A 57,671-nucleotide genomic window follows, 5' to 3' on the forward strand; every position below is an offset into this window, starting at 1 on the left:
CTCACTTGATAGCGAAACAAAGAAGGATTTTGAATGATGACTAAAGAACAAAAACAAGCCTCATCATTGATGCCCCAAAGTGAGGCCGCACTTCAGATCCTGCAAGCACGAGCCAAGCAACTTGCAAAACAGGAAATTGATACCAGCAAAAATCATGGCATTTCTTTTATTCGCTTCAGACTTGGCCAAAATGAAAGCTATGGAGTTGCTTATCAGTATGTACAAGAAATTTTGCATAATGCATCAATGGAGCGACCTCCTTTTGTGCCCCATTTTATCGCTGGAGTACTCAATTGGCGTGGCGCATTAATTACGGTGGTTGATCTCGCTAAATTTTTTCATCCTCGTCAGGCCGAGCATCGTGTGCAACAGGATAATAAATTTGTAATTGTTATCCAGGCAAACAATATAACTCTCGGCTTACTTGCAAATCAGGTTGAAGGCAGCGAAACTTATCGACCAGACCAATTAGCATCACCCTTATCCGCTGCCAATGTTGCGAATCCGGAATATATTCTAGGTTTGCATCATGCAGTGACTGCAATCATTAATATCGAAACGATAATACCCAGCTTAAACCAGGAAATTAAAATGCGTTTATACAAGACAGGAGAGTCTCATGGAAACTAATGGTAATGAAAGACGCTTTGTTATTACGGTACGCGCCCGATTACTTATTGGCTTTATGACTCTTAGCCTGCCTTTATTGATATTAATGTTATTTTTGATACCCAAAGTCGATACCGTCGTCTTTCTAAGTCAAAAAATCCGTAGTGAAAACTTACCCCAAATTCTTGATAGTCAAATTTTCCAAGCGCAAGACGTAGTTGAACACTGGGCAATGACTGGAGATGAGAACTCGAAAATACATTTTGCACGTCTATGGGATGATATCAATAATATTAGAAGCCAGTGGGATGAAGCAATGCATACACTCGGTAATAAAAAATTGCAAGAACAGTGGGATAAATTACAAGATTTATACCTCTCACTTTACGATGAGCAATCATCCATAATAAATGTGCCTAGAAACCCCAATGATCCTAATAATGTAGCAAACAGTAGGAATAAGACAAAAGAAGTTAAGCATAACATGCTTAACCTTATCTTAGGGAACTATTCTGCAGAATCAGGCAAACGAAGTGGTGGCATATATGTCCTTTTAGGGAATGAAGTTGAAAAAAATGCCAGCCTAATTAGTAGCTGCTTAAACACGTTAAAGACAACCGCTTATTGGCTATTAAGCCTTACTATTATTTTAACCATTTTAGTTCCCTATTTAACCCAGCAAGCGATTGCAGGTCCCGTTGACAAAGCAATTAATATTGCCGAGCGAATTGCTGCGGGTGAACGTGATGTAGTCATCCATATTCCCTCTGCAGATAAATTAGGAAAATTGCTTTTGTCGCTTAAAACCATGCAGGAAGCGATTAGGAAAAATGAAGAAATCTTGCGCACAAAAGAAGAAGAGTCACGCGAATTATTTGAAAAATTGGTTAATTCATCGAAAAAATTTAGGCTGCATAGCAGTAAAGTTGCGGCAGGAGATCTCAGAGAACGCCTGCAAATTGATAAAGAAGACATCCTGCAAGAGTTGGGAAAAGATTTAAATTCGATGACCGATGGTTTGGCCTCAATTACCAAAAAAATTACTACGGTCAGCAATGATATAGTTACTATGGTTGAGACCGTACTCACCTCCGCAAATGAACAAGCTGAAGGGATTACGTCACAAGCCTCTGCCATTAATGAAATCAGTGCTTCATTAGAGGAAATTGATAAAAGCTCAAAACAAACCATGACCAAAGCACAAACTCTGCGTGAAGTGGCTAAAAATACATATGAACAAGGGAAACTCGGTACCGAGTCCGTTGAGCAAAGTATTCAAGGCATTAAAGCGTCAGAAGAAAAAATGAAGCTTATCGCACAAACCATTCTTGATTTAAGTAATCACACACAACAAATTGGTGATATTACCTCCGTGGTCAATACCCTATCGCAACAATCAAAGATGTTGGCATTAAATGCATCGATTGAGGCATCAAAAGCCGGAGAGGCTGGAAAAGGTTTTGCGGCGGTAGCCACCGAAGTAAGAAATCTTGCTGAGCAATCAGAACAGTCAACGGTGCAAGTACAAAAAATTCTTGAAGACATTCGACGTACTACTGAAAAAGCAGTCACCGTGACTGAAGAAGGAACAAGGACCCTTGATTCCGGAACAAAGCTCATCGAAAAAGCCGGCCAAGTCATTCAGACACTGAGCAAAATGCTTAATGAAGCTGCTATTTCAAGCCAACACATTGAGGTGGCCATTCGCCAAGAGGCGGTCGGCATAGAACAAATTGTTGAGAGCATGAATGAAATAAATCGCACGACCTCAACTTTTTCAAGTGGCATAAAAGAGATGATGGCGTTTATTCAGAATTTGGATAATATTGCCAAACATCTAAAAGATGATGTGGATACTTATAAAGTTTAGGGGATCCAATGGCTCCAGACGAGCATTTATTAAAAGAGTTGCTTGAAACATTCAGCACAGAGCTTGAATCATTACTGACTATCATCACTGATAATTTAAAAGAATTTGACCGTGATGAATCAGCAGCTGATTTAAGTCCCATGCAGGAAGAAATTTCGCGAGCAGGGCGTAATATTAAGGTCTCAGCACTTTCTATTGGTATCAATGACCTGGGGAATATGGCTGCGTGCATTGAACAACTGTTTGCACCTTCCCAGAAGGTCGCCGCAGAAGTCATAAGTTTAACATTTCACGCCGTAGATGGAATGCGCGAGATCCTATATGATTTTATAGAAAAAAAACCTCACTCATCTGCGCTTGATGAATTATTACATCAATTACAAAATGCACTCATCGATAAAGAGCAAGTAGCAGCACCCACCACTGGAGGAAAATCTACGGTCCCCGAAAATCTAGCCGCTGAAACAACAACCGCCTCTAAAACAGTGGATAATGAATTCATTAAAAAAATTGTTGAGACATTCAAATCAGAACTCCAGGAAAATTTAATCACGATTACTGATGGTTTGCTACAGCTTGAAAAGGGAACAAAATCAGAACAAGATTTTCAGAATGTGCTCAAAGAAATTTTTCGGATTGCCCATAACATCAAAGGATCTGCACGTGGTATAGGAGCTCATGATGTCGGTGAGATTGCCCATCATATAGAAACATTATTTATAGCCATTCAGAAAAAAAATGTAAAAATTTCTTCAGAACTCATTAATCTTTGTCTGCAATCGATCGATTACATGAATGAAGCAATGCAATGCTACAGCGAGCAAAAACCACTGTCTTTTGATTTAAACAAACACTTACTGCAACTGCAACAATACACAGAGCTATCTGCTGAAGACATATTGCCTACATCAGAACTACATGAGCAATACATGTCAGCTCTTGCACATGCTCCAGGGGCTCAAGAACTACACGCTAAAGCCAGTGAATTTGAATCAATACGCGTCTCTTTACAAAATTTAGATAGCGTTTCATTTTATACAGAAGAAATTCAATCCATTAAACTTGCTATTGAAGAATATTATTCCAAACTGGCTAAAATGAATTTCAAAATCGATGACCTGCTCCTTTCGTGGAAAAAAAATAGAGCCTATTTTAAAACGCTTGCTGAAGATAAAAACGAACCAATAGATTATCTATTCTCGACAAATTTCGTTGAATTATCTGAAATCAATAATTCAATTCACTTAATGCAAAGAGAAATGTATTTGTCTATTAATGAATTATCTCTTCTGTTAACTTCACTGCAAGATGAAATTCGCACCTTACGCCTTATCCCAGTCTCCGCACAATTACGTTATTTACCACGAACTGTCCGTGATTTGGCTCAAGAATTAAACAAGCAAGTCAATCTTGAAATAAACAGTAATGATGTAAAAATTGATAAGATAATCCTAGATGGTTTAAAAGATCCAATTATGCATCTTTTACGCAATGCAATTGATCACGGTATAGAAAAAGCAGAGATTCGTGAAGCAGCTGGGAAGTCGTCACAAGGCAATATTCAGATCAAGGTCAGTCAGGAAGACAACCAAATTGTGTTCAAAATAATTGATGATGGCGCCGGCATTAGGACAGATGATTTGAGTCGTATTGCACTGCAAAAAAATATGGTGACACAAGCTGAGCTAGGAAATATGAAGAAAGAAGATCTTTACGAGCTCATGTTTCGACCTGGTTTCTCTACCCGTGAAGTGGCAACCGATATTTCTGGTCGAGGCATAGGCCTGGATGCAGTCCGCTCCAATTTGCTGCGTTTAAAAGGTCAGGTTAGTGTTGAAAGCCAACTCGGTAAAGGTACGACCTTTTATCTGAAAGTTCCATTCACATTAGCCACTGAACGGGGGTTGATTATCTCCTGTTGCAATCAAGTATTTGTACTGCTTACCAACTCAGTGGAAGGTGTCATGTTGTTAAAAAAACATGAGATTATAAACGTGGAGGGTATCCCTTCCATTCTTGTCAAAGAACAACCCGTTTTGTTATGCTCTTTATCTAAGGCACTGCATCTTGATGAAAAGAAACAGAATTTTAAAGAATATATCTCGGTTATTGTAATCAAAAATAATGAAGACCGAATTGCCTTGTTTGTCGATGAAATTATTGGTGAAAGGGAAATTGTACTCAAACCCTTACAAGAACCACTAACCAATATACCTTGCATTATCGGAGCGACCTTAACAGGAAGCAATCAAATTAATTTCGTATTAAATTCTGCTGAAATAATTAAGCGAATGTTGCTATAGTGAGTACTACCTATGATAAAAATTTTAATTACCGATGACTCACCAACAGAAGCTGCATTAATTCAACACATCATAGAATCTGAAGAAGACATGCAAGTCATTGGTATTGCAAAAAATGGCCAAGAAGCAATTGAATTAGCTGAAAAATTAAAACCCGACCTCATTACGATGGACATTCAAATGCCAATCATGGATGGGCTTGAGGCAACACGCATTATTATGGCGCACAATCCAAGACCCATTGTTGTGATAAGCTCTATGGTGAATGATGAATCAATACATGCTACGTTCCATATTCTGGAAGCAGGAGCATTAACTGCTTTAACAAAACCGGTGAATGTATTTTCTCCTTCATTTGAAGAAAGCAGACAACACATCGTGGATATCCTACGCAGTCTTTCTGAGATTCGTGTTATTAAAATACCCTTGAAGAAACATTTGAATCTTGATGAAAGCAAAAAGCATAAGATAGAACATACTAAAGAGAATCATTACGAAATTATCGCGATGGGGGCCTCGGTTGGCGGACCCATGGCATTGAAGACGATTCTCTCGCAATTAACTCCGGACTTTCCTTTACCCATTATGGTTGTTCAACACATGAGTAGTGGTTTTATCCGCGGATTTGCCCAATGGCTAGGAGAACATATAAGCCTTAAAGTAAAAAATGCAGTCGATCATGAACCACTTGAAAAGGGAACTGTATATATAGCTCCTGAACACAAACATATGATAGTTGAACGTGTTCACGAACAATTGGTATGTAAGTTAGTTGATGGCGCACCTGTTTCTGGTTTTTGTCCTTCAATTACTCGACTACTACAATCAATTGCTACGGTTTCTGGGAAAAAAGCGATTGGAATCCTGTTAACTGGGATGAGTAATGATGGCGCAGAAGGTTTATTGGAGTTAAAAGAGGCTCATGGACATACCTTGGTGCAAAATCAAGAAAGTTCCATAGTTTTTGGCATGGGGGCTGTTGCCCAGTCAATGAATGCAGTAGATCAAGTCATCGGCTTGGAACAGATTGCAAGTTACTTAACACGAATTTGTGCCACTGAAAATGAGTAACCCTTTTATGGAAAAAGAAAATCCAGTGATTTTGGTTGTGGATGATAGCGCCACCATGCGTTTAATTACCTGTAATGCATTAACCAAAGTGGGTTTTAACGTCCTGCAAGCAGAACATGGAGAGGCAGCTCTAGAATTGCTTAAAACATCAAAGCCTGATGCGATGCTACTGGATGTAGAAATGCCTGGCTTAAATGGGTTTGAAGTATGTGCCGAAATTCGCAAACTACCCGATTGGCGTTATCTGCCAATTATGATGGTTACTGGCTTAGAAGATTATGAATCAATTAATCAAGCGTTCCAAGCTGGCGCTACCGACTTTACCACCAAACCTATTAATCCGACGCTCTTAGGATATCGGGTGCGTTATATGGTGCGCACTAATTCTTATTTTCAAGAACTACAAGTCGCGGAACAAAAAGTCCGGGTACTCAATAATGAACTCATCGATAAATTGGTCGAAATCCAGCAAAATGCAATTGCTGTAGCACGCTTTGTACCCCAAGATTTCCTGAGGGTGCTGAATCGTAAAAATATTGCAGACATAAAACTTGGCGACTGCGTTGAAAAAGAGATGTCTGTTCTTTTTTTTGATATAAAGTCCTTTACCGCAATGGCCGAACAATTATCTCCTGTTGAAATCTTCAATCTGTTTAATACACTTATGAGTTATTTGGATCCTGCCATTCTTAAAAACTCAGGTCTTATTGATAAGTATATTGGCGATGCCATTATGGCATTGTTTAATACTGCTGACGATGCAGTTTCTGCTGCATTGGCTATGTTAGACGCATTAAATACGTTTAATACTGCTCGCGAGCGTGATGCTCTCCCCACTATTAATGCGGGAATTGGAGTAAACACCGGGAACTTGATCCTAGGTACTGTTGGTTTTGAGGCGCGCATGGATTGCAGTGTGATTAGCGATGCGGTCAATATTGCTTCTCGGCTTGAAACATTAACTCGAATTTTTAATATCGAACTCATAATTGGCGAAGAAACCTATGAACAATTACAACGAAAAGAAAAATACGATTTACGTTTCTTAGGTTTAACAACAGTAAAAGGCAAAAGCCAGCCCATCAAAATTTATGAGGTTTTTAATCATAATACCCCAGACAATGTGCAATTGAAAAAAGATTCCGCCCCTATTTTTGCTGCAGCGTTGAATCAGTATGAAGCAAAACAATTTGATGAAGCAGCAAAACTTTTTGCACAAATCGTATCGAGTAATCCCAATGACGCACCAGCGCGATATTTATTGCAACAATGTCAAGAGCGGTTTAGAAGTACACCATAGATTGGGCTTTGGCCCAACCGACAGGGTTCAACCTGCTTTGATTTGATCAACTACTTGCTGATTCAGATGAGTCACAATCAAACTGACTAATTTCACTGCTTGGTCATAATCCCGCTTATCAAATACCCCAGCTTGTTGATGTGCATAGCGAATGGGGACGCCGATATTAATACTAGGAACGCCTGAACCAGAGCCTTGTACTTTTGAGCCATCTTGTCCATAACCTATTTCCGATTCCAACTGCACCTGGATGTTATTTTTTTTGGCCAAATCCAAAATCCAATTAAGCAGCTCTTGATGAGGAATCATGGAACGATCATAGACAAAGAGAGTAGGCCCTTTACCTAAAGCGATGCGGCCTTTGCGTTTGGCAACTAACGCGGGATAATCATCAGCAATACCCACTTCAACATTAATTGTAATATCTGGATGCGTACTCTGATACACTGTACTCGCACCGCGCAAACCAACCTCTTCTTGTACCGTTGCAGCAGCATACAGTTGATTCGGTCGCTCCTGGTTTTTAATAGAGTCCAGAACATCGCCAATGAGTGCCAATCCTAGACGGTCATCAAGTGCTTTCGCTAAAAACCGATTGTCACTTAATGCACTGAATTGACTGGCAGGAGTCACTTGCAATCCGGGGCGTACATTAAACTTTGTTTCCGCTTGCTCTTTGTTTTCTGCACCGATGTCAAGAAATACTGCATGAGCCGCAGGCAGATTATTTTTTTTGGCCTCTTCGATAAGATGCGTTGAATCCATTCCAGAATAAGCCAAAATAGGCCCCTGCGGTGTAGAAACCATCCAACGTTGTGCAAAAATTACTGAAGCAGGAATACCACCCAGAGGGATAATCTTTAAAAAGCCATCAGGAGTAATGGATTCAATCATATACCCAACTTCATCCATGTGCGCCATTAATAAAACATTGGGACCTTTTTGATTCAATTTATATTGACCAATTAAATTACCCATTCCATCGACGCTAAGGTTATTCATTGATTGCTGCCATTGCTGCTTGACTACATCGCGAACAGACTTCTCAAAACCGGATGCACCTGCCAAATCAGTTAACTTCGCTAAAGAATGCTCGTCAGCAACAGCGCTCGCAGTAGCACTAATTAGCATCAAGCCTAACATTAACTCTTTTAATTTTTTCATCACCAATATCCTTATATAAAATCCAATAGAAACAATAACCCATGCTAATAAGGTCCGTTTACAGCCCTACTGATTATTGTGAGCTTATTCTACTATAGTAACCGTCTAATATTTAGGCTATTATTGAGCTTTTTTAGCATTGGAACAATTTTTGTCATGTACACTGCCATCATAATCCCTGCTCGTTACGCTTCAACTCGTTTACCGGGGAAGCCTCTGGCAATGATTCGTGGCCAAACCATGCTGCAACGGGTGGTGCGCTTATCTCTGGCAGCAGCTGAAGGATTAAAAAATGTTTCAGTAGTCGTTGCAACGGATGACTCGCGGATTGTTCAACATTGCGATGAACTCGGTGTTATCTCGGTAATGACCTCTCCAGACGCGCCCAGTGGAACAGACAGAGTTGCTGAAGCAATACGCCATCTGCCGAGCAAACCAGATTTTGTTTTAAACATGCAAGGTGATGCTCCGTTAACCCCCCCTGATTTTTTACGCGCACTGATCGATGCGTTTGCTGCCTCTCCTTGTGATGCCGTAACGCCGGTGACTCAGTTAAGCTGGAAACAGCTCGATAGCCTGCGCCAAAATAAATTGCTTACCCCATTTAGTGGCACTACAGCGGTATTCAATGAAAAAACAGGCAATGCGTTTTGGTTTAGTAAAAATATTATTCCTGCCATACGTAAAGAAGAGGAATTACGCCAAAAAAACGATTTAAGCCCTGTATTCCGCCATATTGGCTTGTACGGCTATTCAGTAGATATGCTCGAACAATATATTACTTTGCCAGAAAGTTTTTTTGAAAAAATGGAAGGATTAGAACAATTACGTATTTTGGAAAACGGTTATACCCTCCGTTGCATTCCAGTTGATTACAAAGGCCGTGCCAACATGTCAGGCATTGATAGTCCAGAAGATGTAGCTCGTGCTGAGGCATTGATTGCGCAATATGGCGAATTATTAGAGAGTAGGTAACGATGACAACACGATTACTCATTGCACGCCATGGCAATACATTTGGACCAGGTGACCTTGTTCGCAGAGTGGGGACCACCGATTTACCTCTGGTTGATAGTGGTTTGCATCAAGGACGTCTGTTGGGTATGTACCTAAAAAATAACCAGCTTATTCCTGATGTTATTTTCTCTTCCAAGCTCAAAAGAGCGATCCAAACGGCAGAGCAAGCACAAACGACCATGGGCACCAATTTACCCATTGAAACATTGGCTATTTTCAATGAGATTGACTACGGACCAGATGAAAATCAGCCCGAAGAACAGGTTGTTGGTCGCATTGGCAAAGAAGCAATAAATGCCTGGGAATCACAAGCTATAGTACCTGAAGGTTGGAAAGTCGACCCTGCTGCACTGATTAAGAATTGGCTGGACTTTGCCATGCGCATACGTCAAGAGTATGCAGGAAAGACATGCCTTGTGGTTACAAGTAATGGAATTGCCCGTTTTTCTCCCTATTTGACAGGTGATTTTGCAACATTCAGTGCACAATTCGGAATTAAAATCGCGACTGGAGCAGTATGTGTCTTTGAGCATAGCGAACCCGTTGCACAATGGCAGTGTCGGGCTTGGAATGTGAAGCCCGCATTGCAGATGTAGCTTTCCAGCTGTCTATTTGCTTTGTAGCCTGGGTTTCGCTGCGCTGCACCCAGGCTACAATTCAAAATTTTTAAATGACAATTCAGGAATGTAATTAATGAAATTATGGATGATACTTTATTCTCTGTTCATGAGCTCCCTTTGCCATGGAACTTCTACCTATTGTTCACCTAAGCAACCGTGTTGGCCAACGCAAGCGCAATGGGATACATTAAATAAAGCGGTAAACGGGCATTTGCAGCAAGGACATTCGCCCTTATCTCCCTGTATTAAAAACACAGACAACAGTGCATGCAAAGAGGTGCTCAATAAACTAAAAAATCCTTTTTTTATTGAATCACAACCAGGCGCAACCCAGTCCAATGGTTGGGTCGATGCATGGCAATCGGCAGTAAGCCCTTACGTAGTTGCTGCTGAAAATGCCCAAGAAATTGCTGCAGCAGTTAATTTTGCACGCACACATCGAATAAAACTTGTAGTGAAAGGAACTGGACATGATTACCTTGGGCGCTCCAATGCTGCCAATTCACTCTTAATCTGGACGCATAACATGCGTCAGGTAACTCTGCATGAGCACTTTGTCCCCCAGGGATGTCCTGCAACGCAAACACCTAAACCCGCAGTCACCGTAGCAGCAGGCACACGTTGGATAGAAGCATATAAAGAAGTCACTACAAATAATGGCCGCTACGTGCAAGGAGGAGGATGTGCTACGGTAGGTGCTGCTGGTGGCTTTATTCAAGGTGGCGGCTTTGGCAGTTTTTCCAAAAAATTTGGCACTGGCGCTGCGGGAGTTCTCGAAGCAGAAATCATTACTGCTGATGGAGCGATACGCACTGCTAACGCCTGCCAAAATCAAGATCTTTTCTGGGCATTAAAAGGAGGAGGCGGAGGCACCTACGGCGTCGTCAGCAAAATCACGTTACAAACTCATGAGCTTCCCAACACATTTGGCAAGGTTAAAGGAGCAATTACCGCGAAATCAGATGCGGCATACGAACAGCTGATTCATTACTTTATCAATTTTTATCGAGCCAATCTCAATAATGAACATTGGGGAGAACAAGTCAGTTTAACTCCAGAGAATAAGATGAATTTCTCCCTGGTTTTTGAAGGTTTAAGCAAAACAGAAGTAGACAAACTTTGGCAACCATTTCTTGATTGGCTAGCCAAAAAGCCTGAGCAATACCAATTTGCGCTTCACAGTACGACACGCCCTGCAAGACACTATTGGGATTTGGATTATTTGCTTGCAAATGCTCCTGATGCGATTGCGGTGAATAAAGAATCTCCCACTGAGTTTTGGTGGGCATCGAATCAAGCCGAAGTATCTATGTACATCAACTATTATTTATCTATGTATCTACCTTTCAATTTATTTGCTAAAGAAAATACCGTGCAGTTTGCCAAGACACTTTTTAAGGCATCGCGCATCACCGCAATCGCCCTGCATTTCAATAAAGGCTTGTCGGGTGCATCACCTGATGCTGTTACACGTCAAAAAAATACAGCCATGAGCTCCGAGGTACTTGATGCAGCCGCTTTAGTCATTATTTCTGGCGGCCAACAAGATGCCTATGCCCATATTGCAGGTCATAAACCTGATTTCATCAAAGCAAAAAAAGCCATACACCAAGCAAACGAAGCCATGAAGCTACTGCAAGCCTTAAGTCCTCATTCCGGCACGTATCCAAATGAAGCGGATTATTTTATTAAAAATTGGCAATCCGCTTTATGGGGAAATAATTACCCCAGACTACTGCAGATAAAACACCAATACGATCCACATAATGTATTTACCTGTCACCATTGTGTGGGGAGTGAATAAGATGTAGCCTGGGTGCAGCGTTGCGAAACCCGGGAAAATTGATGATTAAAACCCGGGTTACAGCTTCGCCTGCACCCAGGCTACAACTACGTTTACGAATCTACAGCAATTACACGTCATCAAAATAATTTTTTAACGTGCGCTGAACATCTAAATTGAGTGCACCAGAGTTAGGATCAATAGCACTTACCGTATCCCCAAGATAACCGATTGCCCAAAAGAAGATGTTGTTGGTTTCCATATTCGCTTGTAAATAAGGCATTAGCGAATCAGTAAAAAAAGCTTTTCCTTTTGCAGTTTTCCAAGATGCCTCACCAAGTACAATAGGATAACCTGCTTTATATAAAAATCCCCATGACCAGTCAAAACGTAATTGGCTTGCCATCCCAGGAGCGGTTTCCCAACCAGCAACTTCAGCAGGATAAACATGTGGTGAAAAAACTATATGTCCATTCTGTGCGGCATCATCACCCAATAACCATGGTAATGCTGCCTGGTTTATGCCTTGATTGATTAACTCATTTCTGAATTTGGTCTTATCAAAAACAGCAACTCCATTTTTAGCTTGTGTTTCATCAAGTAACGGTTTGAAATCCTCGCCCCAATTTCCTTTAAAAAACATGCGCTCTAAATTGCCACATAAAGCAGGATCGGGAGAATGACTATAACCATTGTCATCTACTACTTGTGATTTAGGCACACAAATGGCTGGATTATTTGAATCATCATTTCCTGAATCAGGACCTTCCACAAACAACAGTAGCTCAGGATTATTTTTCTGTACCGCATTGGCAGCCGTAGCGATAACTTTGGTCCAAGGCACTTGAGAGTCATGCGTTTTAAACCAGTTTAATCGATAAGGTTCATTAAAAATATCAATTCCTATAACGTTATCTAAGTTGCGGTTTTTGATTTCTGTGGCTAACAGAGCAATATCTTGCTCATATTGTTTCATGTCATACACTGTCCCATCACGCATTGCATCGCCATAGCCATGGCGATGATGCATATCAATCATGACTCTAATGTTCTTCTTTTTTAGCTCCTGTAAAACAATCCAAAAAGCTTGTTTTGGAGTCACTGCTTTGTCACAAGCCGGGCCATTACTTTGCCATGTTTTACAAAAGACACCGTTGCCCGCATTTGGAAAAGACTTGTCTGAAAGCGATTTATTCAAATCGACTTCATGCTGCTCATCATAAAGAACCTCGGGTTGTATGGGTAAGCGCAGCGTTTTAAAACTCACGGCAGTATTTTTATCTACACCTGAACTTGGAAACTCCCATGGGCTGCTGATCAAATCCATCATGCCATAAGCTCTTGGGTTAGAACCTAATGATGGGATTGCATAAAAGGGATTGCTTTGTAAACCTTGAAAAACATTTGTGTCCTGAAATCCAGACCATGATAGGCCATCAATGTGAATCAGTTGGCCGTTGTCACTGTAAATTTTACTTTCTCGCGTTTGGTAAGCGTGCGCATCCACTGCAAGCATTAATAATAACCAACATCCGAATACGCTTATTTTTTTCATTCACTATCCTCCAAACTAAATTACATGGGTACTTTAAAATGAGCACTATTTAACCATCGGTTGATGGCTTCAGGTGAATTTTTGAATGGACTTTACAAAAAATTAACAAATCGAGGTTTGTACATGATTGGTGCAAAAAACAAACAGCATGCCACCTGAGACAAGTGATGTAAAACCACGGGAACTGTAAGCGCTCCCATGGTTACAATCACTAAAAGAAGAAAAATTGTTAGCCTACGTGAGAAAAGCGGCGATCACTTTCATAAATTGAGCGTTTCACCAACTCATCCATCTCCGCAGTAGGTTCACACGATTGGAAAACCATCTTTAACGGAGACACGTCCACAGTGGATTTGCTCACATCATTTTGCAAATAACCATGAAGATTTCTATATGTATGGTATTTATCTGTAGCAAACTCTTGGCATTGAGCCATAGTTTCATCTTGGCATATTGAGAACTTAATCAAATGTTCTGCATGGAATGGTTCTTGGCTTTTTGAAAACACATACTGCATATCGTAGAGAACGCTATCAGCACCAGCACAAAAATAATATCCTGATTGAAATTTATTATTTGCGAATACATCACTACGAATATAGCGACCCTCTCCAGCTTGTAAGCCAGTAAGAGTGACTTTATGAACTGCAATCTCTTTAGGACTATCTGCAAAAGCGAAACCAGTTAAAACCAAACCCAATAATACTGAGGCTATTTTCATCATTCTGTTTTAACTCCTAGTATGAAAGAAATATTCCTTGTAATGGTTTATTTTCCCTAAACAACTACAAAGAATAATAAAAATATGAAGTTATCTAAAAAAGAGAGCAAACTCTCATCAATTTCAGTCCGACATTATACCCTATTTCATACGAATAGTGCAAAAATTTATAAATTAATTCTCATTTTGATCGAAAATATCTCAACAAAGACGATATCACTAGGTATTAAAAGTACCGTTAGCACTTTTCTCATTTTTGTTAAAAAGGTATTCACTTTTTGCTCTTTCTGAATTTTTTATTTACTGGTTCAAAATTATTGATTACACTCAGCCTAATTAAAATCAAATGTCCGCTTTTTTAATGGCCAAAGCTTTAATCCAAAAATTCAGAACTGCATTAATCAATTATTTGCAGAGTCCGCATAAACCGCAGAATGAAAAAGAGCTCACCGCATCTGCTTTCGCACTAATTGATTGCGCTGCACAGACATGTAATAGTATTGAACCTGGTAAATATATGATCGCTCTCGATGACATGGTGCGCATCGCTGCGCGTGGCATTAAAATACATCCTTACCATGGGCTGGTACTGGATACGTTTGCCCGGAAACTAAGCCTGTCAGGGCGTAAAGGAGAAGCACCTGCATTTCAGGTGCTCAATCTCACCTATCATCTATATTTGAAAAATAATCTAATTGATCCGGAAAAAACGGCTCGGACAAAATTAGACCTAATTCAGCAGTCAATGCAACAATTAAAGATGGCCAATAATCCTTATGCCGCAGAATTAGAAAGTGCGCTGGTAAAATTAACGCTTGCAACGGACGAGTATTTTAAATTATCGCCCACAGAACAGTTAAAAAAGCATGCTGAATTTAACCAAAAACTAAAGTTTGTTTGTGCTGAACATCGCGCCGCCATCGAAAGTGATGTACGTATTAAATCTGCATTTTATGGCTTCCTTGCCGTGATTTTTAGTATCTTCGATTTGTTTGGGCTACCTCTTGGCGAGGAATACCAAAGAAAAAACAGATTTTTCCAAGAAGGTTCATTAGCCCCCAAGAATACATTAGCAGGCTTTAATATGCCTGCTATTGAAATTGAAGAGACTCCAGAGGAGGGGCCAGGTAATTATCAAGCTCAGGGTGCTTTATAAGCCGGTGCATCGTCTGGAAGTTCTTCAATTTGCGTGACTACCGTTGAATCAGGCGCGCGGTGGAAATGGTGTTGCCCCTGATTTTTAAAAGTTTGGGCCTTAGGATTCGCCGCACTTTGTGCAATTTCTTCGAAATTAGATTTGTTGACCAAACCATCAGCTTCAGAGTAATGAACTTCCAGAGGAATTAGATTATCTTTTTTGAAAAATTCTTTTAAGTTTTTAAAAGCATTCGCTACAAACTTAATAAAATCAGACAATGATGAGAGTGCCGAAGCACCACCTTCTCGTCTTATCCCTTGTTGTTCTATGAGTTGCGCATGCTCATCTTTGTTGCCAGGATTGCTAGATAAAATCGTTGGTAAATTACCGATGATTTGTAATTTTGGGTTTTTCATGACTGCTGGGGCCATTAACTGAATTTTCTTAATTTTATTTTTAGGTTCACCTTCTTCATTCAGTTGATGTATCATATTTAATGCGTTGGCAATAACCGCACCACCTAAACTGTGCCCCAATAAAACGATTTCATCCACATCGGGATCGGCATAGGCTTTTTCTAACATGCTGTAAAAATCAAATTGCATTTGCCTAAGATTCAAGTCCTCTTTTCCGCGGGATTCATCAAAAGCTGCACCCGACTGATCATAGCTTAAGACTTTATAGCCCTTTCTGACATATTGATTCGCGACTGTATTAAAAGTGTTGACGCTGTCTTGTAATCCATGTACGGCTAATACTAATTTTTTGCTTGCTTCTTTTCCAGAATCAGACCATGTTTTTGTTTGTAGCGTTCTGATATCACTTTGGGTTTTATGGAGCCTTTCAAAGTACCCGTCGACGGCTTTCTTTATGCAATCCTCAAATCGGCTTGAAAACCCTCTGCTAAACGCTGAGGATGAAAAATACCCTGCTATTGCTTTAACCGCATTATCAACTTGTTCAGGTGGAATTTTTTTTGTTTCATGATCGGCAAATTTTTTTAATATATCTCGTATTGCCACAAGATCAGCTTTCCTTTTGTCACTAGGATTGAGATTTAAATCTTCATACTGCTTACAGGCGTATTCAATTACTTTGGCAAAATCATAGTCTATTGTTTCTGTACCGTAGTGCGCATAAGGTTCCAATGCAGTCAAAGCTTTTTGCATTGCTTTATTTATTTCACCTTGTGCTGCTGCCATTTTTTTCGGCTTTTTATGAGCAACAGTATAAGCAGCTAAGTCAGTATGCCAATCCTTAGTCGTTGCATAGTTTGCTGCGCCGACACGCTCTGCTTTTTCTACGAGAGCCCCGATTACCGCATCTATTTCTCCTTTATCAATTTTTATAATTTTCTTGGAAGTTAAGCTCGTTAATGCCAGCTTAACCGCCTGTTCTAAAGCATGTTTGTCTCTGGATTTGACCGCTACCGCATCTAACTTTTCGTGATACAAGAGAAGAGCTGCTTTATGGTAATTCATAAAATCTGGGTTTTGCTCGGCAAATTTTTTATAAGCTTTTGTAGTTACTGGCTCTGCTGGAACCTTTCCCTTTTTAGAGTCTTGATAAGCTAGAAATGCTTCATGAAGATATCCTAATTTTAGGGCGTTTAAATTGGATAAATCTTCCTGTGCCTTAAGCTCTTTAACTTTGTCTCGAGCCCCTAGTTTTGCATAAATGTTTTTATAGCTATTGCCCATATTACACCTCATTCCAAATACGGTTGTATTTTTTCTGATATGTTTTTCTACTTCATGGTAGATAGGATTATTTTCTTCATATCGTATTAATATTATACTATCAATTTATTATTTAAACATTAGCTGAGTTTCGGCACATTGCCTTCATTGCAGATACAGCCCCCACTCTTTCAGGGAAATACCCCTGATTTTGCATCATCCTTTGGTCAACTAGTTGTCATAATGGCAAGTTAAATAATAACTAATTGATTTCATGCTAAAAAACTCTTTGCTATTAAAAAAAAATGAGTTATAACTCTCTTACCTGAATCAAGGATTGACAGGTATTAGGATAGATCAGCATGATGCTGAATATTTTTTTTCATGGAGGAGAAAATGAACAGTAAAGTATTTTCGCAACGCTTCAATCGCGAGTTAGCCTCATTGGGCTTTCCTGAGGATTTAGCCGAAAAGATCAAAGCCGTAGCTAAAGTATTTGGTGTGTCGCGCCATTTAGCAAATTCTTTAATTTTTGGGCATATGCTTCCTGGGGGCGAACAGCTCAACAAGATTGCTGAAATTTTAGAAGTTTGTCCACAATGGTTAGGTGGAGCAACTGACAGGAAAAAAACTTATCCAAGTCGCGAAGTTGCAGATAGTGCATAAAGTCTATTGGCAGCGCACCTGAAAGTATCTACATCCCGCGCTAGAAGTGCGGGAGTCATGCGCTTGCCAATAAGTGCTCATTTGCATAAACGTAAAATGTGATAGCAAACCCCAGTTAAACTTGAGATAATTATTATATATTGTAAAATACTGTATCTGTACCTCCTTGCAACGTATCAGGTTCAGTAGTTTATATATCCATTTTTCACCATAAAAAGCGTATTTCGCGGGTTATTAACATCATGGAATGCTTGAGTTTTTGTATAGCCAAATCGATTGATTTAACACGAGTGGACAATCACTTTAAACGCTCGTCGACTGAATTTACTTCATTGAAGACCCGGGATGTTCTTAAATTAAGTGCCAACAACAATAAAGAACATACGATATTTGTTTTTAAAAATGGCACCGTGGTTTCCTGGGGAATCAAACGTTATCAAATTAATGATTATTTAAATACGATCAAACTCTTGATTGATAAACCCGTTACTCTTTTGGTACATGATGAATTCCACTACCAGTTCAGTGATAAGACCACGATAGAGCCACATGATTTTTTCGATGTGGATTGTTTAAACATTGAAGATGAAAGTGATGAACTCAAACTCAGTCTGTCTTATGGGTTTTCTCAATCAGTAAAATTACAATATTTTGAAACCATCATTGATGCGCTCATTGAAAAATATAATCCGATGATCCAAACCCTTTCACTAAAAGGTAAAATGGAAATTAGCCGCACACAAATACAACAGATTATTGGAGAAATTCTTGGTGCCAAAAGTGAAATGAATTTAATTAGTAATTTCCTTTATCATCCAAAATATTTTTGGCAGCATCCGACATTAGAAGAGCACTTTTCTATGCTGGAGCGCTACTTGCATATCCAAAGACGTGTCAATGCAATAAATCATCGGTTGGACACCCTTAATGAAATCTTTGATATGTTTAATGGGTATCTAGACAATCGACATGGGCATAACTTAGAGATTATCATCATTGTATTGATTATTTTAGAAATTGTCGTCGCCGTTTTAAACTTACATTTTTAATGAATTTCAACGTTAATGAGAGCAAATTAAGACAAAACCAGCTATTCTTTAAAAAAATGAATAATACTTATTAGATCAATTATGCTTAGTAATACAAACCAACTCAATGAAGCTCAACTCAAAGATCTAGAGCAATTAAGAGCCGTCTGTAGAAAAAAGGATGGTAGTGCACCTAATTTATATACTCATTTGCTGACACAAAAACGAAATTTGCCTACGGTTTTGTTGTATTATGACAAACACCATTTGGTGGGCTTTTTAAGTGTTTTCTTCTTTTATGAAGATGCCGTTGAAATCTCATTGCTTGTGCATCCAGATTATCGACGTAAAGGCATTGCTAAAAAAATGCTGCACCATATTTTACCGCTTGTGAAAGAACAAGGCTTTTTTAAATTGATTTTTTCTAGTCCTTCTCATGTAAATGATCAATGGCTCGCTGAGCGTGGATTTCTTTATATGCATAGCGAATACTATATGGAACGACATGATTTAAATCCCTTATTGGATTATAAAAAAGAGCTGACCTATCGTACAGCAACAGAGCAAGATATTCCTTTACTCTGTGTTCTCGATGAAGCGTGTTTCTTTAAAACCCAATCTGAATTAATTCCTCGTTTTGAACACATACTGAGTGATAGGACCTATCAAATAATATTGGCATTTGAAGAAAATCATCTTATAGGTAAAGCACACATACGCTGGCAACAGCATGGTGCAACCCTTTCTGATATCGCGGTTTTGCCTGTCCGTCAAGGCAAAGGTTTAGGAACGGCATTGATTTCTCACTGTATTAATTATGCTTTAAGCGAAGGCAAGCCCGAGCTCAATCTCGATGTTGAAACTCACAATCAAAAAGCACTAGACCTCTATACTCGACTCGGTTTTCTCACACAAAATTCGTGTGAATACTGGGAAATCGATCTCTACAAATTACAACAAATAGTAAAACCAAAACACACCCACTAATTGCATCATAATCACCCAGATGGCGAAAGCTAATTGAATTATATGCTCGCTATCTGGGCAAACATTTTTCTGTAAAATAAAACCTCATCGTAGTGCTTGACAGAATTTAAATCTGGCCTTTAGTATTGTCCTAAAAAAGTGGAACTATCACTTCGATAGCCGCTCTTTCGGCTTACATGGAAGGCTCCACACATTAAAAATTAAAAGGATCATAATGAAAAAAAGGGTTGTAATAACCGGCATGGAAATAACCTCTTCCATAGGAACAGGCGTAAATAAATTCTGGGAAGCAGCAAAACAGGGACAATGCGGAATAAAACGCATCCAAAGTTATGATCCTTCTGTGTATCCAACACAAATAGCAGGTGAAATTACTGATTTCTCCCTAGAACATCTTCCCGAGCTGAATAAAAATAAGCGTTACCCACGAGCAGCTCAATTCGCTCTTTATTGCACGCATAATGCAATAGAACAGTCAGGGCTTACTGCCCATGAACTCAGCAAAGCGGGAACCTTTATGGGAACTGGAATGGGAGGATATCCCGAATCAGAAACCAGTTATCAATTTTTCTTCGCTGACAATTGGCGAAAAATGCAACCACTGACTGTGATCCGAGGAATGGCCAATTCCATTGCAAATTTTATTGCCATAGCATTTGGTCTGGGGGGCCCTAACTCAACGATTTCTAATGCCTGTATTTCATCAGCTGATGCCATAGGCACCGCCTATCATCAAATCGCTCATGGTAACATTTCCACTGCGATTTGTGGCGGTACTGAAGCACCAATTTGGGAATCAATGATGTCTGCCTGGTGTAAATTAAAAGTACTGTCTACGAACAATGAACAACCAACAAAAGCCTGCCGTCCATTTGATCTAAATCGTGCAGGGATGGTAATGGCTGAAGGTGCTGGGGTTTTAATTCTTGAAGAGTTAAATCAGGCTAAAGCACGCGGCGCTACTATTTTTGCCGAAATAATTGGTTTCGGCGCCAGCTGTGATGCATTTCATATTACGGTACCCTCTTCAGAAGGACAACAACGCGCCATTCAAGGTGCATTAGATGATGCAAAACTATCCCCGCGAGATATTCAGTATCTCAAAGCACATGGCACTGGAACGCCATTAAATGATAGGGTTGAAACACAAACCATTAAAGCAAAATTTGGTGAAAGAGCCTATGAGCTCCCCATCACCGCCCAAAAATCAATGATCGGACACGCAATTGGCGCTTCTGGTGTCATGGAAGTTATTTCCACCTCTCTTAGTCTGCAGCATGATTTGTTATTACCTACAATCAACTTAGAAACCGCTGATCCTGATTGTGATTTGGATTATGTGCCAAATGAAGCACGTAAAAAGGCTATTGATATCGTTCTATCCAATCATTTTGCCTTTGGTGGGGCTAATGTGGCCTTGATCTTACGCAGATATATAAGATAAAGCAGGTATCCCGTATTAACTCAGCGTAATACGGGGCTTAAAGTAAGAGATCTTCTCAATTCATTAATACATATAGCCTATGCTAAACATCAATGCCGTAGTGTATAAATGAGGCATACCTGGACCTTGGTTCAAAGTCGCGCCATCACCGCCTAAATAATTTTTACCCCAATCTGCAAACTCAGCGCCTACACCTAGTTGCCAGTTAGGAGTTAGCATTTTTTGCACACCAGCCCCAAGCGTATACGAAAAAGCCATCGTACTGGCCGTAGTAAACCAATATGTGGGATAAAGAACTGGATCGATTGTCGTAGGAGTCCAGTCATGGGCATGGTTCCAACCCACACCAAAACTACCACTCAGATAAGGCTGTAGGGTTTGAAAGCCACAAGCAACCAACTTACCTTTAAATTCGGCGCGAACGTGGCTTACTTTATACTGATAGGTATAAACATCGGGAACACCATTCACACCCACCGTACCCGAAAGCGAGGCATCACTGGCTGCTGCAACACCAAGACCAAATTGACCAATAACATCGCTCGCACCAATAAAATGCTGTAACCCAAAAAAGATTCCGCCTGTACCTAACCAATCGGATTTCGAATCGGCGATATAATAATTGTTCTGTGGTGGTGGAAAAGGATAAAGATACTGATCTTTCCCTGGATTAGACCAAGCTGGCCCTCCACTAACGATAATAATTGATGACCATACCTGGGGCAAAGCGGGAGCATAGGGATCTTCAGTAGCAAATACATTGATTGAAAAAAATGCACCAGCTCCTAAAGCGATTATTTTTTTTAACATACATATCCTTTTGATTTTTAATCATGAAATCCACAGCGTTCAGGCTAATTTTATACAGGATTTGGGTCTATTTTTCTATACTTCGCATATCAGAATTGAGCGTGCACGAAAGCATCTCTGCCATTCAGTTAGAAAATCGGGCTTATTGATTGCCTCCGTGTAAGCCCAATCTGGCCTTTGTTGTTTAATTCATTAAAAGGCTTGATTGTATGCTGAATTTTTATCAATATTGATCACATTCATATCGTCACTTTGGATTGTTATAATTATTTTTAGGGATAAAAAATGAGAACGAAACTTCGTCTTTTCGACACTGAAATTGAACTGAAAGAGTTCAGGCTACAGCCCCCGTCACTCAAGGTAATTTTTGTCGGAGATGGTTGCGGTAAAAGCTCTTTATTAAAAACACTTACTTCAGGAAAATATCCCTCCAATGTTAAAGCGACTATAGGCACAGATTTTTATCACCAATTGATTGAGCTCAATGACAGTAAAATAAATCTTCACATATGGGATATCCCCGGAGTAGCACGTTATGGAAATTTCTGCAGGGTGTATTTTAAAGAGACTGACATTGCAATTATCGGTTTTGATTTGACCAGAAAAGCAACGTTTGATAGTGCCATACAATGGCTAGAAGAAATTAATCAGCATTTAGATAGAAACAACCTGGGGAAAATTATTTTAGTTGGGCTAAAAAGCGATGCAGCACCTGATCCAGAATTAGATGTTGAAGAGCTAAATCATTTTGTTCAGGATCATAATTTATGTTACATGACCGCAAGTGCAAAAACAGGAAAAAATGTAGAAGAGTTATTCCAGCAAGCCGTGACATTAAAAATGGAATCATTAAGTCTGAAAGAAGAAACTTCAGCTGATGATTATCAAGCTGACGTGGATGCCCTATTTTATAGGGTGGTGCACTATTAGAACCTTGAGATACTCCAGCAAAAACCACTACCTTAGCCTATCCTTTGTAAGAAAATGAAGCCTCCTAAAGCATAGCAATGGAGGTTTCTTGGGTATATAATCGGCTATTTTACAAAAAAAGGCCAACAAATGAGTTATTCACTAGCTGATATAGCAAACAAGGTACAAGGGGCAGTCATAGGTGATGACTCAATAAAGGTTTCTGTCTTATCATCGATTGACGACATTGCCCCCGGAAGTATAGTGTTTGCTGATAGTAACGACAAAGTGAAATTAGCCGAAGCATCAGAAGCAGCTGCCATATTAGTCAGCGAACAAGTTTCTGTTTCAAAAAAAACATTAATTCAGGTAAAGCATCCATTTAAAGCCTTTATTACGTTGATGCACCATTTCAATCCCCCACAAAAAACGCTTCCTGGCATTCATCCCACTGCGGTCATTGGTGAAGGAGTGCAATTGGGAAATGAAGTCTTTATAGGTCCTTATGTAGTGATTGAAGCAGGCAGTATTATCGGAGATCACAGTATTTTAAAGAGCCATATTCATATTGGTTGTGAAGTGACTATAGGTGCTAACACCACCATTCATCCCCATGTTACCGTATACGATAAATGCCAAATTGGCTCCAGAGTCATCATTCATGCCTCTACGGTTGTAGGCTCTGATGGATTTGGTTATACCTTTGTTGATGGCAAACATCTTAAAGTGCCTCATGTCGGACATGTCCAGATTGAAGATGATGTAGAAATAGGCGCAAATACCGCAATTGATCGCGCCACAATGGGAGCAACTGTTATTGGCGAAGGAACTAAAATTGATAACCTAGTCCAGGTAGCCCATTCTGTTAAATTAGGTAAGCATAATATTCTATGTGGTTTTACTGGTATCGCAGGCAGCACCACTTCAGGAAACCATGTGATTTTTGCTGCCAATGTTGGGGTGAGTGATCATGTACGCATTGATGATGGAGTAATATTAGGTGCTCGTACTGGAGTACCACCTAACAAACATCTGAAAGAAGGAAATGTTTATTTAGGAAACCCAGCGCGTCCCAAAGATCTTGCTATCCAACATGAGCTCGGAGTGAATCGAATTCCTTTAATGCGCAAAAATATTAAAGCACTTTCAGAGCAAATTGATTTATTGAAGAAACAACTTGCCAAAGAAGAGGCAGAGTAACTATGACATCTCCCTTGATTCTCATTGATGGTTCATCCTATTTTTTTCGCGCATTTCATGCACTACCGCCTTTAACTAACTCTAAAGGCCAACCCACCGGAGCCATCTATGGGGTAGCCAACATGATTAAAAAGCTCATCAAGGACTATCAGCCCGAAGAATTAGCTGTGGTCTTTGATGCCAAGGGGAAAACATTCAGAGATGATTGGTATCCAGAATATAAAGCTCATAGGCCACCCATGCCTCATGACTTAAGCATCCAATTTGCCCCTTTAATCCAGCTTTTACAAGCCATGGGACTGCCCATATTGATTATTGAAGGGGTTGAAGCAGATGATGTGATAGGGACCTTAGCAAAACAAGCCACAGAACAAGGAGTTTCAGTGGTCGTTTCTACGGGCGATAAAGACATGGCCCAGCTGGTTAACGAACATATTACGCTCATCAATACCATGAGCAATACCAGCATGGACATTGCAGGAGTCCAAGAAAAATTTGGCGTTACGCCAGCACAGGTCATTGATTATCTGACACTTATTGGTGATACCGTAGATAATGTTCCTGGTGTCAACAAATGTGGACCGAAAACAGCGGTCAAATGGCTTAGCGAATATCAAACATTGGATAACCTCATCCAACATGCAGACGCCATTGGTGGTAAAATCGGAGAGAACTTACGTGCAAGTATCCCCCAACTGCCCCTATCCAAAAAATTAGTAACCATCAAAACGGATGTTGATTTGCCTCTCAAATGGGGTGAGTTAAAACCTCAGCCAATGGATAAAGAACAACTCATTGATTTAACACGTGAATTTGAATTCAAAAACTGGCTTAAAGAACTCTTAGGAGCAGAAGGAAACTCCTCCGCGAACAAACCAAGTGTATCCAGTATACCTTTTGAAATAATTACGACAAACCAACAATTAAATCATTTGCTCAATCAATTGGAGCAATGCCAAGTATTTTGTATCGATACAGAAACAACCAGCATAGATATTATGTTAGCGGAGCTTGTTGGCATTTCCTTGGCAATTGAAGAAGGAAAAGCCGTGTATATTCCGTTCACCCATACGGATGGCACAGTACAATTAATTCGCGAAGAAGTGTTAACTGCATTAAAACCCATTTTAGAAAATCCCCAGATAAAAAAAATTGGTCAAAATCTCAAATACGATTATTCTGTTTTGAAAAATCATGGCATCACGCTAAACGGCATCAGTTATGACACGATGTTAGAGTCTTACGTACTCAACAGCGCTGCTGGTCGTCACGATATGGACTCATTGGCTTTAAAATATCTGGGACACAAAGCCATTAGTTATGAGGAAGTTGCTGGCAAAGGGGCAAAGCAGTTGCGTTTTGATCAGGTTCCTGTTGATAAAGCAGCAGCTTATGCCGCAGAAGATGCAGAAATAACTTTGCAACTTCATAATAAACTCTTCCCGTCGATCCCAGAACCCGTACTCAGTGTATTCAATGAAATAGAAATGCCGTTGGTTACCATACTTGCCGATATGGAGCGTTTAGGGGTACTCATAGATTGCGTGACTTTGGAACAACATGGAACTCGCTTGAAAGAACGTATCCATGCATTGGAGCAAGAAGCCTTACAACTAGCGGGCAAACCATTTAATCTGAACTCCCCAAAACAATTACAAGAAATTCTCTTCGATTCACATAAGCTGCCCGTAATTGCAAAAACCCCAACGGGACAACCTTCCACAGCAGAATCGGTATTACAAGAGCTGGCTTATGATTATCGCCTTGCCGCGGTGATTCTTGAATACCGCAGCCTAACAAAACTGGTCTCGACCTACATCGACGCCTTGCCTAAAAAAATGAATCCACAAACGCATAGAGTCCACACCTCCTATAACCAGGCCGTTGCGGCCACAGGCAGATTGTCCTCGAGTGAACCCAATTTGCAAAACATTCCTATCCGCAGTGAAGAAGGACGCCTGATTCGTACTGCATTTATAGCACCCGAGAACTACCTTATCCTTGCAGCCGACTATTCGCAAATCGAATTACGAATTATGGCGCATTTATCACAAGATGAAAATTTGTTAAAAGCCTTTGCTCAGGGTTGGGATATTCACGCAGCAACTGCCAGCGAAATCTTTCAAACACCGCTAGAAGAAGTCAGCAGCGAACATCGTCGTCGCGCTAAAGCAGTCAACTTTGGCCTGATTTATGGCATGTCTGCTTTTGGCCTGGCAAAACAAATTGGTGTCGAACGTCAAGACGCACAATATTACATTGATACTTATTTCCAACGTTACCCTAAAGTTTTGGAATACATGAACCGCACCCGTCAACAAGCTCACCAGCTCGGTTACGTCGAAACCTTATTTGGTAGACGTTTGTATTTACCAGAAATTAATACGCGCAATATGATACGACAAAAAGCAGCCGAACGAACGGCAATTAATGCGCCGATGCAAGGAACTGCGGCAGACATTATTAAAAAAGCCATGATCTCTATCGCGAAATGGCAAAAGGAACAAAAAAATCCTCCAGCAAAAATGATCATGCAAGTCCATGATGAGTTGGTTTTTGAAGTACATCATACTCAAGTAGAAGTCAGTAAAAAAATAATTCGTGACTTGATGGAACATGCGGTTATGCTCTCCGTGCCCCTGGTAGTTTCTATTGGCACAGGCGCGAATTGGGATGCGGCTCATTAACGTATTGCTCGTACTTCTTTTGTAGCCTGGGTGAAACGAAGTGAAACCCGGGTTACGCTCCTGCAAACCGTCACCCAGTCTACTACTGTTAGGAAAATATAAAATCTTAAAAAAGGATTGAACTTAACTATGGAATACAAAGCGATGGGACTATCTCAATTTATGTATGGTGTGTTGCCCAGTAAATGTTCAATGCATCACCATATTCCAGAGGTTTAATAATTTGTCCTCTTACATTTAAATCTTTAATGGCCAACTTATTTTCTTTCGTATAAGCATTTGTCAGAATAAATACTTCGGTAAAAGCTAATGAAGGATCCTTGCGAATAATTTTTAACAAATCAATTCCATTGACTTTGGGTACATTAATATCGAGAAGGATCACCTTCGGATGGATTTTTTCTTGTCCGTCACGCCCAAATAGCTTATTTAATGCTTCTTCCCCATTTGAGGCAATTTCAATAGCACAAGATTCTTTAACTTTTTTAAATATTCGCTTTACACCCTCGACGTCAACGATATCATCCTCGATATACAAAATATCTACGGTGTTTTTGTGGGTTTCCATAACCATTCTCCTTCCGCATTCCCATACTTTAAATGAATAATAAAAGTCTGCGGAACTCAGGAAATATTCTCGCTAAAAAACTTAGCCAGTATCGATGTCAAATCTTAAATTAATTATAGTACTAAAAATTAATCAATTTTGAAAAAAATTAAATTTATTGCCTATAATTTATAGTACATAAAGATTAGGAAGAAATTATGTATGAGTTAGATAAATCAATTCATTTCATGCTCATAGATGACGATGCGATTGATATTAAAGACATGCAAAGAACCTTTAAAAAAAATAATATCGATAATCCTCTTCATGTTGCAACTAATGGATTAGAAGCATTAAACAAATTATTAGGGCAAAATGGCGAGAAAAAAATTCACCCCACACCGAAAATAATCATCCTGGATATTAATATGCCTAAGATGAATGGCATCGAATTTATAAAAAATGTCCGCGCCAATAAAAATTTAAGATCCATGCTAATTTTTATTCTTACGACATCAAATAGCGAAAAGGACAAAATAGATGCATACAACTTGAATGTTGCCGGCTACATTGTAAAACCTTTTCATATTTCACGATTTATGGAAATAATTTCATCGTTACATCACTATTGGAATCTGCTTGAGTTTCCTAGCAAAAATGCAAGTTAGAACTGGTCAATATTTTTTTTACCGAGCTGTTTAGGCCAAGTAAATGACATTGTAGTTCCTTTTCCGAGTTCCGATTGCACCATAATTTTTCCACCTTGAAATTCGACAATTTTTTTCACAATACTCAAGCCAACACCAGTAGACTCCAATTCATCTCTTGATTTAAGCGTTTGAAACACAACAAAAATTTTATCAAAAAACTCAGATGCAATTCCCGGACCATCATCTTTAATAGTAAACAGATAAAATGCTCCCAACGGTTTAACCTCTACAGTAATAAGCCCTTTTTTCCTATGGTGATGTTTTATGCTGTTATTGAGCAAATTGGATAACACCTGCACTAACGGGATCTTCGCTGTTTTAAAAATAGGTAATCGTTTAGGATAGAGAATCGTAAACTGACCTTCAGGATTAATGTTTTCAATGATCTCTTTTAAAACTGTTTTAACATTCACAAGTTCAATATTCAAATCAACACGCCCTGCGCGCGAATATTGTAATATTCCATCAATTAAGTTGGACAGACGTAACGTGCGTTGACGTAATAATGCCAAATGTTCCTTTGACTTATCATCTAATTTGTCAGCACTATCTTCTTCAATCCAGGTAGCTAATCGTTCGATTGCGCGTAAAGGCGCCTTTAAATCATGTGAAGTAATATAGGCAAACTGTTCCAATTCTTCATTAGTCTTAATGAGTTGATCTTCAATTTGTTTCGCTTCTGTAATATCTTTGGAAATGGTGAGAAAGCCAATAGGATTACCTATATCGTCTCGACGTAAGGTTAAAGTGATCGAAGCAAAAAAATGGGACCCATCTTTACGAACTCGCTCAAACACCTCTTCGGCTTTACCCTCCGCCAACGCTTTTTGCATAAACGCCTGTGCGGCCCCAGATTTCAGGTCTTCGGATAGATGCAAAATAAGAATATTTTTTTTATTCACCATTTCAGATGCCTGGTACCCATAATTGCGATAAGCGCCTTCATTCCATACGATTATTTTTCCATTTAAATCAGTAGCAACGATAGAGTATTCAATGGAGCTTTCCAGTATGTTTTGCAAAATACTTTTTGCATAAAATGTTTCTTCCGTTTTAATGGTTTGTACCTCCAAATTAAGCATGCTTTTTTCTGCGGGTACGCTCTCTTCTCTCGAATCTTTTTGAGTCACTTTTAATTGTTCACTTAAAGAACTAGAAGTATTCTTTCTACTTGTCTTTTTATCTCCACGTATTCTGTGTGTTTTTTGCTCGGTAGAGTTTTGCATCCGTCCATAATCCATAGCACGTTCCTTAAGAAATAGATCTTACTCATATGTCCACAACAGTAGAATAACTATAATTATAGCGTGTCTTTGGCGTACTTGCCGATTTCGCAACGCGTACGCCCGGATAAAAATGGATGCAAAACCAAACAAAATTCAGCGTGCTGAGCCGCTACTTAGATATAATCAAGGTGATAACTGGCTTGTCTTTTAGCACGAGTTACATGTGAAAATGTTTGTTGCTGTTCATTGGCCGCTTCATCAAAATAATAAGCCCAAGTTTTTTGAATGCATTCTGGCCTTACTGTTTTTGCCCAAGTATTGTACTCGTTTACTAAACGATTATATTGCACAAAAACCTTAGCAAAAGCCCCACGCATAAATTCGGAGTCTGACCAAGCGATTAAAGGAAGATGAGGATATTTTTGCAGAATAGCTGCTGCAAGCTGGGGACCGTGAGTAGATGATTCATCGATCAAATTCAACTCACCATCAATGATAACGAGATCGGGCAGCTGAGTTTCAATACACGACAAAGCATCTTGACTGTTATTCACAACATCTATTGATACCGATGCAACTACTGACTCTATGAGTCGAGACAAGCAAAATGCATTAACAGCATTGTCTTCAATAATTAATACACGCATCGCATCCGGGCTCCCTGTTAGTTCAGGATCAAGTATAAAGATCAAACCTTAAGGAAGAATTAAGAAATTATTTTTAGGAAGATTTATTTTTTATTTTTATAATATTTAGGTTTTATTCACACTAAAAAGAGGATGAAGTTATGTTGGATATTAAAACTGAGGTACTTAAAGCCGAAAGTAGAATTCGCACCCACATTCGTGAAACCCCTTTAGATTTTTCAGTTCCGCTCAGTCAGTTAACGCATGCAAATCTTTATTTAAAATGTGAAAATTTGCAATATACAGGTTCATTCAAAGTCCGTGGAGCATTGAATGCCCTATTGTCTTTAAGTAAAAAGCAACAAAATGGCATTGTAGCCGCATCAACAGGAAATCATGGTGCTGCTGTTGCCTATGGCTTACACCAACTCAATCTCCCTGGGGTTATTTTTGTGCCTGAAAATGTATCCTTCGTCAAAAAGGAAAACATCAGTTTTTATACTGATTCGCTTCAACTCTATGGAAAAGACTGCGTTGAAACGGAGTTACATGCGATAGATTATGCAAAACAACATCATATGGTCTACGTATCACCCTATAACAATACTGAGGTGATTGCAGGCCAAGGAACTCTTGGTGTAGAACTCACGCGGCAACTTGAATCCATTGATGTTCTCTTTGTACCTGTGGGCGGAGGTGGTTTAATTGCGGGCATTGCGGGATACATTAAAGCGGTCTCCCCTAAAACGAAAATTATAGGATGTTTGCCAGAAAACTCTCCAGTGATGTCAGAGTCAGTCAAAGCAGGGAAAATTATTTCGATGAACACGTTGCCAACTCTTTCTGATGCGACCGCAGGAGGAATAGAACCTAATTCGATCACACTTGATTTGTGTCGTGATTACGTTGATGAGTTTGTTTTAGTCTCGGAAAATGAAATTCAAGCGGCATTATTAACCATCTTAAGTATGCATCATTTATTAATTGAAGGTGCTGCCGCCGTAGCTCTGGCCTCATTCTTAAAATGTGCAGAACACTTTCAAGGTAAAAACGCAGTGGTTATTTTAAGTGGTGCCAATATTAGCTTAGAAACATTAAAGAAAGTGATCATGTAACTGACTTGTGGCCGCGAACGTATATCTCGAGTAGGCTGGGCTGATAAGCCCAGCGCTTGTGAATTATAAAACACTAACGTCCGCCGCCACCGACTCCGCCCATGCCACCATGTCCACCACCACCTGCTCCTGAGCCTTCTCCACCATAACCCTTTTCACTATTTGATGAAACAGTGTGATTGGTGGCACAGGAGGTAACAAACAAGGGAAGCCCAATGAAGCAAAAAACAAGCATCGCTCTTTTCAATAAGTTCATTGTTGACATAGTTTTTCCTTATGAATATTTATTTCCTTATAGCGCTTTTACCGATTTTGTTCATAATAAACTATAGCTCCTTTTTTAGGGTCTGTAGATAATTCGCTAGTCTGCCATTAATGCATCAATTACCTTCCATGACTTTTCAATATCCAACGGGTTGGTGCCAGATAATCCAGCACACACAATCAGCGCTTTCCATAATGCCCATCCACGGGCACGCGCCCATGTTGCCTTATCAAGTTGCAGTGCTTTACGAAACACCTCTCGACTCTCCGCATTCAAAAAAGTCCACGCAATCACTAAATCGCAAGCAGGATCACCGATTGCTAATTGGCCAAAATCAATCACCGCACAAAGACGCCCCTCTTTAACTAACAAATTACCTGGAGCAATATCTCCATGTACCCAAACGGGGGCAGATGACCAGGTCTCACTAAGTGCCTCAGACCACATCGAAGAAACAGCCACTGTATCTATTTGTTGGCGCAAAATTTTAATTGCTTCTTGTGTCTCTGCATCATAAGTGGTCAGTGCACCTCCACGGTAGAAACTGTGCTCACCAGCTACTGGGCCACCTTTGCTGTCAATCCTTTGTAATTGCTGCAAAAATTGAGCTAAATCAGCAGCAAATAAATTCAGACCCTCAATACGCGCCATTGACGCGGTTTGTCCCTCTATCCACCGATAAATTGACCACGGCCAAGGATAGTCCGCTGTGGGTGCACCTTTTGCGATGGGTGTAGGAATTGGCAAAGACAAATGTGGTGCCAGATAAGGCAACCAATACTGTTCTTTTTCTACTTGCTGTGTATAAGATGCATCGCTTGGAAGGCGAACTGTCATTTCCGTACCCAAATGAAAAGTTCTATTGTCCCAACCACTGAACGCAACCGGTTTAATGGATAAAGCAGACCATTGTGGAAACTGTAAATGAATCAGTTGGCGAACCAGTGAAACATCAATATGTACTGTCATAGTCATCCCCGCAAAATGCGGTATTGGGTCAATTGTTAGCTAAAAATAGATTCAGCTATACCTCAGCATCATGGGCCAATAGACGTCGATTCGCACGAAAATACGTTGCAGGCGAGTATTCCAATAAATCAGATAGTTTTTCCATATAAATACATGCAAAGCGATCGACTTGATAGGCAAAATAACTTTCTTCCGCTCCAGCGCGAAAAATACGTTCCCATTTTGGATTAAAATGAGTTTGTTGTTCTTTTAATAATTTTGTAACTTCTGCATCGATCTTACTGATTTGCGCCTGCAGCTCTTGAATTTGATGGCTGTATTGTTTTGATCCTTCATCGATCATTTTGGTATATAGATTAACGTATTGCTGTTCTAAATCCTTTTTTACATCCATGGCTTCGCTGATTTTTTTCTCGATAGGCATTGCCCGTGCTTGGGCCGCTATTTCTTCCCCAAGCTCTTCAACAACCAAAGCAGTACGCCAATTACAATCTTTCTTTAATCGTAAAATATCACCATAAATATGATCGCCAATATAAAGAATTTCATCGCCACGGACATGCAAATCTTCCGTAAATTTTTTAGCATTACCCCCTTGATACACTCCAGGAACTATAGGCCCTATCATGTTAGTCATTGTTCCATTCACCGGATTAATCGATAAAAAGCGGAGATTATCGTAAAAAAATCGGGGTTTATTCGCTAAGGTAATGACAAATTCAAATAAATTAATCCAGCTCTCACCCTTCTTTAGAAAAGGGTTAATCGCATACTCTAGCAACAGCTTTGTATACGCATAATCTGAATTAGTCAGAACAAATATTTTTTTCCCATGATGGATAAAATGTCTCAAACCCTCAACTAATGCGCGTTCTTTTATCACATATGTAGGCAAATTTTTGCTAATGATGGTTTTCAAGCTACCATCGGAGTGTACTTTATCCACACAAAACTGCACGTCTTGGGCGATGGCTTGATAGCTAGGAATTTGCTCCGGATACAGGCTGTCCTTTAATTCGACCAACTGGCCATATAGAACACAAAAGGCAATTGAAAAAGCCGTGTCGATTGCCATATAATTGGGATCACTTAAATCAACATAGATACTTCGATAAATTTTCTGTTGCTCGGCAAAATCAATTTGTTTGGTGCCATGATAGCTTTGTCGAATTGCCCCATAGCGACTCAACTTTAAAATATTGCCGTTCTTACTATCAATCACCAAACCACGAATTGCATCATGATAATTAAAATTCAGCTTTTTAATTTGTTCAGGATAATGCTTGACCTCGACTAATTGTTCTTTGACGAGCTGATAAACCAAAGATTCAAAATTCTCAGAATTATAACGAATCAAGGTATGGTCCATATCCAAACCAATTAACTTGATTTTTTTCATGTTCAGAATTCGATTTACATAAACTTTATGTTCATTCATTAGCCTAAAACCTATTTGTTATTGTAGCCTGGCTACAAGCAGCCAAGCTACATGCTGAATACCGCGCTATTTCACACGCTTCACGCCATCCTGAGAAGCCAACAAAACAACATCCGCACTACGGTGTGCAAATATGCCGTTTTCAACAACGCCGGTTATGCGATTAATGCGCTCCTCTAAATCTAGAGGTTCATTGATTGTTAAATTAAACACATCGAGAATAATATTACCATTATCAGTAATAAATCCTTCTCTATATTCTGGGTCACCGCCTAATTTTACTAATTCTCGAGCGACCATACTTCTGGCTAAAGGAATTACTTCAACAGCAACTGGAAAACGCCCTAAGTGCTTTACCAGCTTTGAATCATCCACAATACAAATAAATTGTTCCGCCAGCTGAGCTACAATTTTTTCACGAGTATGCGCACCGCCACCGCCTTTGATCATTGCGCCATGTTCAGTCACTTCATCAGCACCATCAATATAAATGGGTAGTTCCTGTATCGAGTTTAAATCAATAACGGGGATACCTTCCTTTTTTAATAAAGCCTCTGTCGCTTTAGAGCTTGATACACACGCATCAATTCTGTGTTTTATAGTAGCCAATTCTTTAATAAAGAAATTCACTGTGGATCCGGTACCGACACCGACCACCATGTCATCTTCGATAAATTGCAATGCGGCTTTTGCCGCTTTTATTTTTAATTCACTCATGAAGAACTGCTCCCTTTTCGTTGCCTTACAATTTCATATAAAGACACACCGGTAGCTACCGAAACATTCAAACTGGATACACTACCTGCCATAGGTAAAGAGAATAAACCATCGCAGTGCTCCCGTGTCAGTCGACGTAGCCCTTCACCCTCAGCGCCCATTGCAATTGCGATGGAGCCAGTGCAGTCTGTTTGATACAGTGAGCTGGTTGCCTCACCAGCGGCCCCATAAATCCATACCCCATGTTCCTTTAAAAGATCCATGCTACGTACCAAATTAGTGACTCTGACTAAAGGTATCGCCTCTGCTGCACCACATGCAACTTTACTGACCACAGGAGTAATGCTGGCACTTTTGTCTTTGGGAATCACTACAAAATCAACCCCTGTTGCATCTGCCGTGCGCAAACACGCGCCCAAATTATGAGGATCAGTAACGCCATCAAGAATAAGAATTAAAGCAGGCTGTTTGCTGGATTCCAATAAGGCAAGCAAATGGGACTCATTGTAATCAGGTAACGAAGAGGCTGTTGCAACGACACCTTGGTGGGCAAAATCAGCAAAGCGCTGATTCATTTTTTGCATACTCAAATGCTCCATACTAACACCTGCTTGTATGGCTTTTTCAATAATATCCTGTAATCGTTTGTCTGTTCTGTCTTCACTGATATAGAGTTTTTTAGTCACTCGATGTGGGTTGGCTAACAAAGCAGAAACCGCATGCACCCCATAAACATACTGCTCACTCATGACTCGGTGTTTCCTCTACTGGCTCAAAATCAATTTTACGTTCATCTAAATCAACACGGGCAACTAATACCGTCATTCTGTCTCCCAAATGATACACCTGACCACCACGTGTTCCAATTAAACGATGTTTTACGGAGTCAAAAGTATAATAATCATTTTTTAACGAGGTCACATGAACCAGGCCTTCAACATAAATGTCATCCAGCTCTACAAAAATTCCAAAACCAGTCACTGCAGAAATTCGGCCTTTGAATACTTGCCCTAACTTATCTTGCATGTATTCACATTTTAACCAAGCAACCACTTCTCGTGTCGCTTCATCGGCACGCCGTTCAGTCATCGATGCATGTTTGCCTAAGCGGTTCATATCGTCATGAGTATATTCAAATTCATGAATTGGTTTTTTATCCAATAAATAACCTATTGCACGATGAATTAATAAATCAGGATAACGGCGAATAGGGGAAGTAAAATGCGTATAGGCGGAATAGGCCAGACCAAAATGTCCTTCATTCGCTTCGACATACTGTGCTTGTTTCAGGGAGCGGAGCATTACCGTTTCAATGAGATGTTTATCGGGTCGGCCTTCGATGGCATTCATCGTACGCTGGAAATCTTTAGGTCCTGGTTTTTTCCCACCTCCTAATTGTAATCCCAACTCACCTAAAAACTGTCTTAATGCAGTCATTTTATCTTGTTCGGGAGCAGCATGTACTCGATATAGTGTAGGGATCTTAGCTTTTTCTAAAAATCGTGCCGTCGCAACATTCGCAGCCAACATACATTCTTCAATCAATTTGTGTGCATCATTGCGAATCACAGGGACAATGCATTGAATTTTTTTATTTTCATCAAATTCGATGCGTGTTTCCGTTGTCTCGAACTCCATAGCCCCGCGAAGTTTACGAGTAACTAAGAGCACCTGATACAAATCATAAAGCGACTGCAATGTAGGCCATAAGGAGGAATGTTGTTCATCCGTAGCCCCCTGCGCAAGCCAAGAGCCAACTTGGGTATAGGTTAATCGGGCATGTGAATGAATAACTGCTCGATAAAAACGGGAACGAGATATTTTACCATCATCGCTGATCGCCATCTCTGCAACCATACACAGACGGTCGACGTGGGGATTTAGCGAACATAAACCATTGGATAACGCTTCTGGCAACATAGGAATGACTTTACCAGGAAAATAAACTGAGTTACCTCGACGCGCGGCTTCTTTATCCAATGCTGAATCTTGCATCACATAATTACTGACATCAGCAATTGCAACATACAATTGGAAACCACCTTTAGGTTTTTTATAACAATAAACTGCATCATCAAAATCTTTAGCATCTTCGCCATCTATCGTCACAAAAGGCAATCCACGCAAATCGGTGCGCCCCTGGATTTGTTCTTCGGTGACATGCTGTGGAATTTTTGCTACTTGGATGCTCACATCCTCAGGCCATTCAAATGGGATTCCATGGGCATAAAGTGCAACTTGAATTTCCATGCCTGGAGCCATATGCTCACCTAAGACATGAATTACTTTACCTATAGCCTGAGCTCGTTTACTGGGAAAGGCAATTAATTCGACCAAAACAATTTGTCCATTTTTTGCACCGCTCACCATTTCTGGTGGAATAGAAATATCCTGGGTCAAATGTTTGCTATCTGGCAACACAAAACTGACGCCATGGTCTGTAAAAAACCGGCCAACAATAGTCGCATTAGCATGCTCAATCACTTCGTGAATTTTCGCATCAGGTCTTCCTCGACGATCCACGCCAACTTGATAGGCAAGGACAACGTCTCCATGCATCACTGCCCGCATTTCTTTAGCAGACAAAAACATGTCTTCTGCACCGTCGTCAGGAATAAAAAAGCCAAAACCATCGGGATGTCCCTGGACTGTGCCACGTGATAGGTTAATTCGTTGCATCAAACAAAAGCGCCCGCGTCTGTCTTGCATGATTTGCCCATCGCGCAGCATGGCCTTGAGCCTAAATCCCATAGACTCTTGTTTGCGTTCGTCTCGTATTTGTAATTTATCGAATAGCTGATTGCGCGACATGGGCTTACCGTATTCATTAAGAACGTCCATGATGAATTCGCGGCTAGGAACAGGATCGGTGTATTTTTCACTTTCCCGTTTATAAAAGGGATCTTTTGATTTCTTGCTCACGTATATCCTGTTTATATTTTGTTGTCATGGTATTTAATTACCCATCATCCGCTCAGTTCTACCACTTATCTCTGAAAGTAGCAAGATAAGTGGCAAACAGCATACTTAGTGCTTAGCTGCAGGAATTACAAATCCGCGCGCGCCTACTGCTGCAGTTAATGCAGATAAAGACATATCTTCTGCAGCCCAGAACGTAGAGCCTTTGTCACTATCGGGAATTTTCACCCCTTTCCATTTACACACCGCAATCAGACCTTTACAAGGTGCTTGTTGTTCATGTCCGGGTTTGGATTCAATGCAATTTAAAGCAAATGGACCTTTATTCAAGGCTAATGCAGACCAATTACCACCTTGTAACCTCGTTGTCCAACCAGCACTAGCACCAGGATTAGTCACGGGATGGGTGATCCATAAATCTGAGGAAGTGAGATTATGAATAAACACCAAACTGCTATTTTTAGCTTGTAGCGTTACGGATTCCCCCTGAACCGCAACTGCTTGGCATCCAGCAGGTAAAGTTGATTCAGCGGCAGCACAAAAAGATAATAATACAAAACTCAAAAAAGCGACAATCCTCATGACTTTCTCCCTAATAAAATAGAAAACCGTTTATGCAACATCAAAAAAACAGCTATCAAAATAAAATTATATAATTAGCCTATGTTGCTTGCCAGTCTTACTTGTTAAAATCACTCTAACTTTTCTTTGACCAATGTAACAAATATGCATATCTGGATAGATGCCGATGCGTGCCCCAAAGTAATTAAAGAAATTTTGTTTCGTGCCGCAGTACGTACAAAAACACCACTCACTTTAGTGGCTAACTCTTTTCTTACTTATCCTAAGTCACCCTTCATCCGCTCAGTGCAAGTCACTAAAGGGTTTGACAGTGCGGACCATTATATTGTGGCGCACATAGAACCTTATGACTTAGTGATTACCGCTGACATCCCTTTGGCGGCAGACGTTCTTGCCAAAAAAGGGCTCGCGATTAATCCACGCGGAGAAGAATATACCGAAAACACCATCAAGCAACGCCTAAATTTAAGAGATATGCACGAACAATTACGTGCAACAGGACAGTTTTCAGGAGGCCCTGCGGCATTAAGTATCAAAGAAAAAACCGCTTTTGCCAATGCTCTGGATCGATGCTTAGCAAAGAAAATACAAAAATAACCACACGTTTGTACTCTTTCGTAAACGTATGCCTGCCCAGAAAAACCTCTGTCATTGAACAGACGTAGCTCGCACCTTCCCGTTTACATGAGCCTCATTAAAATTTGACAAATAATTCGCAACAACCTAGATTTTAGATATGCTCAAGGAAGATGGTGCACTGGCATGAAACTGCTTCGGCATATCCTGTTTCTTATCATATTAACGAGTTACACTTTCGCTTACAGCACTCCTATTGTCGTCGGTGTTTCTAAATCTGCGCCGCCTTTTTCTGCCGTAGATGGCAGCAATCATTATTTTGGTTTTTGTGTCGATCTCATGAATGAATTATGCAAACGGCTGCATGAAACGTGTCAATATAAACCGGTTACCCTAAACAACCAAATGGATGCATTGGCTTCAGGAGACATAGACATTACCTTTACACCAGCCCCCATACCGCAAACCATATCACAAAATTACATTTACAGTTTGCCCTATATGACCAGCAACGGACAATTTTTAACCTCATCTCCCAACATAAAAACAATTGCAGATCTGAAAAACAAAAGAATAGGGACCGTACAAGAAAGCCGCCTTCACGACACGCTTTTACTGTATACAAGTAAAGAGAATATCAAAGAATATCCAAAAATTTCGCTTATGATTATGGCCTTACTCAATAATGATGTAGATGCAATTATAATGAACATTAATATCTTTAAATACCTTACCATTAATAAAGTAATTAATTTTCAAACAGTAGGACGTCCTATTGTTCTGGGAAATGGATATGGAATAGTGACGCTCCCCAAAAATGCCACACTAATTCAGAGAATCAATAAAGCGTTATTAGAAATGGAAAATGATGGAACCTATGAAGCCATTTATAATAAATACTTCGGTTCCAATTTGTAGCTCTATGCAGTATGGGGTAAACTGGCACCCATTTTTCAAAAATACAGGATAAAACATGCCAGATAGTATTCATGTCGCAGAAATCACCGACCTACACAAAAATTCCATCATCACCTGGAAAGCATCGGGCATAGTACATCAACACCAAGAGTTTTATCGCTTAGTTGAAGATAATCATGCATTTAACTACCAACTCTGGCATGCAGAGGATAGAGCACGCCGCGATGATCAAGGATATGAGTTTGTATATCAAGCAAAGCGAGAAATTGACCGTTTTAATCAATTGCGTAATAACCGCATGGAGGCAATGGATGAATGGCTTTTTAACCAACTGCAACCAGCACACTTTAAAATATGCCCAGTGCACTCTGAGTCGCCTGGAATGATCATTGACCGCCTGTCTATTTTATCCCTAAAATCGTACCATATGGAGCTCCAAACCAAGCGCGAAGATGCCACCGAAGAACATCGTACGAGTTGTGCCCATAAATTAATGACCATTAATCAACAATTGGAACAATTAGCCAAGTGTTTTAAAGAGTTGCTTGAAGAAGTCAAAGCGAAAAAACGTACGTTCAGAATCTATCACCAATTTAAAATGTATAACGATCCTAATCTAAACCCCGAATTGTACTGCCGCCAGTAGTTGCAACGTGATGAGTTAGAGCATTGTCGCTTTTTGAATGTGTCATTTTTCCAGATGGTGAATTTGATGCTGTATCTTTATGAAAGAAGAAATTGTAAAGTGAAAAAGATGAACCGGATCGTGGCAGGGAATCAGGGGCTCTTCTTTTAGCAGGCTCACTTGATTCCCTTGGGGACTCTGTTTTTATTTTGTCCTTATCCACCGACACATTTGGACCAGGTTCTTTATCTTTGGAAGGACTAACCTGGCCTAGAGGCGGACGCCCCAGTCCACGCGCCAAAGCTCTAAGACCTAGAATTAATGAAAATAAGACCGCATTAGCTATCGCCAATATACCCATTATTGGAACATCATGGTAATGCCCTTCGGGATCCTCTTCCTGGAGAGCAGATGTTGCAAAATTAGAGAAATTATTTCCCTTAGATAGACCAGAGGCAAAACAACGAAACACTTCAAACCATTCTTGAAAAAAACTCTGCGGCGAAGAACTGGGATTACTGCCGTTTTTTAATGAGGACTTAAAGCTCTCTGCGGTTAAATACTCAGCATCATTTTGTGCCTCGATATTCGCCTTCATCTTCTTTATTTGATCATAAGGACACTCTTTTTCATTCTCTGCTTTTTGCTTTTGAACATACTGATGATGACTGTGCAGCATAAAAGCAGTCATTCCAATCATTAACACCAAACCAGAAACAATAAATGCAGCCAGTAACGCAGGCGGAAAGGCACTGGCGGTAACTAAGAATACCGAGGAAACTGTAAATAAAATACTGGTCAATACGCCATAGCCAAACAAACCATACTTCATTCCCAATAAACCTGCAGTTAAATAACTATGTGTTGTTTGTTCTTGTAATAATTGGCGTTCCTCATCAAACTGCTGAATTAATTGACACACTCGTAGCTTCAATTGTTTGACATCGGCGGGATTTATAAATTTTTTCTTGGCAGTTTCTTGTAACTCAAGCAATTTGGCATAAGTCAGTTCTAATTCTTTGCTTGTTAATTCCAATTTACATCGGGTTTGCGTCACTTCCAAGCGTAATTGAAAATCATATTCTTCGTAAATTCGTGTAACAACACAAGCTAGTGTGTAAAAAACACTAAGAACGGTCATGGCAAGAAAAAGATGTGGCGCCAGAATAGCAAGACTCATCACACCCATATAAAGGTATAAACCATCAAGTAAGCCACCAGTCGTTACCGCTAAAAAAGCATGAATACGATCTTCATCGCTCTGTTGTTCTATTCGTGATAAATAAGCTTTACGATCTAACTTTGTTAATGAAGTCAACTGTCGAATTTCTACTAAAAGCTCTTTATTGGCATTCATTTGCTTTTTACGTCGTTCCTGCATACTGCGTATCCAGAAGCGGTTGGCAGCAGCAAACACACCTAATACTAAGCCAACAGGGATGAGCATATCTTTAAGATCCAATCCAAGCGCACCTAAAACTTGTACTGTACTTCGCCATCCTTTATAAGCGTTTTTTAAGCCCTTCATGACGTCACGAAAATAGGGCCATGCAGCCGCGATGAATTTTTTTACAGAATCATTTTCCTCTCCATCAAATACACTGGCTAGAAAAGAAAAAGAGACTAAAAAAATGGCTTCTGCGGAAATTGCAGCGATTCCTTCTGGAGAAGTCGCTATTTTATGCAGGTAATCAGCATCCGTATTACGCATAAATACTTCCATGAAGTATTTAAACATACTATAAGAAGAGCTTAGAGAATCTACTACGGCATATGCATGATAGATATAACGATCATTATCGAGTTTTTGAGCGAGGAGTCTACTTTGCGCGTCGATACAGCCGGCAATTGCCAAGAGGGAAACGAGTTCTTGTGATTTTAATGATGAACCTTCTTCGCCCTTTTTAGACATTCTTACACACAAAAATGACCGGAGGTTAGGATGGCGCGGATTATATGGATAATTGAGCTTGATGTCAATAATCGTTTCATCCTGAATTAAAAACACACAATCCACAGGGCGGTTGATAATAATATCATACTCAGTTCGTACAAAAAATATTTCTATAAATCCACTTACGGGTTGTGACTTAGGATGCAAACCTGCTACGATATCGCACTAAATAATATAACAACTCAGGAAAGAGGATTAAATGAGATCGATACTTGCTCTCTTTACTTTTGCAGCACTAATGACCGGACCTGTTATGGCATCAAATGACGTACAAATTTATGGTTATGTTGAAAAAGCTACGTTTCCAGATAAAAATTTAACGCTCTCAGCAAAATTGGATACCGGAGCTAAATCAGCATCATTAAATGCAACCAACATAACTGAAATTACTAAAAATGGCATGCCTTATTTGCGCTTTACTGTCCCAACCAAAAGCGGAGACTATCAATTTGAGGCGGAATATAAAGGTCGAGTAAAAATTAAAGTTCGTGATGGAGAACATGGCTCAGAAATACTTGCCCATGCTCCTATTAAACGTCCAGTTGTACTACTTAATTTACAACTTGGAGATAAAGTTAGAACAATTAAAGTGAATTTAACCAATCGCAAACGGTTCATCTATCCTTTGCTTTTAGGAAGAGATGCAATTATTGCTTTTAATGGTGCGGTCAATCCAGCACTGACATTTACGTTAAGAAATCAGAGTCTTAAGAAATAATGAAACACAACACGCGTCATGTTTATGGACTTATTTTTACTTTATTTATCCTAGGAGCAGGGATTTTTTTGTACCGACATTTTGTACTCGATGTGCCGTTGACTGACACAGAAACAATAAACAGTTGGACGATTGAATCGAACTTACGTTTTGTCGCAGATCCGAATACGCCAATTAAAGCGAGTTTTAATATCCCCTATTTGCCGCCCCATTTTGCGATTCTTGATGAATATTTTGTATCAAGAAATTACGGGGTAACAACTAATTTAAATGGTGATAATCGAGAAACAGTTTGGTCCATCAGGCGTGCTCATGGCGCACAATCCCTATATTATAGGGCGATTTTCCGACAAACGGAGGCTAATGAATCCCCATTAGGAACTCCTCCGGCAGTCAAAACACAACCGCTTGAAGAGAGTCAAAAATCAGCAGTTGAAACTATTACAAGCCAAGTACGACAATCATCCGCAGACATTAAAACCTTTGCCCAAAGTACGGTTAAAGAACTGAATAAAAAAGATGGGAATGCGAAGTTACTAACCAGTAATAATTTTAGTGACGAACATCTTATTAATGCAGCAATTCTCATTTTAAATCAGTCTAAAATTTCTGCAATTCCAGTAAAAGGAATTTACTTATCACAAAAGAGCAAGGCTGAGTTAAGTTTATTTTTAGCTGTATTCAACGGCAAAAACTGGGTTTATATTAATCCGAGAACGGGCAGTGCCGGATTGCCTAAAGATTTTCTTATCTGGCAATATGGAAATGAACCTGTATTTAATGTCACTGGCGGCAAAAAAGCTCAATTTAGCTTAACGGTATCGCCCACCCCCATAAATGCCTTAAGCATTGCCAAATCGCGAGGGTTACAATCAGACTCACAACTGTTGCGTTTCTCCTTATTGCAACTACCCGTTAATGCGCAGGTAACGTATAAAATTTTATTAACGATACCCATAGGTGCTTTCATTATCTTGATTTTGCGAAACTTTATCGGGATTAAAACCTTCGGTACGTTTATGCCCGTTTTAATCGCTTTAGCGTTTAGAGAAACCCATGTTATCTGGGGAATTTCCCTCTTTGTCATTATTGTCTCTTTTGGACTCCTGGCACGTTTTTATCTGGATCAATTAAGGTTACTTTTGGTACCAAGGCTTGCGGCCATTCTTACTATCGTGATTTTGCTTATGATCTTTATTAGTGTCATTAGCCAGAGCCTTGGATTGGATGCAGGACTATCTGTTGCCTTATTCCCCTTGGTCATTTTAACCATGACTATAGAACGTATGTGCATTACCTGGGATGAACGAGGAGCTTCAGAAGCAATAAAATCGGGGGTAGGCAGCCTGGTTGCGGCAGTAATCTCTTATTGGGCAATGAGCTATGAACCTTTGCAATATCTTGTCTTTGCTTTCCCTGAGTTGCTTTTAGTTCTACTCGCTTTAATATTGTGGTTTGGCCAATATCGCGGCTATCGCTTATTTGAGTTGAAGCGCTTTAAATCACTTGCGAGACATGTCGAATGATTACGCTGTTTCGTCGTTTAAAAAACCATGGCATATTAAGCATCAACCAGCGTAATACAGATTTTGTATTACGCTACAATCCAAGAAAACTGTTTCCTTTGGTTGATGATAAGTTAAAAACAAAAAAATTAGCGCTAAAAGCAGGCATCGCCGTACCACCTTTGTACGATATTATCGAAACAGAACAACAAATTAAAACCATAGAAGAACGTTTAGAGCCTTATAACGATTTTGTGGTTAAACCTGCACGTGGCTCAGGCGGTGATGGTATTTTAGTTTTTAAAGATAAGGTCTATGGCCGTTATCGACAAATTAATGGAAAGTTAACCACAACACAGGAACTTAGCTACCATTTATCAAGCTTGCTCTCGGGAGCATACAGCCTTGGTGGCTCCTCCGACTATGCAATTATAGAGAAGCGAGTAGTGGTTGATCCCGTATTTGCAGAGGTAAGCTACGAAGGTATTCCTGATATTCGCATTATCAGTTTGCTAGGTTATCCTGCCATGGCGATGGTGAGGTTGCCAACGCGCTTGTCTGGCGGCAAAGCCAATCTACACCAAGGTGCCATTGGGGTTGGAGTTGATCTCGCCACCGGAAAAACTCTTGGTGGGGTATATCATAATGACATCATCGATTATCATCCTGATACGCTCAATCCTATTGTAAACATCGAAGTACCTTATTGGAATAAAATACTTGAGATTGCCTCCAGTTGCTATGAACTGACTGGTCTAGGTTATCTTGGAGTAGATATAGTCCTTGATAAAGAACAAGGACCTTTAATGCTGGAACTCAATGCACGGCCCGGCTTGAACATACAAATTGCCAACAGAGAAGGTGGATTAAAACGTTACCGAACAATTGAGGCGCATTATCAGGAACACCCTAACGAATCAGTTGCCGAAAAAGTAGCGTTTAGTCGCGAACACTTTGCCCGTTTAAAATAGTCTTTTTAAGGGGGCGGGGCTGTTAAGCCCAGTGCTCGTTGCATCAAATCCGTATGCTCCAAAATACCTCGTTAATGCAAATCCAATGAGCAGAGAATATTCATTATATGGGTGCTAAGCGCTGGGCTTAACAGCCCAGCCTACTTAAGTTAACCTCATTGACTCGAGTCCATTTCGCTCACCCAAGCACATATTAAGGCGTTAAATAGCCACTTACCTGATTTTCTTCATCATCGCTGATTGCAGAAAGCTTTCTTTTTTTGCTATGAGGAACTTCTCCGAACTGGAACGTCGGACTCCAAGACGTTGATTGTCTTTTTTCTTGGCTGCTTCCATCATCCGCCACACGCACTTCGTCCAAATGCGGAGAAAATTCTTGCTCAAAAGCAGCGTCATCATAACCAGGGGTTAGGACTCTTGTATTGTCATCAAACTCAAAATCAGATTGACCAAGCCAATCGCTCGTTTGCTCTTCGGTAGTATATGGAGAGAAGACAGACTCCTCGGCATCATCCCAATTATAACCAGGAGTTTTGGGTATCACATACTCCATAGTCATTCCATTACCACTCCAAGTCGCATGGTAATAATATTGAGCGTCATTAAAAGCAGCAACCACCTGAGTCAAATTGGTAGGTGAAGCACCATAATCATAGTCACGGTAATAAGCAAGAATTTCCTCACCTGGTTGAATTTGCCGTGTCGTGACATAAGAGTTGGTTGCAAAATCAAAGCGCACATTCATTTCCCTGCGATGCGTTGCACTTTCTATGCAATAAGCTTCGGATGCTTGGTATTTAGTATAAAGATATCCGCCCCCGCTTGATTGCACCAAGTAATTCGTATCAATATCATGTTGAGCCGCCCACAACTCCATCGCCTTTTCCGTGGTGGGTACATCAAACATTTGCTTCCCTACAAGCTGGCATATTGGCTTTTCCGCAGGAATGGCCTGACCACTAAATAAAGAGTAACGATATACCCCATTCCCCCGTTCCGTAGGTGCTATAAATAAATGATACGCTGAGTTTCTTTTGAGCTCCATTTTTTGATTTTTTTGAAAACGCGCCACATCTTCTGGTTGCTGCAAATCATAAATTTTAGGATCTAAGTTTTTATCTAAATACATTTGCTTTTTCTGTTCTTTTTTTATATTCAATTTTTGGGTTAGTAAATCGAAAAAATTTTTTATATCTGCGGGTGTTTTCACATCACTTGCAGTAAATTCTTGCTCAAGTGATTTGGCTAAGCTTTGCAAGACGTCAATCAAGGTTTGTGGTCGTCGCAAGATTTGCGGACGCTGTTGAGAAAAATAATCATCTCCATAAGAAACAGTTAACTCATCAGCAAAAGCAATTCTTTTAGTCGCAATATAATAAGCATGGTAATCAAATACAACTTTTCCAAACTCGTCTTTTCGTTGCTTACAGGTGATTTGTACTTCTAAATTAGGCCGTTCAGCATGGTTCACCCAGCGGGTACTAGACCCTGATTGCAGCATATCAATTACTACGGCATATTGCTCTTGCTCATCTAAGTTTAATTTCCATACATAAGTAGAATCGCCTTCATACTGTTTAACGGCGCGTTCTATTCGAGAATTAGATTGTATGCCGAATAAATCAATGCCTTTTATTTCTCCGACAATGTCTCCTACCTCAAACGATTTTGCGGCATATACCCCCAATTGCTTAGAACCAAGATTCGGCATAGCAGCGATAATTACACCGGCATCATAGTTTGTAGTGAGATAATTAAAGCCAGGTCGATTGCAATTATTTTGCAAATAATTACCTAGCCTTAATTGGGACTCCGCTTGTTCAGGAAAAAAAAGTAATTGTTCGGCAAGCATTTCGTCCATAGCTTGCTCTTGATCTGATGTATATAAAAATTTAACATTTTTTGGCATATTTGAATTCTTTATCATTTTGAATTGCTGCGCATTTTAGTAAAAAAAAATAACCTGTCCAGCTATTTCCCAAAATAACATCAATTTGTTTTTAACTTATCCTTTGCTGTAATATAATTGGTGCACATAAGCGTACACAGGGATAATATGTTTTCAAAAAAATTGTCTGGTTTTTTTCGTGCAAGCAACAGCGTCAAATCGATGCAGCCTAAAGAATGGTTGGATGCGCAGTTCAAGGCAAGTGCTTTAGACAAACAGTTCCCTGAAGTCCTTCGAGAAAGAACCCAAAACTCCGCAAAAGTATATTATAACGAACATTATTTTGCGCATAATGATACGGATGCGCCTTTTTCCTTACGTAGGGCATTAAGCAAAACAACAGCAGTTAGCGTTGCAGGGGATAGAACCGGAATATTTCAAAATGGCACTCCCTTTCCAGCAAGCTCTGATTATTTTGCCCGCATTCCATTAACACACCCCGAACTTTTATCACCTGTTGAACGACTATCCGGGGCTAAAAAAATTATTTTTTCCAATAGTTCCGTGCTTGCTTCAGGCGGCTACCCCGCAATGAATCCGAGAGTGATGAAGAAAAAACCACATGATGTTGGGATTTTTTCTCTAGCAGGAGCCTGTTTTGAAAATCTCTATCTACATTATTCGCTGTTTATGCTGGATCCAATAAACTCAAAAATCGATAGTCCAATGTTTGCTCATCTCTTTGAAAAAGTACCGACTGATTTTAAAGATGCACAATCCTCTCTAGGTCCATATGATTCTAACGGCACGCTTACCCGTATTCGCACAGGACTACCGTTGCTTGCACGCTCTGCGTCTAACATGTTTTATCCATCTTTTACTAAAAAAAATGCAGTTCTTTTTTTATCTGAAGCGTATTTCAGATATCAGTTAGAAGATATTTCTATGTTATTAACTGCAGTGAATGACGCTGCGCAGAAAGCAGGAAAACCTGCGCTTTTAAAAGCCACTGCTGTTGGGATGGGTTTTTTTGCCAAAATAAATGAGCAATATGACATACAACATCTTCTTTACCCCCATTATCTGCGTGCTTTTCAAAAATTGCTGCAGAAACACTCTTATCCTTGGATAGCAAAAGTTGAGTTCCCTACGTTTAATGAGCCGCTTCAACAACAATTTGATGCCATTATGGATACGCCAATCGAAAAGGTTGAAGTTTACCAAAGAAGCAGAGATGTCTTGGAGTTTACTGAAGAAGAGATTGAAAACTATTTTGTTTGTGCCATTAATCCTGCAGATGCGTTCTCCTATACAGGAAACGAATGGGGATTTGGTAGTGTCGAAGCAATGATAGGGTTAAACTCATCATTGCGTATGGATCAAATACCACTGGAAAATCCCTTGCTGCTTGATTCCAACCACCATATTCCAGTCAGAATCAACAGCGCGTTTGAGGCTGAACTACTTGACTCAAAAACCAATAACTTACATCTTTAACGTGTGATCTAATTTCAAAGCATTGCTAATTGCATCCACAAGTTGTGGATTGCGAAAGCGCTCTGTCAGCATCTCTTGGGTCATATCAGCATATATTGCCTTGCACACTTCAGTAAATGCCTGCTCCGCTTTGTTGATCAATAACCAAGTCAGAACTCCTTGTTCTGTAAGTAAATTGGCAATGCACATTGATTTTGGTAAGTCATGATTATATTCATACATGGCATTAGGCACCATCCCACCATTCAAAAACCTTTCTCTATATTTAGGACAGGTCGATGCAATAAACTGACTGAATGGTACATGTTGCACAATGATTTCTTCTTTTTCCTGATCAAGTCCTTCGGCTTCAATTCCTGTAGCATATTTCAGCATAAGCAGTGGCGTAGACTTACCATAAAACTTATGTATCCAAGACTTTTCCGTATGTGATTTATTTTGCGTAATAAAAGTCAGTAAATCTTGTATCGAATTACAGGCTCCCCATGCAAAAGGCTGCTCATTATATTTTTGATAACGTTCTACATTAGAATGGCGAATCGTTTGCAGCTGCCTTTCTGAAATCCGAGGCATAATGCCATTTTGTTGATACAATACATCGAGACCTCTACCATCGACACGTGCAAGTAACGAATTTTTTTGTAGCTTGAGGATTTGATTACCAACTAAGGGGTCTGCCATCTCAAAGAGACCTTTACCATATCCTATCCCTTTCTCCAGGACTCCATTAGAGAAAAATTTTGTCCACATGATGACCTCACAAACAACAGATATACTGCTGTCTATTATATAAAGGCAACATTAAATAAATATTAAGCAAATTGATCAAATAAAGTTATTTTAAAATGGATGTAGAGTTATCCATGCATTGATGTGAACGGATGCGGGAATAAGCGGAGAGGAATTATATTTCTATTGCTGTATGCCTTGGGCATGTTGAATGAATAAACGTTTTATAGGAGTAAATCCGTTACACAAATTTAAACCTAAGCCACGTAAGGCAACAACAGGCATAAAAGAATTACTGAATAAGCGTTTGAATCCTTCCATCAACATAATCGTTTGCCATACATCATTTTTACGTGCACGTTGATAAGCACCTAATGCCTTTTTGGATACCAGGGTATCGCGAGCGGCATCCAAACACTGAATCCAAGAATGTACATCGGCCAAGCCTAAATTTAACCCCAAACCAGCCAAAGGATGAATGGTATGTGCTGCATCACCAAGGAGTAACCAACGGTTCCCTACATATTGTTTAACGTGTCTCATTTGTAAAGGGAATTGATGGCGCGTACTGATTACTTCAACCTGACCTAGTTTTTTGGCAAAAGCGTCGCTTAAGGATGCATTAAACTCCTGTTCAGAAAGATTCATTAATGTTTTAACATGTGCTGGATTGGTAGACCACACGATAGAACATTGATGTGTATCAGCCAGCGGTAAAAAAGCCAAAGGACCATCAGCGCGAAATACTTGATATGCCGTGTACTGATGTTCCTTTTCTACAGACACCGTCGCAACCAATGCATGTTGCTCATAAGACCAGCTGTTTAATGGCACCTTGAGTTTATGACGAATGGGGGAATTGGCACCATCAGCAACCATTAACAATTGTCCTTCCCAGGTCTGCTGACTGCTGCACACCCTAACTCCGGATTCCTCGCTAAACACATCCTCTACACAACTCTCAGGAAATAAATGAATAGAAGATTGATTAGAAACTTGTTGCAATAAAGCGTGTTTTAACACCGACTCCTCAATGATACTACCTAGGCTCTGTGTACCGACATAACGCGAATCAAAATCAATATGCGCTTTACTTTCAGCATCCCAAACATACATGCGGCGATAAGGAGAAATGCGCGAACTTTCTAGATATTGCCAAGCATTTAATTGCTGCAACAGAGCCTGTGACGCATGGTTAATCGCATAAACACGCGTATCTGCTTGTGAATAATTGACCTTCAACGAACCCGCATCGATGACTGCTACAGTATAACCCCGTTGGGCCATAGCCAAGGCAGCAGTTAAGCCTACAACACCACCACCAATTATCAATACATTAAATTGCAGACTCATTTCATTTCCTTCATCACTTTTTTTGCAGCTTTGGCAAAGCAATTTCACAGACTAAATCAGGAACCACCCCTCCGAATCCTCGGGCGTATCGGGCTAAAAGATTCTTCAATGCGGGAATATTATCCAGAACAACCAACCCTAAGCCACGAGCCACCCCCAATCCAGGTAAACGACTGGTAAACACTTGGATTAAACCATCAGTTAAACGTGTAATGGCTTTTTGATCATGAGATCTTAATTGTACATAATGCTGTAACATTTCCGCATTAAGCCCCCGTTCAGCAATGCATTGCGCTAAAGTAGCCACGTCTCTAAGTCCAAGATTAAAGCCTTGTCCTGCGACGGGATGCAATGTGTGTGCGGCATTACCGACAAAAACTACTGGCCACTTCACTTGTGTTGGCATTAAGACTTGTTGTAAAGGGAAAGAAAAACGCTTTCCTACTTTGGCAAGCCGACCTAAACGATAGCCAAAGGCATGTTGTAACTCACGTAAAAAATCGACCTCAGGTAAAGACAATAAACGCTCAGCTTCCTTGGGCGGTACCGCCCAAACCAAAGACATCCGATTGTCGTGCATGGGTAAAAGCGCCAAAGGCCCATAAACGGTAAAACGCTCATAAGCACGGTGTTGATGTGGTTTTAGCAAACCCACGTTGGCAACAATTGCGTGTTGCCCATAGAGCTTAGTCTTCGAGGGCAATGAACAAAAACGGCGGACTCCGGAATGCGCTCCATCCGCAGCAACAATTAAACGCGCCACAATTTTTATTTCACCAGAGTCAGTGAGAATTGTTGCCGAATTATTTTCATAATCTAAAGACTGCAAGCTCGCGGGAGCAATCAGCTGCTCAGAAGGTAACAATTGATGCAAAGCCTGGTTTATATGCTGCATTTCCGCCACATAACCTAAAGGCGCATCCAACTTCCCTTGTAAACGGGATATCCCGAAGTGATGTTGATCAGAAACATGAATCGTGTCTATAGTAGTGACATGATCTTTAAGAAGATCCCACACACCGAGCATCGTTAAAATACGTCGACTAGCAGGCGATAGAGCTAAAGAGCGAGCATCAAAATCAGGATTTATTTTGTCACTAAAAGGCTTAGCTTCGACCAATAAAGTACGGTACCCTAATCCTTGCAAAGCAAGCATTAGAGTTGCACCTGTTAAACCCCCGCCAATAACCAGTATATCAATCTCTTTATTAATCACGCATTAATGCCTCAATCTCATCCACATCCACAGGCAATGCTGCAGTTAATACTTCATGACCTGTTTTCGTTACGACTACATCATCTTCAATACGTACACCAATACCCCACCAACGCTTATCTACTCCTGCGCTGTTTGAGCTAATATATAAACCTGGCTCAACAGTTAAAACCATTCCGGGCTCTAAGGGGCGCCACTCTCCATCAATTTTATAAAGCCCGCTGTCATGAACATCCAATCCCAACCAATGCCCAGAATTATGCATATAAAAAGGTTTATAAGCTCCTTTAGCAATCAATTCCTCAACATCTCCTTGCAAAATACCCAAGATACATAACCCTTCAGTGAGAATACGGAGCATAATTTGTTGTACCGCATTCCATGGCAAGCCCGGCTTAATCGCTGCAATTCCTGCTTTTTGTGCTTTGAGAACCACTTCATAGATACTTTTTTGTTCTGGCGTGAATTTGCCATTAATTGGAAATGTTCTCGTGATATCAGCAGCATAATTTTCATACTCACCCCCTGCATCAATAAGTACTAAACTACCTCGATGCAAAGGTTGATTGTTATCCGTGTAATGCAAAACACATGCATTTTCGCCACCGCCCACAATGGGATCATAGGCGACACTACGGCATCCATGACGACTGAATTCATACACAAGCTCTGCCTCAAGCTGATACTCATGCTCCAGATGCTTGCAACGACGCATCGCATGTTCATGGGCTTTAACCGAAATACTTGCTGCTCGGCGCATTAAATCCAGTTCCACATCACTTTTAAATAAACGCATTTCACCTAATATAGGTTCCAAATCACACAACTGAGCCGGTACTTTAACGCCACGCCGTACCTGGCCTTTAAGTGAATTCAATGAGCGCATGATCGTTTTTTCTAACTCTGCATTGCGAGCAAGCGCATAATAAACAGCCGATTTTCCATTTAATAATTTGGGTAATTCTTCCTCAACACTATCTATAGGAAAAGCAGCATGCATACCCAATTCAGAAAGTGCCCCATCTTGGCCAAGACGTTTTCCTGTCCATTGTTCTTCTGAGGGATTGCGTGTACGGTTAAAGAGAATACTCTGAGCATCTGCTCCTGCAACAAGAACCAATAACGCATCAGGCTCATTAAATCCGGTGAGGTAATAAAAATTACTGTCCTGGCGAAAACGATAATGCGCATCGCCATTACGTAATAATTCGTGAGCAGCAGGGATAATGGCAATACTGCCCTCGGGCAATTTTTGCGCCAATTTACTTCTTCTTGTTTGGTATTCTGGTTGCGAAATCATAGTAACATCCTTTTTAATGAGTTATTCCAGCATGACCGCCACGTTCTTTTTCATTCATAATTAAATCACTATGCAAACGAAGCACTGCCATCCGCGCATATTCACTAACTTCCATTAATGCACGTTCATCTTCTTCATCGACATCCAAGGTATCACAATCAAGTTCGGCAAATTCAATAAGATGTTGGAATGCATCTTGAGCCTCTTCATCGTGAAATTGACTAAGACCTATGCCAGCTAAAGTCAAGGCTTGGGTAAACCCTTCGCACCACTCACTAAAAGCGGTTGCACGGAGCAGTAAGGATTCCTCATCATCAGGAAGCATCATTTTAAATTCAAAATCCAAACTGTTAATTTGTTGCTGGCTTATTGAAAAAACAGCAAACATCGCTAAAACTGCATTGCGGTTGGCTTCATCTTTCTTATTATTTAATAAGGCGCGTAAATAAGCCTCTCCTTGGCTGTCAGCGCCAGCACATAGGTAACCACACATCATTCCATGCAATAAACTGGAAGATACGTGCAACATTAAAACAGAAATAGATGCAGAAAACTCATCATAATCAGGCAAACGCAAATGTTCTCTTTCCTCAGACATATTTAATTTAACTCATTTATAGAAAATACCCCCATGATACCCGATTTAATGCAAGCGTTCATCCTACTAATTGCTGCTCGCGAGCAAAATTGTTACTATGCATAACTGCTCTCTATGGAATGCAAAGGTCTTATTATTATGACGCAGATGAAATCATGTACTGTTAAGCTACTAAATAAAACGTATGAAATTAAATGCCCTGAAGGCGAAGAACCTAATTTACTGCTTGCGGTGCAGAAATTAAATAATCAAATCATGATTAATAAAAAGAAAGCGAAGCAGCTGGACAACTTCCAGGCTTTGTTGCTTGCCGCGCTTGATATTAGCCATGAATTGATCTTATGTAAAAACAAACAAGCACACCAACAACATCAGGTATCCCAATTTATTAACTCACTGGAAAATAAAATCAATAAAATGGTGGGTGGGGACATGATGGAACGAATTCCAGAACTAGATTAGTTGATTGATTCTGGAATGCTACAAAACATCCCCGCTTTGTGCGGGGAGATAATATAAATATCCATCTCTTCATAATAAGAGGAAGATTAGATCTGATTAAAAGGACTTACAAATGAGACGCCAATGGTATATAGGATTTGGGGTGACTTTATTAATTGCCCTTGCTCTCTTTGCGATGTTTAATAGCATCAAGTGGTTTATCGCTTTTCTAATTCCCCTAATTGTGATCTGGATCTATGATTTGATTCAGAAAGAACACACCATTTTGCGTAACTTCCCAGTCTTGGGCCATGTGCGCTATTTTCTAGAGTTTCTGCGTCCAGAAATTCAACAATATTTTATTGCGACCGATGAAAGTGAGCTTCCTTTCAATCGTGAAACACGCTCCCTTATTTATGAGCGCGCCAAAAATACTCGTGATACCGTTCCTTTTGGTACGGAGCGTGATATTTTAAGTGTTGGCTATACCTGGGCTCTCCACTCGCTAGCACCAAAACATCACACAGAAGTTGAATCACGGATTATTGTTGGTGGGCCCGATTGCCTGCAACCCTATAATGCCTCGCGTTTTAATATTTCAAGCATGAGCTTTGGTGCACTGTCTGCCAAAGCAATTATGGCCATGAATAAGGGGGCACAGATTGGTGGTTTTTTCCAAGCCACCGGTGAGGGGGGATTAAGTTCCTATCATTTGCAAGGCGGAGATCTGGTGTTCCAATTCGGAACTGCCTACTTTGGTTGCCGCGATGCACAAGGAAATTTTGACGAGAAAGAATTTGCTGTGGAAGCCAACCGTCCAGAAGTAAAAATGATAGAAATTAAACTCTCGCAAGGAGCCAAGCCCTCTCACGGAGGCATCTTGCCCGCCGCCAAGTTAACTCAGGAAATTGCAACCGTACGCAAAGTTCCCATGGGTCAAGATGTCGTCTCACCCATGGCACATTCTGCTTTTACAACGCCCATAGAACTACTCTATTTCATAAAAAAATTACGCGAGTTATCTCATGGCAAGCCTATAGGATTTAAATTGTGCCTGGGGCGCAGAGATGAATTTCTGGCAATCTGCAAAGCCATGTTAAAAACAAATATCCTCCCTGATTTTATCACCGTTGATGGTGCAGAAGGAGGAACCGGAGCAGCACCAGAAGAATACGTTAATTTTATAGGTACACCTTTGGAGGCCGGCTTAGTCTTTGTGCATAATGCCTTAGTAGGGATTAATGTAAGGGACAAAATTCGTATTATCTGTAGTGGTAAGGTGGCAAATGGATTTGATATGCTGACCAACATCGCTTTGGGCGCCGACATGTGTAATTCTGCGCGTGCAATGATGATGGCAACCGGTTGTTTGCAGACAAAACAATGTAATGCGAATACCTGCCCCACTGGGGTCACAACACAAAATAAACGCTTACAATATGGTTTGGTTGTCGATCAGAAAAAATATCATGTCGCCAATTTCCATAAAAACACCATGAAAAGCTTTTTGGAAATGGTTGGCTCGCTCGGTTTAGATAATCCCAGTGATTTAAAACCCATCCACATCATGCGACGAGTAAGCGTACAAGAGGTCAAATCATTTAATGAAATTTATGAATATCTGACACCAGGACAACTACTGGGAGCAGATATTCCCCAAAGTTATAAAGCACATTGGGAAATGGCAAATCCAGAAAAATTTTAAAAATTTAATTGTAGCCTGGGTGAAGGCGAAGCCATAACCCGGGAGTGTTTTGACACAGAACACCTGGGTTATGGCTTCGCCTTCACCCAGGCTACATATCATCCAAGATCAACAATCACTTCCACTTAATATTACATCCCAAACTTGGTTTTTGGTCTGAGCTCACCGGTACTCCAGCAAGGATATTATCCAGTGCATTTTGTAAATGGGCTCCTGTCACTGGTTTATTATTCCCTGGTGTTGACTCATCCAAACAACCACGATAAACACAAAGCAGATCCTTATCAAAAATATAAAAATCAGGAGTACACGCCGCCTTATATGCTTTGGCAACATCTTGGGACTCATCGTATAAATAGGGGAATGAATAATGACATTGCTCTGCCTCAAGACGCATTTTTTCTGGGCTATCTGCAGGATACTTCTCAACATCATTGGAGCTAATCGCAATAAATTGAATCCCTTTTTGCTGATAGATTTCAGCCAATTGCACTATTTTTTCCTGAATATGCTTCACAAAAGGGCAATGATTGCATAGAAACATAATGACTGTCGCAATAGGTGATTTAATCTGCGACAGCGAAATCAATTGATCGTTACGTGTATCAACTAATGTAAAATCAGGTGCTTTGCTTCCTAAAGGAAGCATATTTGATGCAGTTGCTACCATAATTACCTCTCATTAATCAAAACAAGTGCCACATCACCCCAGTCACCTCTATTTAATCATTGCGTCAGCAGATCTATAAGATAGGTTTAGTGTATTTTCATGGATGATGGAAATTGCGCTTCATTGTGATAAAAATTAAAAAAGAATTGGGGATCAAATAACTCGACGCATGTTAAACGAAAAATTATGGCTAAGCAAACGGGTAATCCTGATGCTCATCGGTATTTGGTCTCATGCATCAAAACTTGGGTTGCAAGTGCTCCTCTTTTTGCTGTTCCGGCGGTGATCGTTGTAAGGTGCCATTCTTATTGCGTGTAGGGCTTATCGCTTCATCAATTTCTTCTTTAGCTGTTACTTGTTCAATAGGCCCTTCTTTTCTTTTTGCACCCGGTCTATCAAGTATTGCCATGGTCTGTCTATAACTACAATTGTGTGCATTCTTGGCCCCCTCTTCCCCTTGAGAGCTCAGTAGCGATTCTGAAAAATCTTCTGATACAGATGATTTTGCACGTAGCCCACTAAAAAACTGCATAACGCCTTGCCAGCTACTCTTTAAGCGAGTGAGAACACCTCTTTTTTCCTGTTGTTGCTCATTTTTTAGATCTGCCTCAGAACCAAGTAGCGATTCTGAAAAATCTTCTGCTGCAGACGATCTGATGCGTAACCCACTAAACGCTTGGGTAACGCCTTGCCAGGCGCTCTTTAGCCGAGTGCTTAAAACACCTCTTTCCGGTTGCATCGTTTCTGGAATGGGTTCCCTGGCAGCTGGAGCTTGTAGATCCAAACCGGTTATTGCGCTTAATTCCTCTTCTAATGCTTCTTTCGCATTTTGCATACTTAAGGCCATAGAGGGCTCGCCAATATCGTGGAAGACCCGTATATTATTCTCGCAGTTAGCAATGCCCTTTCGTAAATCGTTCACCCTCTTTTCGAGAGCTTCTTGGGTAATTGAAGGTATAAATTGATATTTTTTATCGCGATCTAAGGCCTTAATGGGATACTTTTGTTCATCAATCCGAACTTGCAACTGTTCATACTCTTTAAATAGAATGTCCCACTCGCGTTGTGCTTTATCTATTGCCGTTATCGTCCCTCCCAAGACGATTTTATCAAACAAGGATACTTGTGCTTGCAACTCTTTTATCTGCGCAGACTTTGCTTGTAATTGCTCTCTTAATTCGCCACCTCTGCGCGCAGCTTGCTCTGTGGTAAAACCAAATACCGATGTACTCCCATCCTGGCCTACTCCAACGCGCATAGCCTGTACAGGGGTTGCATTTCGATTAGTAAACGCACTTAAATCTAAACGATATCCGTGCAGGGTGAATTCAT

Annotated in this window: 52 protein-coding genes (2 of these 52 running past the window's edge); 28 read left to right on the forward strand and 24 right to left on the reverse strand. The window is 40.2% G+C overall.

Annotated elements, in window-relative coordinates:
* The 6 genes in view from Lste_RS12635 to Lste_RS12660 are tightly spaced (at most 12 nt apart) and all read left to right on the forward strand, a layout consistent with a single transcriptional unit that may run on beyond the window.
* Positions 1–37, forward strand: partial view of a CheR family methyltransferase gene (locus Lste_RS12635; protein ID WP_058511285.1) — the 3' portion only. The gene continues 830 nt to the left of window position 1, outside the view; the window shows 37 of its 867 coding nt (coding positions 831–867); the start codon falls outside the window, past its left edge; the stop codon is at positions 35–37.
* The gene (locus Lste_RS12640; protein WP_058511286.1) at positions 34–630 is read left to right on the forward strand and encodes a chemotaxis protein CheW; all 597 of its coding nucleotides are present in this window, start codon (positions 34–36) and stop codon (positions 628–630) included. The genes Lste_RS12635 and Lste_RS12640 overlap by 4 nt, the downstream gene beginning before the upstream one ends.
* Positions 620–2,479: a methyl-accepting chemotaxis protein gene (locus Lste_RS12645; RefSeq protein WP_058511287.1), complete on the forward strand. Its 1,860-nt coding sequence runs from the start codon at positions 620–622 to the stop codon at positions 2,477–2,479. The genes Lste_RS12640 and Lste_RS12645 overlap by 11 nt, the downstream gene beginning before the upstream one ends.
* Positions 2,480–2,487: 8 nt before the next feature.
* Positions 2,488–4,782 (forward strand): chemotaxis protein CheA, encoded by a 2,295-nt coding sequence (locus Lste_RS12650; protein WP_058511288.1) that lies wholly within the window; start codon positions 2,488–2,490, stop codon positions 4,780–4,782.
* Between the two features lie 12 nt (positions 4,783–4,794).
* The gene (gene cheB / locus Lste_RS12655; RefSeq protein WP_058511289.1) at positions 4,795–5,853 is read left to right on the forward strand and encodes a chemotaxis-specific protein-glutamate methyltransferase CheB; all 1,059 of its coding nucleotides are present in this window, start codon (positions 4,795–4,797) and stop codon (positions 5,851–5,853) included.
* Positions 5,854–5,860: 7 nt separating this feature from the next.
* Positions 5,861–7,153 carry a response regulator gene (locus Lste_RS12660; protein ID WP_058511290.1) on the forward strand — a complete coding sequence of 431 codons (1,293 nt, stop codon included), beginning with the start codon at positions 5,861–5,863 and terminating at the stop codon, positions 7,151–7,153.
* A gap of 27 nt (positions 7,154–7,180) precedes the next feature.
* Here the strand turns inward: Lste_RS12660 and Lste_RS12665 are convergent, their stop codons facing one another.
* Positions 7,181–8,317 carry a M42 family metallopeptidase gene (locus Lste_RS12665; protein WP_193393408.1) on the reverse strand — a complete coding sequence of 379 codons (1,137 nt, stop codon included), beginning with the start codon at positions 8,315–8,317 and terminating at the stop codon, positions 7,181–7,183.
* A gap of 156 nt (positions 8,318–8,473) precedes the next feature.
* Between Lste_RS12665 and kdsB the strand changes: the two genes are divergently transcribed.
* The 3 genes from kdsB (at position 8,474) to Lste_RS12680 (ending at position 11,758) form a co-directional block, all read left to right on the forward strand.
* The gene (gene kdsB / locus Lste_RS12670; protein WP_058511292.1) at positions 8,474–9,292 is read left to right on the forward strand and encodes a 3-deoxy-manno-octulosonate cytidylyltransferase; all 819 of its coding nucleotides are present in this window, start codon (positions 8,474–8,476) and stop codon (positions 9,290–9,292) included.
* Positions 9,293–9,294: 2 nt separating this feature from the next.
* Complete coding sequence (locus Lste_RS12675; RefSeq protein ID WP_058511293.1) at positions 9,295–9,930, forward strand: histidine phosphatase family protein; 636 nt, start codon at positions 9,295–9,297, stop codon at positions 9,928–9,930.
* A 97-nt stretch (positions 9,931–10,027) separates the two neighbouring features.
* On the forward strand, positions 10,028–11,758 hold the full coding sequence (locus Lste_RS12680; protein ID WP_058511294.1) for an FAD-dependent oxidoreductase: 1,731 nt from the start codon (positions 10,028–10,030) through the stop codon (positions 11,756–11,758).
* A 109-nt stretch (positions 11,759–11,867) separates the two neighbouring features.
* On the opposite strand, the gene Lste_RS12685 is transcribed toward Lste_RS12680, so the two are convergent.
* Together Lste_RS12685 and Lste_RS12690 are read right to left on the reverse strand one after the other, a co-directional pair.
* On the reverse strand, positions 11,868–13,292 hold the full coding sequence (locus Lste_RS12685; RefSeq protein WP_058511295.1) for a cellulase family glycosylhydrolase: 1,425 nt from the start codon (positions 13,290–13,292) through the stop codon (positions 11,868–11,870).
* 229 nt (positions 13,293–13,521) lie between these two features.
* Entirely contained in the window at positions 13,522–14,016 is a 495-nt protein-coding gene (locus Lste_RS12690; protein WP_058511296.1) for a hypothetical protein, read from the reverse strand.
* Between the two features lie 343 nt (positions 14,017–14,359).
* On the opposite strand from Lste_RS12690, the gene Lste_RS12695 reads away from it, so the two are divergent.
* A complete protein-coding gene (locus Lste_RS12695) occupies positions 14,360–15,169 on the forward strand; it encodes a hypothetical protein (RefSeq protein ID WP_058511297.1) in 810 nt (269 codons plus the stop codon).
* Here the strand turns inward: Lste_RS12695 and Lste_RS12700 are convergent.
* Complete coding sequence (locus Lste_RS12700) at positions 15,154–16,851, reverse strand: alpha/beta fold hydrolase (protein WP_058511298.1); 1,698 nt, start codon at positions 16,849–16,851, stop codon at positions 15,154–15,156. The genes Lste_RS12695 and Lste_RS12700 overlap by 16 nt on opposite strands.
* Before the next feature lie 375 nt (positions 16,852–17,226).
* Between Lste_RS12700 and Lste_RS12705 the strand changes: the two genes are divergently transcribed.
* From Lste_RS12705 to Lste_RS12720, 4 genes are all read left to right on the forward strand, one after another.
* A complete protein-coding gene (locus tag Lste_RS12705; protein WP_058511299.1) occupies positions 17,227–17,496 on the forward strand; it encodes a hypothetical protein in 270 nt (89 codons plus the stop codon).
* 242 nt (positions 17,497–17,738) lie between these two features.
* Complete coding sequence (locus Lste_RS12710) at positions 17,739–18,545, forward strand: RMD1 family protein (RefSeq protein WP_058511300.1); 807 nt, start codon at positions 17,739–17,741, stop codon at positions 18,543–18,545.
* 81 nt (positions 18,546–18,626) lie between these two features.
* A complete protein-coding gene (locus Lste_RS12715) occupies positions 18,627–19,511 on the forward strand; it encodes a GNAT family N-acetyltransferase (protein ID WP_058511301.1) in 885 nt (294 codons plus the stop codon).
* A gap of 214 nt (positions 19,512–19,725) precedes the next feature.
* Positions 19,726–20,955: a beta-ketoacyl-[acyl-carrier-protein] synthase family protein gene (locus Lste_RS12720; RefSeq protein WP_058511302.1), complete on the forward strand. Its 1,230-nt coding sequence runs from the start codon at positions 19,726–19,728 to the stop codon at positions 20,953–20,955.
* A gap of 63 nt (positions 20,956–21,018) precedes the next feature.
* Here Lste_RS12720 and Lste_RS12725 read toward each other — a convergent pair whose 3' ends face one another.
* Positions 21,019–21,765 carry an outer membrane protein gene (locus Lste_RS12725; RefSeq protein WP_058511303.1) on the reverse strand — a complete coding sequence of 249 codons (747 nt, stop codon included), beginning with the start codon at positions 21,763–21,765 and terminating at the stop codon, positions 21,019–21,021.
* 285 nt (positions 21,766–22,050) lie between these two features.
* Here Lste_RS12725 and Lste_RS12730 point away from each other — a divergent pair, with 285 nt between their 5' ends.
* The 3 genes from Lste_RS12730 to polA all read left to right on the forward strand — a co-directional run bounded on the left by Lste_RS12730 (position 22,051) and on the right by polA (position 26,561).
* Positions 22,051–22,695, forward strand: a complete 645-nt coding sequence (locus tag Lste_RS12730; protein ID WP_058511304.1) for a Rab family GTPase — start codon at positions 22,051–22,053, stop codon at positions 22,693–22,695.
* Positions 22,696–22,824: 129 nt separating this feature from the next.
* On the forward strand, positions 22,825–23,874 hold the full coding sequence (gene lpxD, locus Lste_RS12735; protein ID WP_058511305.1) for a UDP-3-O-(3-hydroxymyristoyl)glucosamine N-acyltransferase: 1,050 nt from the start codon (positions 22,825–22,827) through the stop codon (positions 23,872–23,874).
* Positions 23,875–23,876: 2 nt separating this feature from the next.
* Entirely contained in the window at positions 23,877–26,561 is a 2,685-nt protein-coding gene (gene polA / locus Lste_RS12740; protein ID WP_058511306.1) for a DNA polymerase I, read from the forward strand.
* 160 nt (positions 26,562–26,721) lie between these two features.
* Here polA and Lste_RS12745 read toward each other — a convergent pair whose 3' ends face one another.
* Positions 26,722–27,129: a response regulator gene (locus tag Lste_RS12745; protein WP_058511307.1), complete on the reverse strand. Its 408-nt coding sequence runs from the start codon at positions 27,127–27,129 to the stop codon at positions 26,722–26,724.
* A gap of 197 nt (positions 27,130–27,326) precedes the next feature.
* Here Lste_RS12745 and Lste_RS12750 point away from each other — a divergent pair, with 197 nt between their 5' ends.
* A complete protein-coding gene (locus Lste_RS12750; RefSeq protein WP_058511308.1) occupies positions 27,327–27,776 on the forward strand; it encodes a response regulator in 450 nt (149 codons plus the stop codon).
* Here the strand turns inward: Lste_RS12750 and Lste_RS12755 are convergent.
* Entirely contained in the window at positions 27,773–29,059 is a 1,287-nt protein-coding gene (locus tag Lste_RS12755; protein WP_058511309.1) for a sensor histidine kinase, read from the reverse strand. The genes Lste_RS12750 and Lste_RS12755 overlap by 4 nt on opposite strands.
* Before the next feature lie 158 nt (positions 29,060–29,217).
* Entirely contained in the window at positions 29,218–29,691 is a 474-nt protein-coding gene (locus Lste_RS12760) for a response regulator (RefSeq protein ID WP_058511310.1), read from the reverse strand.
* A gap of 140 nt (positions 29,692–29,831) precedes the next feature.
* On the opposite strand from Lste_RS12760, the gene Lste_RS12765 reads away from it, so the two are divergent.
* Entirely contained in the window at positions 29,832–30,785 is a 954-nt protein-coding gene (locus tag Lste_RS12765; RefSeq protein WP_058511311.1) for a threonine/serine dehydratase, read from the forward strand.
* Between the two features lie 73 nt (positions 30,786–30,858).
* Here the strand turns inward: Lste_RS12765 and Lste_RS12770 are convergent, their stop codons facing one another.
* From Lste_RS12770 to Lste_RS12800, 7 genes are all read right to left on the reverse strand, one after another.
* Complete coding sequence (locus Lste_RS12770) at positions 30,859–31,050, reverse strand: hypothetical protein (protein WP_058511312.1); 192 nt, start codon at positions 31,048–31,050, stop codon at positions 30,859–30,861.
* A gap of 96 nt (positions 31,051–31,146) precedes the next feature.
* Positions 31,147–32,019, reverse strand: coding sequence for an aminoglycoside phosphotransferase family protein (locus Lste_RS12775; RefSeq protein ID WP_058511313.1), 873 nt, complete (start codon positions 32,017–32,019; stop codon positions 31,147–31,149).
* Between the two features lie 55 nt (positions 32,020–32,074).
* A complete protein-coding gene (locus tag Lste_RS12780) occupies positions 32,075–33,457 on the reverse strand; it encodes an HAD-IG family 5'-nucleotidase (protein ID WP_058511314.1) in 1,383 nt (460 codons plus the stop codon).
* Between the two features lie 66 nt (positions 33,458–33,523).
* A complete protein-coding gene (gene rpiA / locus Lste_RS12785) occupies positions 33,524–34,174 on the reverse strand; it encodes a ribose-5-phosphate isomerase RpiA (protein ID WP_058511315.1) in 651 nt (216 codons plus the stop codon).
* Entirely contained in the window at positions 34,171–34,923 is a 753-nt protein-coding gene (gene rlmB, locus Lste_RS12790; protein ID WP_058511316.1) for a 23S rRNA (guanosine(2251)-2'-O)-methyltransferase RlmB, read from the reverse strand. The genes rpiA and rlmB overlap by 4 nt, the downstream gene beginning before the upstream one ends.
* Positions 34,916–37,096, reverse strand: a complete 2,181-nt coding sequence (gene rnr / locus Lste_RS12795; protein ID WP_058511317.1) for a ribonuclease R — start codon at positions 37,094–37,096, stop codon at positions 34,916–34,918. The genes rlmB and rnr overlap by 8 nt, the downstream gene beginning before the upstream one ends.
* 105 nt (positions 37,097–37,201) lie before the next feature.
* Positions 37,202–37,675, reverse strand: coding sequence for a hypothetical protein (locus tag Lste_RS12800; RefSeq protein ID WP_058511318.1), 474 nt, complete (start codon positions 37,673–37,675; stop codon positions 37,202–37,204).
* Positions 37,676–37,819: 144 nt separating this feature from the next.
* Between Lste_RS12800 and Lste_RS12805 the strand changes: the two genes are divergently transcribed.
* The 3 genes from Lste_RS12805 (at position 37,820) to Lste_RS12815 (ending at position 39,815) form a co-directional block, all read left to right on the forward strand.
* Positions 37,820–38,272: a YaiI/YqxD family protein gene (locus Lste_RS12805; protein WP_058511319.1), complete on the forward strand. Its 453-nt coding sequence runs from the start codon at positions 37,820–37,822 to the stop codon at positions 38,270–38,272.
* Positions 38,273–38,437: 165 nt separating this feature from the next.
* A complete protein-coding gene (locus Lste_RS12810; RefSeq protein ID WP_058511320.1) occupies positions 38,438–39,169 on the forward strand; it encodes a transporter substrate-binding domain-containing protein in 732 nt (243 codons plus the stop codon).
* Positions 39,170–39,224: 55 nt separating this feature from the next.
* The gene (locus Lste_RS12815) at positions 39,225–39,815 is read left to right on the forward strand and encodes a DUF4254 domain-containing protein (protein WP_058511321.1); all 591 of its coding nucleotides are present in this window, start codon (positions 39,225–39,227) and stop codon (positions 39,813–39,815) included.
* Here Lste_RS12815 and Lste_RS12820 read toward each other — a convergent pair.
* A complete protein-coding gene (locus Lste_RS12820) occupies positions 39,781–41,706 on the reverse strand; it encodes a hypothetical protein (RefSeq protein ID WP_058511322.1) in 1,926 nt (641 codons plus the stop codon). The genes Lste_RS12815 and Lste_RS12820 overlap by 35 nt on opposite strands.
* 241 nt (positions 41,707–41,947) lie before the next feature.
* Between Lste_RS12820 and Lste_RS12825 the strand changes: the two genes are divergently transcribed.
* From Lste_RS12825 to Lste_RS12835, 3 genes are read left to right on the forward strand one after another with little or no spacing between them, the layout of a single operon-like run.
* The gene (locus tag Lste_RS12825) at positions 41,948–42,466 is read left to right on the forward strand and encodes an ATP-dependent zinc protease family protein (protein WP_058511323.1); all 519 of its coding nucleotides are present in this window, start codon (positions 41,948–41,950) and stop codon (positions 42,464–42,466) included.
* On the forward strand, positions 42,466–43,992 hold the full coding sequence (locus tag Lste_RS12830) for an inactive transglutaminase family protein (protein WP_058511324.1): 1,527 nt from the start codon (positions 42,466–42,468) through the stop codon (positions 43,990–43,992). The genes Lste_RS12825 and Lste_RS12830 overlap by 1 nt, the downstream gene beginning before the upstream one ends.
* Positions 43,989–44,942 (forward strand): alpha-L-glutamate ligase-like protein, encoded by a 954-nt coding sequence (locus Lste_RS12835; RefSeq protein ID WP_058511325.1) that lies wholly within the window; start codon positions 43,989–43,991, stop codon positions 44,940–44,942. The genes Lste_RS12830 and Lste_RS12835 overlap by 4 nt, the downstream gene beginning before the upstream one ends.
* Positions 44,943–45,135: 193 nt before the next feature.
* Here Lste_RS12835 and Lste_RS12840 read toward each other — a convergent pair whose 3' ends face one another.
* Positions 45,136–46,851, reverse strand: coding sequence for an SET domain-containing protein-lysine N-methyltransferase (locus Lste_RS12840; protein ID WP_058511326.1), 1,716 nt, complete (start codon positions 46,849–46,851; stop codon positions 45,136–45,138).
* 147 nt (positions 46,852–46,998) lie between these two features.
* On the opposite strand from Lste_RS12840, the gene Lste_RS12845 reads away from it, so the two are divergent.
* Entirely contained in the window at positions 46,999–48,327 is a 1,329-nt protein-coding gene (locus Lste_RS12845; protein ID WP_058511327.1) for a hypothetical protein, read from the forward strand.
* On the opposite strand, the gene Lste_RS12850 is transcribed toward Lste_RS12845, so the two are convergent.
* From Lste_RS12850 to Lste_RS12870, 5 genes are all read right to left on the reverse strand, one after another.
* Positions 48,316–49,077: a hypothetical protein gene (locus tag Lste_RS12850; RefSeq protein ID WP_058511328.1), complete on the reverse strand. Its 762-nt coding sequence runs from the start codon at positions 49,075–49,077 to the stop codon at positions 48,316–48,318. The genes Lste_RS12845 and Lste_RS12850 overlap by 12 nt on opposite strands.
* 162 nt (positions 49,078–49,239) lie before the next feature.
* Complete coding sequence (locus Lste_RS12855) at positions 49,240–50,409, reverse strand: FAD-dependent oxidoreductase (protein ID WP_058511329.1); 1,170 nt, start codon at positions 50,407–50,409, stop codon at positions 49,240–49,242.
* Between the two features lie 13 nt (positions 50,410–50,422).
* Positions 50,423–51,625, reverse strand: coding sequence for a 2-octaprenyl-6-methoxyphenyl hydroxylase (gene ubiH / locus Lste_RS12860; RefSeq protein ID WP_058511330.1), 1,203 nt, complete (start codon positions 51,623–51,625; stop codon positions 50,423–50,425).
* On the reverse strand, positions 51,618–52,925 hold the full coding sequence (gene pepP / locus Lste_RS12865; RefSeq protein ID WP_058511331.1) for a Xaa-Pro aminopeptidase: 1,308 nt from the start codon (positions 52,923–52,925) through the stop codon (positions 51,618–51,620). The genes ubiH and pepP overlap by 8 nt, the downstream gene beginning before the upstream one ends.
* A 13-nt stretch (positions 52,926–52,938) precedes the next feature.
* Positions 52,939–53,523, reverse strand: a complete 585-nt coding sequence (locus Lste_RS12870) for a UPF0149 family protein (protein ID WP_058511332.1) — start codon at positions 53,521–53,523, stop codon at positions 52,939–52,941.
* Between the two features lie 138 nt (positions 53,524–53,661).
* Between Lste_RS12870 and Lste_RS12875 the strand changes: the two genes are divergently transcribed.
* Positions 53,662–53,985, forward strand: a complete 324-nt coding sequence (locus Lste_RS12875) for a cell division protein ZapA (protein WP_058511333.1) — start codon at positions 53,662–53,664, stop codon at positions 53,983–53,985.
* Positions 53,986–54,097: 112 nt separating this feature from the next.
* Positions 54,098–55,669, forward strand: a complete 1,572-nt coding sequence (locus tag Lste_RS12880; RefSeq protein ID WP_058511334.1) for an FMN-binding glutamate synthase family protein — start codon at positions 54,098–54,100, stop codon at positions 55,667–55,669.
* Positions 55,670–55,784: 115 nt separating this feature from the next.
* Here the strand turns inward: Lste_RS12880 and Lste_RS12885 are convergent, their stop codons facing one another.
* Together Lste_RS12885 and Lste_RS12890 are read right to left on the reverse strand one after the other, a co-directional pair.
* Positions 55,785–56,339, reverse strand: coding sequence for a thioredoxin family protein (locus Lste_RS12885; protein WP_058511335.1), 555 nt, complete (start codon positions 56,337–56,339; stop codon positions 55,785–55,787).
* Between the two features lie 238 nt (positions 56,340–56,577).
* Positions 56,578–57,671, reverse strand: partial view of a hypothetical protein gene (locus Lste_RS12890; RefSeq protein ID WP_157070745.1) — the 3' portion only. Its footprint extends 346 nt past the window's final position; the window shows 1,094 of its 1,440 coding nt (coding positions 347–1,440); the start codon falls outside the window, past its right edge — the gene reads right to left on this strand; it ends in the stop codon at positions 56,578–56,580.

It is taken from the genome of Legionella steelei (assembly GCF_001468005.1).
GTDB lineage: Bacteria > Pseudomonadota > Gammaproteobacteria > Legionellales > Legionellaceae > Legionella > Legionella steelei.

What these genes read in the sequence shown, in the direction of transcription:
- cheB (WP_058511289.1), top strand. Translation starts at nt 4,795, where the DNA reads ATGATAAAAATTTTAATTACCGATGACTCACCAACAGAAGCTGCATTA.
- Lste_RS12805 (WP_058511319.1), top strand. Translation starts at nt 37,820, where the DNA reads ATGCATATCTGGATAGATGCCGATGCGTGCCCCAAAGTAATTAAAGAA.
- Lste_RS12700 (WP_058511298.1), bottom strand. Translation starts at nt 16,851, where the DNA reads ATGGGCAATAGCTATAAAAACATTTATGCAAAACTAGGGGCTCGAGAC.
- Lste_RS12680 (WP_058511294.1), top strand. Translation starts at nt 10,028, where the DNA reads ATGAAATTATGGATGATACTTTATTCTCTGTTCATGAGCTCCCTTTGC.
- Lste_RS12715 (WP_058511301.1), top strand. Translation starts at nt 18,627, where the DNA reads ATGCTTAGTAATACAAACCAACTCAATGAAGCTCAACTCAAAGATCTA.
- Lste_RS12765 (WP_058511311.1), top strand. Translation starts at nt 29,832, where the DNA reads ATGTTGGATATTAAAACTGAGGTACTTAAAGCCGAAAGTAGAATTCGC.
- Lste_RS12645 (WP_058511287.1), top strand. Translation starts at nt 620, where the DNA reads ATGGAAACTAATGGTAATGAAAGACGCTTTGTTATTACGGTACGCGCC.
- rpiA (WP_058511315.1), bottom strand. Translation starts at nt 34,174, where the DNA reads ATGAGTGAATTAAAAATAAAAGCGGCAAAAGCCGCATTGCAATTTATC.
- lpxD (WP_058511305.1), top strand. Translation starts at nt 22,825, where the DNA reads ATGAGTTATTCACTAGCTGATATAGCAAACAAGGTACAAGGGGCAGTC.
- Lste_RS12640 (WP_058511286.1), top strand. Translation starts at nt 34, where the DNA reads ATGATGACTAAAGAACAAAAACAAGCCTCATCATTGATGCCCCAAAGT.
- Lste_RS12850 (WP_058511328.1), bottom strand. Translation starts at nt 49,077, where the DNA reads ATGTGGACAAAATTTTTCTCTAATGGAGTCCTGGAGAAAGGGATAGGA.
- rlmB (WP_058511316.1), bottom strand. Translation starts at nt 34,923, where the DNA reads ATGAGTGAGCAGTATGTTTATGGGGTGCATGCGGTTTCTGCTTTGTTA.
- Lste_RS12885 (WP_058511335.1), bottom strand. Translation starts at nt 56,339, where the DNA reads ATGGTAGCAACTGCATCAAATATGCTTCCTTTAGGAAGCAAAGCACCT.
- Lste_RS12720 (WP_058511302.1), top strand. Translation starts at nt 19,726, where the DNA reads ATGAAAAAAAGGGTTGTAATAACCGGCATGGAAATAACCTCTTCCATA.
- Lste_RS12810 (WP_058511320.1), top strand. Translation starts at nt 38,438, where the DNA reads ATGAAACTGCTTCGGCATATCCTGTTTCTTATCATATTAACGAGTTAC.
- Lste_RS12750 (WP_058511308.1), top strand. Translation starts at nt 27,327, where the DNA reads ATGTATGAGTTAGATAAATCAATTCATTTCATGCTCATAGATGACGAT.
- Lste_RS12875 (WP_058511333.1), top strand. Translation starts at nt 53,662, where the DNA reads ATGACGCAGATGAAATCATGTACTGTTAAGCTACTAAATAAAACGTAT.
- Lste_RS12880 (WP_058511334.1), top strand. Translation starts at nt 54,098, where the DNA reads ATGAGACGCCAATGGTATATAGGATTTGGGGTGACTTTATTAATTGCC.
- Lste_RS12665 (WP_193393408.1), bottom strand. Translation starts at nt 8,317, where the DNA reads ATGAAAAAATTAAAAGAGTTAATGTTAGGCTTGATGCTAATTAGTGCT.
- Lste_RS12660 (WP_058511290.1), top strand. Translation starts at nt 5,861, where the DNA reads ATGGAAAAAGAAAATCCAGTGATTTTGGTTGTGGATGATAGCGCCACC.
- Lste_RS12685 (WP_058511295.1), bottom strand. Translation starts at nt 13,292, where the DNA reads ATGAAAAAAATAAGCGTATTCGGATGTTGGTTATTATTAATGCTTGCA.
- Lste_RS12755 (WP_058511309.1), bottom strand. Translation starts at nt 29,059, where the DNA reads ATGGATTATGGACGGATGCAAAACTCTACCGAGCAAAAAACACACAGA.
- Lste_RS12710 (WP_058511300.1), top strand. Translation starts at nt 17,739, where the DNA reads ATGGAATGCTTGAGTTTTTGTATAGCCAAATCGATTGATTTAACACGA.
- Lste_RS12835 (WP_058511325.1), top strand. Translation starts at nt 43,989, where the DNA reads ATGATTACGCTGTTTCGTCGTTTAAAAAACCATGGCATATTAAGCATC.
- Lste_RS12675 (WP_058511293.1), top strand. Translation starts at nt 9,295, where the DNA reads ATGACAACACGATTACTCATTGCACGCCATGGCAATACATTTGGACCA.
- Lste_RS12745 (WP_058511307.1), bottom strand. Translation starts at nt 27,129, where the DNA reads ATGGAAACCCACAAAAACACCGTAGATATTTTGTATATCGAGGATGAT.
- Lste_RS12780 (WP_058511314.1), bottom strand. Translation starts at nt 33,457, where the DNA reads ATGAATGAACATAAAGTTTATGTAAATCGAATTCTGAACATGAAAAAA.
- polA (WP_058511306.1), top strand. Translation starts at nt 23,877, where the DNA reads ATGACATCTCCCTTGATTCTCATTGATGGTTCATCCTATTTTTTTCGC.
- Lste_RS12820 (WP_058511322.1), bottom strand. Translation starts at nt 41,706, where the DNA reads ATGTCTAAAAAGGGCGAAGAAGGTTCATCATTAAAATCACAAGAACTC.
- Lste_RS12760 (WP_058511310.1), bottom strand. Translation starts at nt 29,691, where the DNA reads ATGCGTGTATTAATTATTGAAGACAATGCTGTTAATGCATTTTGCTTG.
- Lste_RS12855 (WP_058511329.1), bottom strand. Translation starts at nt 50,409, where the DNA reads ATGAGTCTGCAATTTAATGTATTGATAATTGGTGGTGGTGTTGTAGGC.
- Lste_RS12690 (WP_058511296.1), bottom strand. Translation starts at nt 14,016, where the DNA reads ATGATGAAAATAGCCTCAGTATTATTGGGTTTGGTTTTAACTGGTTTC.
- Lste_RS12825 (WP_058511323.1), top strand. Translation starts at nt 41,948, where the DNA reads ATGAGATCGATACTTGCTCTCTTTACTTTTGCAGCACTAATGACCGGA.
- Lste_RS12775 (WP_058511313.1), bottom strand. Translation starts at nt 32,019, where the DNA reads ATGACAGTACATATTGATGTTTCACTGGTTCGCCAACTGATTCATTTA.
- Lste_RS12840 (WP_058511326.1), bottom strand. Translation starts at nt 46,851, where the DNA reads ATGCCAAAAAATGTTAAATTTTTATATACATCAGATCAAGAGCAAGCT.
- Lste_RS12870 (WP_058511332.1), bottom strand. Translation starts at nt 53,523, where the DNA reads ATGTCTGAGGAAAGAGAACATTTGCGTTTGCCTGATTATGATGAGTTT.
- Lste_RS12730 (WP_058511304.1), top strand. Translation starts at nt 22,051, where the DNA reads ATGAGAACGAAACTTCGTCTTTTCGACACTGAAATTGAACTGAAAGAG.
- Lste_RS12770 (WP_058511312.1), bottom strand. Translation starts at nt 31,050, where the DNA reads ATGTCAACAATGAACTTATTGAAAAGAGCGATGCTTGTTTTTTGCTTC.
- Lste_RS12830 (WP_058511324.1), top strand. Translation starts at nt 42,466, where the DNA reads ATGAAACACAACACGCGTCATGTTTATGGACTTATTTTTACTTTATTT.
- Lste_RS12845 (WP_058511327.1), top strand. Translation starts at nt 46,999, where the DNA reads ATGTTTTCAAAAAAATTGTCTGGTTTTTTTCGTGCAAGCAACAGCGTC.
- pepP (WP_058511331.1), bottom strand. Translation starts at nt 52,925, where the DNA reads ATGATTTCGCAACCAGAATACCAAACAAGAAGAAGTAAATTGGCGCAA.
- Lste_RS12800 (WP_058511318.1), bottom strand. Translation starts at nt 37,675, where the DNA reads ATGAGGATTGTCGCTTTTTTGAGTTTTGTATTATTATCTTTTTGTGCT.
- Lste_RS12650 (WP_058511288.1), top strand. Translation starts at nt 2,488, where the DNA reads ATGGCTCCAGACGAGCATTTATTAAAAGAGTTGCTTGAAACATTCAGC.
- Lste_RS12695 (WP_058511297.1), top strand. Translation starts at nt 14,360, where the DNA reads ATGTCCGCTTTTTTAATGGCCAAAGCTTTAATCCAAAAATTCAGAACT.
- Lste_RS12815 (WP_058511321.1), top strand. Translation starts at nt 39,225, where the DNA reads ATGCCAGATAGTATTCATGTCGCAGAAATCACCGACCTACACAAAAAT.
- kdsB (WP_058511292.1), top strand. Translation starts at nt 8,474, where the DNA reads ATGTACACTGCCATCATAATCCCTGCTCGTTACGCTTCAACTCGTTTA.
- Lste_RS12705 (WP_058511299.1), top strand. Translation starts at nt 17,227, where the DNA reads ATGAACAGTAAAGTATTTTCGCAACGCTTCAATCGCGAGTTAGCCTCA.
- Lste_RS12725 (WP_058511303.1), bottom strand. Translation starts at nt 21,765, where the DNA reads ATGTTAAAAAAAATAATCGCTTTAGGAGCTGGTGCATTTTTTTCAATC.